The sequence below is a fragment of the Streptomyces sp. NPDC049627 genome, assembly GCF_044465645.1.
Lineage (GTDB): Bacteria > Actinomycetota > Actinomycetes > Streptomycetales > Streptomycetaceae > Streptomyces.
This window is the reverse complement of sequence record NZ_JBITLW010000021.1, coordinates 1-54,366: the sequence shown is the minus strand read 5'-3', so window position 1 is coordinate 54,366 and position 54,366 is coordinate 1. Positions and strand designations below refer to the sequence as shown.

55 protein-coding genes and 1 pseudogene (1 of these 56 only partly in view) are annotated in these 54,366 nt (G+C 71.9%); 29 read left to right on the top strand and 27 right to left on the bottom strand.

Features of this window, described 5'->3' with window-relative positions; genetic code table 11:
• The 3 genes from ACIBU0_RS41050 to ACIBU0_RS41040 all read right to left on the bottom strand — a co-directional run.
• Positions 1–257 carry the 5' end (the start) of an electron transfer flavoprotein subunit beta/FixA family protein gene (locus ACIBU0_RS41050; protein ID WP_398829115.1) on the bottom strand. Its footprint begins 532 nt before the window's first position, so the window shows 257 of its 789 coding nt (coding positions 1–257); it begins with the start codon at positions 255–257; its stop codon lies beyond the left edge, outside the window.
• Between the two features lie 242 nt (positions 258–499).
• Positions 500–1,009, bottom strand: coding sequence for a flavin reductase family protein (locus tag ACIBU0_RS41045; protein ID WP_398829113.1), 510 nt, complete (start codon positions 1,007–1,009; stop codon positions 500–502).
• 208 nt (positions 1,010–1,217) lie between these two features.
• On the bottom strand, positions 1,218–1,631 hold the full coding sequence (locus tag ACIBU0_RS41040) for a TlpA family protein disulfide reductase (protein WP_398829319.1): 414 nt from the start codon (positions 1,629–1,631) through the stop codon (positions 1,218–1,220).
• A gap of 76 nt (positions 1,632–1,707) precedes the next feature.
• Between ACIBU0_RS41040 and ACIBU0_RS41035 the strand changes: the two genes are divergently transcribed.
• On the top strand, positions 1,708–2,124 hold the full coding sequence (locus ACIBU0_RS41035; RefSeq protein ID WP_398829111.1) for a DUF4395 domain-containing protein: 417 nt from the start codon (positions 1,708–1,710) through the stop codon (positions 2,122–2,124).
• 187 nt (positions 2,125–2,311) lie between these two features.
• Entirely contained in the window at positions 2,312–3,040 is a 729-nt protein-coding gene (locus ACIBU0_RS41030) for a lysophospholipid acyltransferase family protein (protein WP_398829109.1), read from the top strand.
• A gap of 45 nt (positions 3,041–3,085) precedes the next feature.
• Here the strand turns inward: ACIBU0_RS41030 and ACIBU0_RS41025 are convergent, their stop codons facing one another.
• Complete coding sequence (locus ACIBU0_RS41025; protein WP_398829107.1) at positions 3,086–3,976, bottom strand: SDR family oxidoreductase; 891 nt, start codon at positions 3,974–3,976, stop codon at positions 3,086–3,088.
• 169 nt (positions 3,977–4,145) lie between these two features.
• Between ACIBU0_RS41025 and ACIBU0_RS41020 the strand changes: the two genes are divergently transcribed.
• Positions 4,146–5,081, top strand: coding sequence for a LysR family transcriptional regulator (locus ACIBU0_RS41020; RefSeq protein WP_398829104.1), 936 nt, complete (start codon positions 4,146–4,148; stop codon positions 5,079–5,081).
• Here the strand turns inward: ACIBU0_RS41020 and ACIBU0_RS41015 are convergent.
• Together ACIBU0_RS41015 and ACIBU0_RS41010 are read right to left on the bottom strand one after the other, a co-directional pair.
• Positions 5,056–5,499, bottom strand: a pseudogene (locus tag ACIBU0_RS41015) (cytoplasmic protein); the annotation flags it as partial. The gene ACIBU0_RS41020 and the pseudogene ACIBU0_RS41015 sit on opposite strands and share 26 nt — an antisense overlap.
• 15 nt (positions 5,500–5,514) lie before the next feature.
• Positions 5,515–6,087, bottom strand: a complete 573-nt coding sequence (locus ACIBU0_RS41010; RefSeq protein WP_398829103.1) for a transglutaminase domain-containing protein — start codon at positions 6,085–6,087, stop codon at positions 5,515–5,517.
• A gap of 200 nt (positions 6,088–6,287) precedes the next feature.
• Here ACIBU0_RS41010 and ACIBU0_RS41005 point away from each other — a divergent pair, with 200 nt between their 5' ends.
• Positions 6,288–7,655: a hypothetical protein gene (locus ACIBU0_RS41005; RefSeq protein ID WP_398829101.1), complete on the top strand. Its 1,368-nt coding sequence runs from the start codon at positions 6,288–6,290 to the stop codon at positions 7,653–7,655.
• Here the strand turns inward: ACIBU0_RS41005 and ACIBU0_RS41000 are convergent.
• Genes ACIBU0_RS41000 through ACIBU0_RS40990 form a run of 3 tightly spaced genes read right to left on the bottom strand, consistent with a single transcriptional unit; the run spans position 7,652 to position 10,916 of the window.
• Positions 7,652–8,722: a threonine aldolase family protein gene (locus ACIBU0_RS41000; RefSeq protein WP_398829099.1), complete on the bottom strand. Its 1,071-nt coding sequence runs from the start codon at positions 8,720–8,722 to the stop codon at positions 7,652–7,654. The genes ACIBU0_RS41005 and ACIBU0_RS41000 overlap by 4 nt on opposite strands.
• Positions 8,719–9,468, bottom strand: coding sequence for an SDR family NAD(P)-dependent oxidoreductase (locus ACIBU0_RS40995; RefSeq protein WP_398829097.1), 750 nt, complete (start codon positions 9,466–9,468; stop codon positions 8,719–8,721). Before ACIBU0_RS40995 ends, ACIBU0_RS41000 begins: the two co-directional genes overlap by 4 nt.
• 50 nt (positions 9,469–9,518) lie before the next feature.
• Positions 9,519–10,916, bottom strand: a complete 1,398-nt coding sequence (locus ACIBU0_RS40990; RefSeq protein ID WP_398829095.1) for a DUF6421 family protein — start codon at positions 10,914–10,916, stop codon at positions 9,519–9,521.
• A gap of 398 nt (positions 10,917–11,314) precedes the next feature.
• On the opposite strand from ACIBU0_RS40990, the gene ACIBU0_RS40985 reads away from it, so the two are divergent.
• The gene (locus ACIBU0_RS40985) at positions 11,315–11,998 is read left to right on the top strand and encodes a glycerophosphodiester phosphodiesterase (RefSeq protein ID WP_398829093.1); all 684 of its coding nucleotides are present in this window, start codon (positions 11,315–11,317) and stop codon (positions 11,996–11,998) included.
• Positions 11,999–12,119: 121 nt separating this feature from the next.
• Here ACIBU0_RS40985 and ACIBU0_RS40980 read toward each other — a convergent pair whose 3' ends face one another.
• Entirely contained in the window at positions 12,120–12,671 is a 552-nt protein-coding gene (locus tag ACIBU0_RS40980; protein WP_398829091.1) for a GNAT family N-acetyltransferase, read from the bottom strand.
• Between the two features lie 247 nt (positions 12,672–12,918).
• Here ACIBU0_RS40980 and ACIBU0_RS40975 point away from each other — a divergent pair, with 247 nt between their 5' ends.
• The gene (locus ACIBU0_RS40975; RefSeq protein WP_398829088.1) at positions 12,919–13,311 is read left to right on the top strand and encodes a VOC family protein; all 393 of its coding nucleotides are present in this window, start codon (positions 12,919–12,921) and stop codon (positions 13,309–13,311) included.
• A 1-nt stretch (position 13,312) separates the two neighbouring features.
• Here ACIBU0_RS40975 and ACIBU0_RS40970 read toward each other — a convergent pair whose 3' ends face one another.
• Positions 13,313–14,227, bottom strand: a complete 915-nt coding sequence (locus tag ACIBU0_RS40970) for an N-acetyltransferase (RefSeq protein ID WP_398829086.1) — start codon at positions 14,225–14,227, stop codon at positions 13,313–13,315.
• 167 nt (positions 14,228–14,394) lie between these two features.
• Between ACIBU0_RS40970 and ACIBU0_RS40965 the strand changes: the two genes are divergently transcribed.
• Positions 14,395–15,159, top strand: coding sequence for a VOC family protein (locus ACIBU0_RS40965; RefSeq protein ID WP_398829084.1), 765 nt, complete (start codon positions 14,395–14,397; stop codon positions 15,157–15,159).
• Positions 15,160–15,183: 24 nt separating this feature from the next.
• On the opposite strand, the gene ACIBU0_RS40960 is transcribed toward ACIBU0_RS40965, so the two are convergent.
• A complete protein-coding gene (locus ACIBU0_RS40960; protein WP_398829082.1) occupies positions 15,184–15,720 on the bottom strand; it encodes a MarR family winged helix-turn-helix transcriptional regulator in 537 nt (178 codons plus the stop codon).
• Between the two features lie 304 nt (positions 15,721–16,024).
• On the opposite strand from ACIBU0_RS40960, the gene ACIBU0_RS40955 reads away from it, so the two are divergent.
• The 5 genes from ACIBU0_RS40955 (at position 16,025) to ACIBU0_RS40935 (ending at position 19,413) form a co-directional block, all read left to right on the top strand.
• Positions 16,025–16,564, top strand: coding sequence for a DUF5134 domain-containing protein (locus ACIBU0_RS40955; protein WP_398829080.1), 540 nt, complete (start codon positions 16,025–16,027; stop codon positions 16,562–16,564).
• Positions 16,565–16,749: 185 nt separating this feature from the next.
• Entirely contained in the window at positions 16,750–17,421 is a 672-nt protein-coding gene (locus tag ACIBU0_RS40950) for a phosphatase PAP2 family protein (protein WP_398829077.1), read from the top strand.
• Positions 17,409–17,834 (top strand): hypothetical protein, encoded by a 426-nt coding sequence (locus ACIBU0_RS40945; RefSeq protein ID WP_398829075.1) that lies wholly within the window; start codon positions 17,409–17,411, stop codon positions 17,832–17,834. Before ACIBU0_RS40950 ends, ACIBU0_RS40945 begins: the two co-directional genes overlap by 13 nt.
• A gap of 10 nt (positions 17,835–17,844) precedes the next feature.
• Positions 17,845–18,576: an HAD family hydrolase gene (locus tag ACIBU0_RS40940; protein WP_398829073.1), complete on the top strand. Its 732-nt coding sequence runs from the start codon at positions 17,845–17,847 to the stop codon at positions 18,574–18,576.
• Positions 18,577–18,726: 150 nt separating this feature from the next.
• Entirely contained in the window at positions 18,727–19,413 is a 687-nt protein-coding gene (locus tag ACIBU0_RS40935; RefSeq protein WP_398829071.1) for a TetR/AcrR family transcriptional regulator, read from the top strand.
• Here ACIBU0_RS40935 and ACIBU0_RS40930 read toward each other — a convergent pair.
• Positions 19,401–20,903, bottom strand: a complete 1,503-nt coding sequence (locus ACIBU0_RS40930; RefSeq protein ID WP_398829069.1) for an LVIVD repeat-containing protein — start codon at positions 20,901–20,903, stop codon at positions 19,401–19,403. The two genes, ACIBU0_RS40935 and ACIBU0_RS40930, sit on opposite strands and share 13 nt — an antisense overlap.
• 95 nt (positions 20,904–20,998) lie before the next feature.
• Here ACIBU0_RS40930 and ACIBU0_RS40925 point away from each other — a divergent pair, with 95 nt between their 5' ends.
• The gene (locus ACIBU0_RS40925; protein WP_398829067.1) at positions 20,999–21,652 is read left to right on the top strand and encodes a DUF305 domain-containing protein; all 654 of its coding nucleotides are present in this window, start codon (positions 20,999–21,001) and stop codon (positions 21,650–21,652) included.
• Between the two features lie 66 nt (positions 21,653–21,718).
• On the opposite strand, the gene ACIBU0_RS40920 is transcribed toward ACIBU0_RS40925, so the two are convergent.
• Positions 21,719–22,261 (bottom strand): DUF6214 family protein, encoded by a 543-nt coding sequence (locus ACIBU0_RS40920; RefSeq protein WP_398829065.1) that lies wholly within the window; start codon positions 22,259–22,261, stop codon positions 21,719–21,721.
• A 156-nt stretch (positions 22,262–22,417) separates the two neighbouring features.
• Here ACIBU0_RS40920 and ACIBU0_RS40915 point away from each other — a divergent pair, with 156 nt between their 5' ends.
• The gene (locus tag ACIBU0_RS40915; RefSeq protein WP_398829063.1) at positions 22,418–23,761 is read left to right on the top strand and encodes an FAD-dependent oxidoreductase; all 1,344 of its coding nucleotides are present in this window, start codon (positions 22,418–22,420) and stop codon (positions 23,759–23,761) included.
• Positions 23,762–23,866: 105 nt separating this feature from the next.
• Entirely contained in the window at positions 23,867–25,255 is a 1,389-nt protein-coding gene (locus ACIBU0_RS40910) for a nucleobase:cation symporter-2 family protein (protein ID WP_398829061.1), read from the top strand.
• On the opposite strand, the gene ACIBU0_RS40905 is transcribed toward ACIBU0_RS40910, so the two are convergent.
• Positions 25,175–25,528: an ArsR/SmtB family transcription factor gene (locus ACIBU0_RS40905; protein WP_398829059.1), complete on the bottom strand. Its 354-nt coding sequence runs from the start codon at positions 25,526–25,528 to the stop codon at positions 25,175–25,177. The genes ACIBU0_RS40910 and ACIBU0_RS40905 overlap by 81 nt on opposite strands.
• Before the next feature lie 159 nt (positions 25,529–25,687).
• Between ACIBU0_RS40905 and ACIBU0_RS40900 the strand changes: the two genes are divergently transcribed.
• Complete coding sequence (locus tag ACIBU0_RS40900) at positions 25,688–26,767, top strand: NADH:flavin oxidoreductase/NADH oxidase (RefSeq protein ID WP_398829057.1); 1,080 nt, start codon at positions 25,688–25,690, stop codon at positions 26,765–26,767.
• A gap of 111 nt (positions 26,768–26,878) precedes the next feature.
• Here the strand turns inward: ACIBU0_RS40900 and ACIBU0_RS40895 are convergent, their stop codons facing one another.
• Complete coding sequence (locus tag ACIBU0_RS40895) at positions 26,879–31,177, bottom strand: HAD-IC family P-type ATPase (RefSeq protein WP_398829055.1); 4,299 nt, start codon at positions 31,175–31,177, stop codon at positions 26,879–26,881.
• 134 nt (positions 31,178–31,311) lie between these two features.
• Positions 31,312–32,658 carry a PHB depolymerase family esterase gene (locus tag ACIBU0_RS40890; protein ID WP_398829316.1) on the bottom strand — a complete coding sequence of 449 codons (1,347 nt, stop codon included), beginning with the start codon at positions 32,656–32,658 and terminating at the stop codon, positions 31,312–31,314.
• A 404-nt stretch (positions 32,659–33,062) separates the two neighbouring features.
• On the opposite strand from ACIBU0_RS40890, the gene ACIBU0_RS40885 reads away from it, so the two are divergent.
• Together ACIBU0_RS40885 and ACIBU0_RS40880 are read left to right on the top strand one after the other, a co-directional pair.
• Positions 33,063–34,043 (top strand): polysaccharide lyase family 1 protein, encoded by a 981-nt coding sequence (locus ACIBU0_RS40885; protein ID WP_398829053.1) that lies wholly within the window; start codon positions 33,063–33,065, stop codon positions 34,041–34,043.
• Positions 34,044–34,143: 100 nt separating this feature from the next.
• The gene (locus ACIBU0_RS40880; protein ID WP_398829051.1) at positions 34,144–34,926 is read left to right on the top strand and encodes a pectate lyase; all 783 of its coding nucleotides are present in this window, start codon (positions 34,144–34,146) and stop codon (positions 34,924–34,926) included.
• A gap of 95 nt (positions 34,927–35,021) precedes the next feature.
• Here the strand turns inward: ACIBU0_RS40880 and ACIBU0_RS40875 are convergent, their stop codons facing one another.
• Positions 35,022–35,789 carry a PaaX family transcriptional regulator C-terminal domain-containing protein gene (locus tag ACIBU0_RS40875; protein ID WP_398829049.1) on the bottom strand — a complete coding sequence of 256 codons (768 nt, stop codon included), beginning with the start codon at positions 35,787–35,789 and terminating at the stop codon, positions 35,022–35,024.
• A gap of 74 nt (positions 35,790–35,863) precedes the next feature.
• Between ACIBU0_RS40875 and ACIBU0_RS40870 the strand changes: the two genes are divergently transcribed.
• Entirely contained in the window at positions 35,864–37,609 is a 1,746-nt protein-coding gene (locus ACIBU0_RS40870; protein ID WP_398829047.1) for an acyl-CoA dehydrogenase family protein, read from the top strand.
• A gap of 95 nt (positions 37,610–37,704) precedes the next feature.
• Here the strand turns inward: ACIBU0_RS40870 and ACIBU0_RS40865 are convergent, their stop codons facing one another.
• Both ACIBU0_RS40865 and ACIBU0_RS40860 read right to left on the bottom strand, forming a co-directional pair.
• Positions 37,705–38,184 carry a diadenosine tetraphosphate hydrolase gene (locus tag ACIBU0_RS40865; protein WP_398829045.1) on the bottom strand — a complete coding sequence of 160 codons (480 nt, stop codon included), beginning with the start codon at positions 38,182–38,184 and terminating at the stop codon, positions 37,705–37,707.
• 19 nt (positions 38,185–38,203) lie between these two features.
• Positions 38,204–38,791, bottom strand: coding sequence for a hypothetical protein (locus ACIBU0_RS40860; protein ID WP_398829043.1), 588 nt, complete (start codon positions 38,789–38,791; stop codon positions 38,204–38,206).
• A gap of 276 nt (positions 38,792–39,067) precedes the next feature.
• Between ACIBU0_RS40860 and ACIBU0_RS40855 the strand changes: the two genes are divergently transcribed.
• The 4 genes from ACIBU0_RS40855 (at position 39,068) to ACIBU0_RS40840 (ending at position 42,918) form a co-directional block, all read left to right on the top strand.
• On the top strand, positions 39,068–40,153 hold the full coding sequence (locus tag ACIBU0_RS40855; protein WP_398829041.1) for a WD40/YVTN/BNR-like repeat-containing protein: 1,086 nt from the start codon (positions 39,068–39,070) through the stop codon (positions 40,151–40,153).
• A gap of 73 nt (positions 40,154–40,226) precedes the next feature.
• Positions 40,227–40,904, top strand: coding sequence for a uracil-DNA glycosylase (locus ACIBU0_RS40850; RefSeq protein WP_398829038.1), 678 nt, complete (start codon positions 40,227–40,229; stop codon positions 40,902–40,904).
• On the top strand, positions 40,901–41,878 hold the full coding sequence (locus ACIBU0_RS40845) for an N-acetylglucosamine kinase (RefSeq protein ID WP_398829036.1): 978 nt from the start codon (positions 40,901–40,903) through the stop codon (positions 41,876–41,878). Before ACIBU0_RS40850 ends, ACIBU0_RS40845 begins: the two co-directional genes overlap by 4 nt.
• A gap of 119 nt (positions 41,879–41,997) precedes the next feature.
• Complete coding sequence (locus tag ACIBU0_RS40840; RefSeq protein ID WP_398829034.1) at positions 41,998–42,918, top strand: sirohydrochlorin chelatase; 921 nt, start codon at positions 41,998–42,000, stop codon at positions 42,916–42,918.
• A 77-nt stretch (positions 42,919–42,995) separates the two neighbouring features.
• Here ACIBU0_RS40840 and ACIBU0_RS40835 read toward each other — a convergent pair whose 3' ends face one another.
• Together ACIBU0_RS40835 and ACIBU0_RS40830 are read right to left on the bottom strand one after the other, a co-directional pair.
• A complete protein-coding gene (locus ACIBU0_RS40835; protein ID WP_398829032.1) occupies positions 42,996–44,048 on the bottom strand; it encodes a lactonase family protein in 1,053 nt (350 codons plus the stop codon).
• Between the two features lie 269 nt (positions 44,049–44,317).
• Positions 44,318–45,814 carry an FUSC family protein gene (locus ACIBU0_RS40830; RefSeq protein ID WP_398829029.1) on the bottom strand — a complete coding sequence of 499 codons (1,497 nt, stop codon included), beginning with the start codon at positions 45,812–45,814 and terminating at the stop codon, positions 44,318–44,320.
• Positions 45,815–46,007: 193 nt separating this feature from the next.
• On the opposite strand from ACIBU0_RS40830, the gene ACIBU0_RS40825 reads away from it, so the two are divergent.
• The 4 genes from ACIBU0_RS40825 (at position 46,008) to ACIBU0_RS40810 (ending at position 48,058) form a co-directional block, all read left to right on the top strand.
• Positions 46,008–46,487, top strand: coding sequence for an Lrp/AsnC family transcriptional regulator (locus tag ACIBU0_RS40825; protein ID WP_398829028.1), 480 nt, complete (start codon positions 46,008–46,010; stop codon positions 46,485–46,487).
• A gap of 19 nt (positions 46,488–46,506) precedes the next feature.
• Positions 46,507–47,196 (top strand): HAD family hydrolase, encoded by a 690-nt coding sequence (locus ACIBU0_RS40820; protein ID WP_398829026.1) that lies wholly within the window; start codon positions 46,507–46,509, stop codon positions 47,194–47,196.
• 70 nt (positions 47,197–47,266) lie between these two features.
• Positions 47,267–47,719, top strand: coding sequence for an SRPBCC family protein (locus ACIBU0_RS40815; protein ID WP_398829024.1), 453 nt, complete (start codon positions 47,267–47,269; stop codon positions 47,717–47,719).
• 9 nt (positions 47,720–47,728) lie between these two features.
• Positions 47,729–48,058, top strand: coding sequence for a TfoX/Sxy family protein (locus ACIBU0_RS40810; RefSeq protein ID WP_398829022.1), 330 nt, complete (start codon positions 47,729–47,731; stop codon positions 48,056–48,058).
• Between the two features lie 37 nt (positions 48,059–48,095).
• Here ACIBU0_RS40810 and ACIBU0_RS40805 read toward each other — a convergent pair whose 3' ends face one another.
• Complete coding sequence (locus tag ACIBU0_RS40805) at positions 48,096–48,926, bottom strand: LysR family transcriptional regulator substrate-binding protein (RefSeq protein ID WP_398829020.1); 831 nt, start codon at positions 48,924–48,926, stop codon at positions 48,096–48,098.
• A gap of 58 nt (positions 48,927–48,984) precedes the next feature.
• On the opposite strand from ACIBU0_RS40805, the gene ACIBU0_RS40800 reads away from it, so the two are divergent.
• Positions 48,985–49,377: a DUF5997 family protein gene (locus ACIBU0_RS40800; protein WP_398829018.1), complete on the top strand. Its 393-nt coding sequence runs from the start codon at positions 48,985–48,987 to the stop codon at positions 49,375–49,377.
• 61 nt (positions 49,378–49,438) lie between these two features.
• On the top strand, positions 49,439–51,601 hold the full coding sequence (locus ACIBU0_RS40795) for a hypothetical protein (RefSeq protein WP_398829016.1): 2,163 nt from the start codon (positions 49,439–49,441) through the stop codon (positions 51,599–51,601).
• 101 nt (positions 51,602–51,702) lie between these two features.
• Here the strand turns inward: ACIBU0_RS40795 and paaE are convergent, their stop codons facing one another.
• The 4 genes from paaE to paaB form a co-directional block, all read right to left on the bottom strand.
• Positions 51,703–52,818: a 1,2-phenylacetyl-CoA epoxidase subunit PaaE gene (gene paaE / locus ACIBU0_RS40790; protein ID WP_398829014.1), complete on the bottom strand. Its 1,116-nt coding sequence runs from the start codon at positions 52,816–52,818 to the stop codon at positions 51,703–51,705.
• Positions 52,819–53,331 carry a 1,2-phenylacetyl-CoA epoxidase subunit PaaD gene (paaD, locus tag ACIBU0_RS40785; protein WP_398829012.1) on the bottom strand — a complete coding sequence of 171 codons (513 nt, stop codon included), beginning with the start codon at positions 53,329–53,331 and terminating at the stop codon, positions 52,819–52,821.
• 2 nt (positions 53,332–53,333) lie between these two features.
• Positions 53,334–54,161 (bottom strand): 1,2-phenylacetyl-CoA epoxidase subunit PaaC, encoded by an 828-nt coding sequence (paaC, locus tag ACIBU0_RS40780; RefSeq protein ID WP_398829010.1) that lies wholly within the window; start codon positions 54,159–54,161, stop codon positions 53,334–53,336.
• A 10-nt stretch (positions 54,162–54,171) separates the two neighbouring features.
• A partial coding sequence (paaB, locus tag ACIBU0_RS40775) for a 1,2-phenylacetyl-CoA epoxidase subunit PaaB (protein ID WP_398829007.1) occupies positions 54,172–54,366 on the bottom strand: 195 nt, incomplete at its 5' end.

The window sequence follows — 54,366 nt, the reverse complement described above, 5'->3', positions numbered from 1 at the left end:
ACGGCCTTGTCGGCACCCATGGACAGCGCCTTGCGCAGCGCGTCCTTGGCGTCCTCGGGGCCCACCGTCAGGACGGTGATCTCCACGTCGTCGTCGGAGTTCTCGGAGATCTGCAGCGCCTGCTCGACCGCGTACTCGTCGAGCTCGGAGAGCAGACCGTCCACGTCGTCCCGGTCGACGGTCAGGTCATCGGCGAAGTGCCGGTCGCCAGTGGCGTCGGGCACGTACTTCACGGTGACAACGATCCTCAAGCTCACGCCGGCTCTCCTACTGCGTCGACATTTCTCTGCTGCCTACTTGCAGGCAGCATAGGCGCCCCAAGTGGCCGTTCCCGCTCGGGGCGACCGGCGCTCCGAGCGAAATATTACTCGTCAGTACACCCAGTTCATGCCCGCTAAGCAAGCGCTTTGAACTGTGACCTTTGCAACGCAGCGTAATCGGAATTCGACGGCTTCGCAGAACGGCGGAGCGGCTGATCGGTCACATCGGTCCGGTGAGGTCAGTCACGCAGGCCGTTGAACCGGCCCTGGTGGTACAGAAGCGGACGTCCGGGGCCGGCGGGGTCACCGAGGAGGACCTCGGCCAGCACGATGCGGTGATCGCCCGCGGGCACGCGCGCCACGATCCGGCACACCGTCCAGGCCAGGACGTCGTCGAGGAGGGGGACGCCCTCGGGGCCCTCGCGCCAGGCGGTGGGCGGGCCGAAGCGGTCGGCCCCGCTGCGGGCGAAGGTGGCGGCCAGCTCCTGCTGGTGCTCGCCGAGTATGTGGACGCCGACATGGCCCGTCCCGGCCATCGCCGGCCAGCTGGAGGCCCCGGTGCCGATGCCGAAGGAGAGCATCGGCGGGTCGGCGGAGACGGAGGTGAGGGAGGTCGCGGTGAAGCCGACCGGGCCCGTCTCGCCGCGCGCGGTGATCACGGCCACTCCGGCGGCATGCCGCCGGAAGACGGAGCGGAGCAGGTCGGGAGAGGCGAGCTGGGCGGTGCCGAGGCCGGAGGTGGCCGTCATGGAGTTGTCCTTCTGCGAGGGGAGGCGTGCGGACCGTGAGCTGTTCAACAGCCCGGACAGCGCGCGCTCGCGGTGCGGACCAGGTCGACGTGGGCCCGTCCGAAGAGAAGGAGTTCCTCAGGCATACGGTCAGGCTGACGATAGGTGGTGCGCACAGTCAAGTAGGTCCCAGCATGTGGGAGGTGACTCACCCTCTGGTCACGGCCCTTCAGACGGCCTCCCCCAGTGCGGCGATCACGTCCGCCTTGCGGGGCTGCCCCGTGGCCCTCCGTACGACGTTGCCGTCGGCGTCGAGGACCAGCACGGTCGGCGTCTTGAGGATGTCCAGCCGGCGGACGAGGTCCAGATTGTCCTCGGCGTCGAGCTCGACGTGGGTCACACCCGGGACCATGCCGGCCACCTCTCCGAGCACGCGCCGGGTGGCCCGGCAGGGCGCGCAGAAGGCGCTGGAGAACTGCAGGAGCGTGGCACGCTCGCCCAACTCCCCGCCCAACTCGGCAGCCCCGAGCCGCTTTCCGTCGTCCCGCCCGCGCACCCGTACTCTCCCGCTCCGCCGCCGCTGCAGCACTCCGTAGGCGCTCGCCGCCGCCAGCACCACCACGCACACCACCAGTCCGGTCATCACCTGCTCAAGCATTCACGAGACTGCAAAGATTCCCGACTCCCCGGAAGCCTTTCCGTTGCGGAATGCTTGATTCATGGACATCGATGTGAGGGGGCCGCGCTTCGGAGCGGCCGTGACGACCGTGGTGCTCGCGGTCGTGCTGGTCACCGGCAGCGCCTGGCTGCTGGCCTGGCAGACGCTGGCGTTCGCGCTGGGCGCGGCGGGCGGGGTGGGCCGTTCGCCGTACGGCTGGCTGTTCCGCAGGGCGGTACGTCCGCGTCTGGGGCCGCCGACCGAGTTCGAGGCACCCGAGCCGCCGCGGTTCGCCCAGGCGGTGGGGCTGGTCTTCGCGGTCCTCGGGCTGGTCGGGTACACGCTCGGTCCGGCCTGGCTGGGCCTCGCCGCCACCGGGGCCGCACTCGCGGCCGCCTTCCTGAACGCCGTCTTCGGGTACTGCCTGGGGTGCGAGATGTATCTGCTCGTACGGCGGTTGGCGGTGCGCGCCGGGTAAAGGCGGCCTCAAACAGCGAGGTGGATCACGGGGTGACGTGACGAGGATCTCGCCGTTCCCCGGCACTTGGGCTTGGCCCTCGGGCGTTCTTGGGGCACGATCTGCGACATGCCGTAAACCTACGGCTGCGTAACTTTCCCACTGGGAGCCTCCTTCCCAGGCAGAGAAGGAAGGGTCCAACCCGTCCATGGCAGAGCTTGTCTACCGCCCCGTCGTCGGTTTCGCCCAGACCCTGTTCAAGGTGTGGGACCTCAAGATCGACTGCAAAGGGTCGGAGAACATTCCGCGCTCGGGCGGCGCCGTGCTGGTGAGCAACCACATCAGCTATCTGGACTTCGTCTTCAACGGGCTGGCGGCGCTCCCGCAGAAACGTCTCGTTCGCTTCATGGCGAAGGAATCCGTCTTCCGGCACAAGATCTCCGGTCCGCTGATGCGGGGCATGAAGCACATCCCCGTGGACCGCAACCAGGGCGAGGCGGCGTACACCCATGCGCTGGACTCGCTGAAGTCCGGCGAGGTCGTGGGGGTGTTCCCGGAGGCCACGATCTCGCAGTCGTTCACGCTGAAGAGCTTCAAGTCGGGGGCCGCGCGGCTGGCCCAGGAGGCCGGCGTGCCGCTGATCCCGATGGCCGTGTGGGGGACGCAGCGGCTGTGGACCAAGGGCCACCCGCGCAACTTCAAGCGGAGCCACATCCCGATCACGATCCGGGTCGGCGAGGCGATCGAGGCGTCGAAGGACAAGTACGCGGGCGCCATAACGCGTCAGTTGCGCGAGCGTGTCCAGGAGCTGCTGGAGGCCGCCCAGCGCGCCTACCCGGTGCGCCCGAAGGACGCCGACGACACCTGGTGGATGCCGGCCCACCTCGGCGGTACGGCACCGACGCCGGAGCAGGTCCGCGAGGCCGAGGCCCGCTGAGCCCGGGGATCCGCCGGCGTCGGTCGAACGCCGCCGGCGCCCGCGTCAGTTGAAGTAGTGGCCTGCTTCCAGGTCCGCCAGGAGCCCCGGCCGCGTGGGCTGCCAGCCCAGCAGCTCGCGGGTGAGCGCGCTGGAGGCAGGGCCGTCCGCCGCGAAGACGGTGCCGAGCCAGCCGAAGTGGCCCACCGCCTCCTCCCGTGGGACGGAGGTCACCGGTAGATCCAGGTGGCGGCCGATGGCCTCGGCGATGTCACGCACCGGGACGCCTTCCTCGTCGACGCCGTGCAGCCTGGCGCCCGCGGGCGCCGCCTCCAAGGCCAGCCGGTAGAGGCGGGCGGCGTCGACGCGGTGCACGGCGGGCCAGCGGTTGGCGCCGTCACCGGGGTAGGCGCAGACGCCCTTCTCGCGGGCGATCTCGATCAGGCGCGGGACGAAGCCAATGCGGTCGCCCTCGCCGTGCACCTGCGGCAGGCGCAGCACCGAGACACGGACGCCCCGCTCGACGAACGCCAATGCGGCCTGCTCCGACTTGCGGGGCAGGGCATGCGTTCCCGGGTCGGCCACGTCCTCCTCCGTGGCGGGGCGGCCCGACGCGAGGAACATGGCGCCGGCGGTGACGACGAGGGGGCGGTTGCTGCCCACAAGGGCCTCGCCCATCGCCTCGATGGCCCGCTGATCGGCCTGTGCGGCGGCCGGGTACCTCGAGAAGTCGTGGATGAACGCCAGGTGGGCGACGCCGTCCACCGCGGCCGCCGCCTCCCGGAGGCCGTCGGCGTCGTCGAGGTCGCCCCGGTGCACCTCGGCACCGGCCTCCTTCAAGGCTGTGGCGGAGCGGTCCGACCGAGCCAGACCCAGGACCTGATGTCCGGCCTCCAGCAGGTCGCGGACGACTGCGGACCCTATGAACCCGGTCGCGCCGGTGACGAAGACACGCACAGCAGAGCACTCCTTCAGCAAGGGAAGTCAGCAGGCCCGGACGATTCCGGGCCGGTGACTCCACCCTGCGAGCACGAGGCACCCCGGGTCCAAGTCCCATTTCGCAGCACGCCATACGTTTCGGGCATCACCGCAGCCCACGGGCCGCGATGAGGCGTACGTTGGAGAAATGCCCCAGTCGCCACAGCCCCCGCCGGACCTCGATCTGCGCCTCGTGCGCTACTTCACGGTCGTCGCCGCGCATGGCCACTTCGGGCGCGCCGCCGAGGAACTGCGCGTCGCCCAGCCGTCGCTGAGCCGGCAGATCCGCCGGCTGGAGCAGGAGCTGGGCGTCCGCCTGCTCGACCGCGCCCCACGAGGCACCCGGCTCACCGAGGCCGGCGAGGTCTTCCTGCCCCGCGCGCGGGCCCTGCTGCGGTCCGCCGCCGAGGCCGCGGCGCGCACCCGGGCCGCGGCCCGGCCCAGCAGGTTCACGGTCGGCTACACCACGACCCTCATCGTCACCCCGGCCGTCCGCGCCCTGCGCCGCCGCTGTCCCGACGCCGAGGTGCACGCCGTGCACCTCCCCTGGGACGACGCGCATGCTGCTCTGCTCGACCATCGGGTGGACGCGGTGGTGACGCGGCTGCCGCTGGCGACCGACGGGCTGGAGGTGACGGTTCTCCACGAGGAGCCGCGGGTACTGATGGTGCCGCTGGATCACCGGCTGGCCGGCAAGGAGTCGGTGACCCTGGACGACGTCGCCGACGAGCCCATGCCGCGGGTGCGGGACCAGCGGATCTGGAACGCCTACTGGCGCATCGATCCGCGGCCCGACGGCAGCCCGGCTCCGGACGGTCCGCTGGTGGAGGCCATGGAGGACAAGTACGAGCTGATCGCCGACGGTCAGGCGGTGGCGATCGTCCCGGCCACCCCGCGGGTGCACACCGTCCGCCCCGACCTGACGACGGTTCCCCTGGAAGGCGTCGAGCCGAGCCATGTGGTGCTGGCGACGCGTGCCGGGGACCGCAGCCGGCTGGTGGCGGACTTCCGCAGGTGCGCCCGGGACACGCTCGGCCGCCCGGACGGTACGACTGCCGTCACGACGCCGCAGAACGCACCGTGATCCGCACGGCGGGGCTGAACTTCCCGAGCAGCTCGGCGAGTTCGGCCAGTTCGGCCGCCGCGTCCTCGGTCTCGGCGACCGGCATCGGGGCCATGCCCTTCAGCAGGAAGATGCCGGAGGTGGTCTGCTCGGTGAGCCGGGTGCGCGGACCTCGGCGCGAGTTCCAGCGGGGGTGCTCCACGATCTCCTCGCCGCCCGCCCGCGGGATGAGGTGGGCGACGCTGATGGCGTCGTAGACGTCGACGAGGACGTTGATGCGAGGCAGCCCGGCCACCGCCCGGGCCCGCTTGGCCAGCGCCCCCGCCGAGTTGCGCGTGCGCGACGGCTTTGAGCCGAACGCCGTGTACACCTCCCGCCAGGCCGCCAGGTGCGGGTCCTCGTGCGGGGCGCGCCCGGCACGTGCGCCTCCGCGGCGCGCGAGTCATCGCCTGCCTCAGAGCGCGGTGGGGAGCGTCTTCCACAGGTACGGCCGGTCGGGGGCGGCCTTCAGGGCGCCGAGGACGGCCGGGTGCGGTTCCGCGTACAGGACCGGGTAGTCCAACTCGTTGGACTCAGGGTGGGGCGTGAAGGCGAGCTGCTCACCGTCGAGCGAAAACTGGGCGTCCACGCCCGGTTTGTTGCCCCGCGGATCCTGCCGGTGCCAGGCGCCGTTGAACCGCACGGCGACCAGGCCGTGCACCACCTCGAGCTTCTGGTAGCACAGCGCGGTCGGGATGTCCTCGGCGCGCAGCAGGGCGGCCAGGGCGTGGGCCTTGGCGTAGCAGATGCCGGTTCCCTGCGCCAGGACGTCGGAGGCGCGCCAGGTGACACGGGGGTCGCCGGAGTCCTGCGAGTGCGGAATGGTGTCCCGCACGAACTCGAACGCCACCCGCGCATAGTCATACGAGTCCACCACACCGTCGGCGAGCTTGGCGGCCGTCTCGCGGACGAGCGGATGATGATGGTCGATCACCTCGTCAGCGGCCAAGTAGGCGGACAGGTCTGCGGTTTCCTGGATCATCTGCATGCCCGCAGAGCCTAGGTTCCGACCCGGGATGCGTCAATGAATTTTCCGATCACTGCATATCTATGCATTCGTGGGTCGGGCCTGGTCCGCTGAGCGACGCGAGAACGGCCGAACATCGCCGCAACCGGACGCCCGGCCACAACCTCTGCCCCCCGCCGCGGGTCTCGGCCACGGACCGGTTCATCGAGAAGGGGGAACTCATGAAGCATCGCCTGCTCGCAGCCGCGCTCGTCGGCTGCACCCTGACCGCGGTCGGGATCGGGCCCGCGCATGCCGTGTCCGACCAGTTGTGGATCAGCGCTCCGTCCGACACGGTGCTACCGGGGGAGGACGCGGCCGGTAACGCGCCCGAGCGCACCCTCGCGGTGCGGGTCGGCCACGACAACACCGAGCACGGGGTCCCTGCCGGCCGACTGACCGTGGACGCGAGTGAGATCGCCTCCTTCGCGCACGTGTCGTGGCCCGCCAACTGCACGCCCGAATCGGCGCTCAAGGCCGTCTGCGACTTCCGGGACCTGCCGGCCGGGACGGACGGCGTGCCGGCGGCCCTGCTCGGACTGCGCGCGCTGCCGGACGCGGACATCGCCGCCTCCGGGCACATCCGCTACACAGCCACCGCCGGGGAACTGACCGCGTTCCCGGCCGAGACCCGGATCACCCTGGGCAACGGCCCCGACCTCGGGCTCAGTCAGGCCGACGACCAGCGAGACCTCAGGCCCGGCACGAACACCCAGGTACGGGCTACGGTCGCCAACAGCGGCAACCGCGCCGTGGACCGTACGCTGCTGTGGCTCAACGCGTCGTACGGGCTGCGGTTCAAGGAGCGGCACTCCAACTGCGAGTACCAGGAGCACGCCACCGGCACATCCGCGCTCTGCGTGCTGGACGAGGCGGTCGCTCCGGGCGAGCAGTACACGTTGGTGACCGCGCTCCGCGTGGGGCGCAACGCGCTGTACGAGCGGTTCGACCACTCCGTCCTGCCGTACTCGGACGAGGCCCTTGAGGAGGCCCGCGGCGACGGGACGTGGACGCCGGGAACGGGCGCCGAGCTGGACCTGCGCCCCGTGGCAGCGCAGCGGGCCGCCGCCGGGGAGGAGGACCTCGATCTGTCGGACAACTACCGGGCCGTCGTCCTGGACGCCAGGAACACCGCCGACCTGAAGCTCATCGGCAGCAAGGTGCGCGGGGCCGCCGGGGACACGGTGACCGCCCCGGTCACCGTGTACAACCGTGGCCCGGCCTGGGTGGCGTCACTCGGCGCAGGCGCGGCCGTGGCCACCGTCCGGTTCCAGGCACCGGAGGGCACCACGGTCGTCGGCCTGCCCGAGGAGTGCGGGCCCCTGTCGGAGCCCGAGGAAGGGGCGTCCGCGCCGGCCTACTTCTGCAGGACGCCGATCTACCTGCACGACAAGGCGTCGTACACGATGGACGTACAGCTGCGGATCGACAAGGTGGTGCGTGGAGCACGCGCCACCGTCGAGACCCTCAACGACGACCCCGAGCTGCCCATCAGGACGTTCGACCCGAACCTGCGCAACAACCGGACGGAGATCGTCGTGAACCGCTAGCGCGCCATCTCCTCCTTCAGCGCCGCCACGAACGCGTCCACGTCGTCCTCGGTCGTGTCGAAGGCGCACATCCAGCGGACGACACCGGCCGCCTCGTCCCAGAAGTAGAAGCGGAACCTCTTCTGGAGGCGTTCGCTCACGTCGTGCGGGAGCTTGGCGAAGACGCCGTTGGCCTGCACCGGGTAGAGGATCTCCACGCCGTGCACGGCGCGCACACCCTCGGCGAGCCGCTGGGCCATCTCGTTGGCATGGCGGGCGTTGCGCAGCCACAGGTCCTTGGCCAGCAGCGCCTCCAACTGCACCGACACGAAGCGCATCTTGGAGGCGAGCTGCATGGACAGCTTGCGCAGGTGCTTCATGTGGCGGACGGCGTCCTGGTTGAGGACGACGACCGCCTCGCCGAACAGGGCGCCGTTCTTCGTGCCGCCGAGGGAGAGGAGGTCGACGCCGGCCGCGTCGGTGAACGTCCGCATCGGCACGTCCAGGGATGCGGCGGCGTTGGCTATCCGGGAGCCGTCCAGGTGCACCTTCATGCCGTGCGCGTGGGCGTGCTCACAGATGGCGCGGATCTCGTCCGGCGTGTAGAGGGTGCCCAGTTCGGTGCTCTGGGTGATCGAGACGACCTGCGGCATCGCACGGTGCTCGTCGTCCCAGCCGTACGCCTGCCGGTCGATCAGCTCGGGGGTGAGCTTGCCGTCGGGTGTCGGCACGGTGAGCAGTTTCAGCCCGCCGACCCGCTCCGGCGCCCCGCACTCGTCGACGTGGATGTGGGCGCTCTCGGCGCAGATCACCGCGCCCCAGCGGTCGGTGACCGCCTGGAGCGCGACGACGTTGGCGCCGGTGCCGTTGAAGACCGGGAACGCCTCCGCGGTGGCGCCGAAGTGGCTGCGGATGATCCGCTGGAGGTTCTCGGTGTAGTCGTCCTCGCCGTAGGCGACCTGGTGCCCGCCGTTGGCCAGGGCCAGGGCGGCGAGCACCTCCGGGTGGGCGCCGGCGTAGTTGTCACTGGCGAAGCCGCGGACGTCCGGGTCGTGGTGGCGCCGGGCGTCGGTCTTCGGAGGGTTCACGGCTTCTCGGTCAGCCACAGACGGTTTCCGTTCACTTCGGCGGCGGGCTTGTCCCAGACGTCGACGATGGCCTCGGCCAGGTCCTTGACGTCCGTGAAGCCCGCGAACTTCGCGTTGGGCCGCTCGGCGCGCATCGCGTCGTGCACCAGCGCCTTCACCACCAGGATGGCAGCCGCGGACGTCGGGCCCTCGGGCCCCCCGGCCTTGCGGAAGGCGTCGGCCAGCGCGAGCGTCCATGCCTCGGCGGCGGCCTTGGCGGCGGCGTACGAGGCGTTGCCCGCGGTCGGCTTCGAGGCGCCGGCGGCGCTGATCAGCAGGTACCGGCCGCGCTCGCTGCGCTGCAGGGCCTCGTAGAAGGCCAGCGAGGTGTGCTGCACGGTGCGGATGAGCAGCAGCTCCAGGAAGTCCCAGTCGTCGAGGCTGGTCTTGATGAAGGTCTCGCTGCCGCGCCAGCCGCCTACGAGGTGGACCAGGCCGTCGATGCGGCCGAAGTCCTTCTCGATGTGCGTGGCCCAGTCGCGGGTGGACTGCAGGTCCAGCAGGTCGACCGGTTCGCCGGTGACCGTCGCGCCGCCCGACGCGTAGCGGGCCGCGTCCACGGCCTCCGCGAGCCGCTCGGGGTCATTGTCCGCGGCGGCGACCGTCGCGCCCGCCTCGGCCAGTCGCAGCAGCGCCGCCCGGCCGGCGGGTCCACCCGCACCGGCCACCGCGATCACCGCACCGCTGAGAGCTCCGTTCCCCGCCATCTTCTTCGCCTCCTGAGCAGACTGAGCAGTGTTCCGGGTGTCGCGGTCGCTCACGCGGCGACCCGCTCGGCGCTGTCCGCGGTGATGCCCTTGGCGGAGGCGATCACGTTCTTCAGCTTCTTGGACAGGGCCTCATAGAACATGCTCAGCGGAAACTCGTCCGGAAGCACGTCATCGACGAGCTTGCGCGGCGGCTGGGTCAGATCCAGGGCATCCGGGCCCTTGGCCCAGCGGGAACCCGGGTGCGGGGCGAGGTAGGTGGAGACGAGCTCGTAGCCCGCGAACCAGTGGACGAGCTTGGGGCGGTCGATGCCGTCGCGGTACAGCTGCTCGATCTCGGCGCACAGCTGGTTGGTGACCTGCGGGGCGCGCTGCCAGTCGATGAACAGCTTGTTGTCGGTCCAGCGGATGACGTCGTGCTTGTGCAGGTAGGCGAAGAGCAGCTGGCCACCGAGGCCGTCGTAGTTGCGGTTGCGGTCGCCGGTGACCGGGAAGCGGAACATGCGGTCGAAGAGCACCGCGTACTGCACGTCACGGGCCTGCTGGACGCCCTCCGCCTCCAGCTTCACGGCCTCCTTGAAGGCGGTGAGGTCGCAGCGCAGCTCCTCCAGGCCGTACATCCAGAACGGCTGGCGCTGCTTGATCATGAACGGGTCGAACGGCAGGTCGCCGTGGCTGTGGGTGCGGTCGTGGACCATGTCCCACAGCACGAACGCCTCTTCGCAGCGCTTCTGGTCGTGGACCATCGCGGCGATGTCCTCGGGCAGGTCGAGGCCCAGGATGTCGACCGCGGCGTCCGTGACGCGGCGGAAGCGGGCCGCCTCGCGGTCACAGAAGATACCGCCCCAGGAGAAACGTTCCGGCGCCTCGCGCACGGCGATGGTCTCCGGGAAGAGCACGGCGGAGTTGGTGTCGTAGCCGGCCGTGAAGTCCTCGAACTTGATGCCGCAGAACAGCGGGTTGTCGTAGCGGGTGCGCTCCAGCTCGGCCAGCCAGTCGGGCCAGACCATGCGCAGCACGACCGCCTCAAGGTTGCGGTCGGGGTTGCCGTTCTGCGTGTACATCGGGAAGACGACCAGGTGCTGGAGGCCGTCAGCGCGGTTCGCGGCGGGCTGGAAGGCCAGCAGCGAGTCCAGGAAGTCCGGCACCTCGAAGCCGCCCTCGGCCCAGCGGATCAGGTCCTTCGCCAGGGCCGCGTGGTAGTCGGCGTCGTGCGGGAGCAGCGGGGAGAGCTCCTCGACGGCCTCCACGACACGCCGTACGACCGCCTCGGCGTCGGCGCGCTCGGGCGCACCCTCGGCCTCGAAGTCGATCGACCCGTCCTTGGACTGCCATGGCCGGATCCGCTCCACCGCATCCTTGAGCACCGGCCACGCCGGGTGCTCGACCACCCTGGTCGCGGGAGGAATCCGCTCCTCCGAAGCCGCCTGCACAAGAATTTCCGTCATGTCCCATCCTCCACGGGAGAACCTCGCGTCAGCAGACCGTATACATACGAGGTTTCTCCCAGCAAGTAGAGCCTCGGGAAATTATCCTGCCCATCACCTTGGTCACCGAACTTTTTCCTGCCGGATGCCGCGACGACGCATACTCCGGCGTCGTGTGGGCATACGCGAAATCCGGACAGAGGCGGGCCGCGGCGGCCGGTCAATCCCCGCAGGACTCGCCCACGCGAGGGTGACCGCCCCGGGGCGCGGGAACCAGACACGGCATGTCCGCCGCCGCAAACGCGGTGCACACGTGGGGTTCATCACGCCCCCGGGCCACTAGGCTGCGGCTGCCGCGCGAACAGTCCGCTCCGGTTTGCGCGTGAGCCGAGCCGCCGTCGACGGAAGCGAGTTGAATCTTGAACTTCCTTACCATCGGTCACCGCGGAGTCATGGGTGTCGAACCCGAGAACACCCTCCGTTCCTTCGTCGCGGCCCAGCAGGCCGGCCTCGACGTCATCGAACTCGATCTCCACCTGAGCAAGGACGGCGCCCTCGTCGTCATGCACGACACCGACGTGGACCGCACCACCGACGGCACCGGCCCGATCGCCGACAAGACGCTCGCGGAGCTGCGCGCCCTGGACGCGGGCCGCGGCGAGCGCGTCCCGGTCTTCGAGGAGGTCCTGGACGCCGTGCGGTCGCCGCTCCAGGCCGAGATCAAGGATGTCGCGGCGGCACGGGCGCTCGCCGAGGTGATGAACGACCGGGATCTGGTCTCCCGGGTCGAGGTGTCCTCGTTCCACGACGACGCGGTCGCCGAGATCGCCCGCCTGGTGCCCGGCGTCCGGACCGCCCTGATCGCCAGCCGCTACGGCACCGACATCGTGGACCGCGCCGTCGAGGCCGGTGCGGCGACCGTCTGCCTGAACATCCGCCGGCTCACCCTGGAGGTCGTGGAGCACGCCCGCAAGGCGGACCTGAGGATCATCGGCTGGGTGGTCAACACGCAGGACCACCTGCGTCTCGTCCGGGCCCTGGGGCTGGACGGCGCCACCACCGACTACCCGGAGATCAAGCGCACCGGCCGCTTCACGGCGTGAGCGCTCCGCTGGGTGGTGCCATGGGCAGTGCCACCTTGTGCCGTCGATCGTCTGCGGCGCCGTTGCGGCTGGTCGCGCAGTTCCCCGCGCCCCTTTAGGGGCGCTGTCCAACCGCACATGGCTATGCGAGCTGCTTGACCAGCAGTTCGAACTGCAGGTCGTCGCGCTGCGGGATGCCGAAGCGCTCGTCGCCGTACGGGAACGGCGTCATCTGTCCCGTACGGCGGTAGCCGCGCCGCTCGTACCAGGCGATGAGGTCGTTCCGTACGGAGATCACGGTCATGTGCATCTCGGTGGCACCCCACGTCTCGCGGGCCTGCCGTTCCGCCTCCGCGATGATCACCTTGCCGAGACCGGCGCCCTGGAGTGCGGGGCTGACCGCGAACATCCCGAAGTAGGCGTGGTCGCCGCGGTGTTCGAGCTGGCAGCAGGCGACGATCCGGCCGTCCCGCTCGACCGTCAGCAACCGGCTGTCGGGCGACCCTATGACCGCCAGCACGCCCTCGGGGTCGGTCCGCTGCCCTTCGAGGATGTCCGCCTCCGTCGTCCACCCGGCCCGGCTGGAGTCCCCGCGGTAGGCGGACTCGATCAGCGCGACCAGCGTGTCCACGTCCGCGTCGGTGGCGTCGCGGAAGGTGAGTGCGGGGGCGTCGGTGGTCGCGGCGGTGTCCATGGGGCGGTTCTCCACTTCTCGGGCAGGTTCTCGGGCGCGGCTCGGGCACCGCTGAGCGTAACCCGCCACCAGCGCCTGTCCGGCGGATCAGGCCGGCTCCAAGGAACGGTGGCTCATGACGCGCAGGTGAGCGGGGTCCGGCGCGTCCGACTGCAACGCGGAGGAGACCGACGACACCGCCGCAGATGGGCGTGCCGACCCCCGCGACGCCTGCATGATCCGCCGGACAGGCCTAAGCTCCGGCCGCATGGTGCACGTACTGAGCGGACGGACCCTCCTCCACCCCACCGACCCCGAGCGCTCCCGCGTCTTCTACGGCGAGCAACTGGGCCTGGCCGTCTACCGCGAGTTCGGCACGGGCCCGGAGCGCGGCACCGTGTACTTCCTCGGCGGCGGGTTCCTGGAGGTCTCCGGCCGTTCCGAGACCCCGCCCTCCCCGGCGATCCAGCTGTGGCTGCAGGTCGAGGACGTGGCGGCGGCACACGACGAGCTGCGGGACAAGGGCGTCGAGATCGTGCGGCCGCCGGTGAAGGAGCCGTGGGGTCTGATCGAGATGTGGATCGCGGATCCGGACGGGACGCGGATCGCGCTGGTGGAGGTCCCGGCGGAGCACCCGCTGCGGTACCGGCCGGGGATCTGAGTCACCCCGGTCGGTGCTCCCAGCCGCGGTCGGTGCGGGTCAGTTCCCGGAAGCCGGCCGAGGTGAGGTGGTCGATCATCGTGCGGTCGGTGGCCGCTTCGTAGGCCAGGAGGCGGTCGACACCGCACAGGCGCAGCCAGTGGGCGGCCTGACCCAGCAGCCAGTGCTCCAGGCCCGTGCCGTACGCCGACGGGTCGATGTGCAGGTTGCCGATGTCGGCGAGGCCGCTGCCCCGGGCGTGGCGTTCGGGGCGGGACAGGACCGTGTCGACCTCGATGAAGCCGACGGCGCGACCGTCGGCGTGCGCCGTGAGGCGGGTGCCGCACTCCCCCAGCGTGCGGTCGACGGCGACGCCGGGCCGGGGCGCGTGGGGCGGCAGCTCTGCCACGTGCGCGATGAGGATCACCTCGGTGTCGCCGACATGCCGGAAGCCGGAGCGTTCGTAGAGGGCGCGGATGTGCGGCCAGGTGCGGGGCAGGCCGTGGACGGCCGGGGCGGGGATCTCGCCGCTCGCGTACCGGGCGCGGACGTTCCAGCGGGCCAGCTGGGCCAGGCAGGCGCTCATCAACAGGTCCGCGGCCTCGTCGGAGTCCGGCCAGAAGGAGGCCGGCGGACGGCAGACGAACCAGTCGATCTCACCGATGTCCCGGTACCGCGGGCCGACCTCGTCGTCCGCCCGGTAGCGCAGCAGGTGGGCGGCGGCCACGACGTAGCCGCGCTGTTCGGCGACGAGGGTCACGCGCTCGCTCACCCAGGGGTCGGTGATGAACTCGTCGGGCTGCCGTTCCAGATCGCTGAGCACCGTGTTGACGGAGACGGAGGCACCGGGGACGACGGCGGCGACGTGCTGGTTGATCAGCTCGGTGAGCTGGTCGCGGTCGGCGCGGCGGAAGGGGCGCACCTCGAGTGCGGGCATGCGGGACCTCCGGTCGGAGAACGGTGCCGGGAGGCCGCCATACGGTGCGGTACGGGGTCGAGCGTACGGCGGTGACGGCGCCGGGCTCCAGTGGGTTTCGCCGGATGGCCGGGGCCCGGGGCGGGGCTTAGCGTGCTGGAGGGGGCTTTCCGTGCGGAAGGAGCGCCATGAGGCTCGACAAGCCGGTGACCGGTGGGCCCTGCTGGACCGAGCTCGGAACCAGCGACCTGACCGCGGCAAAACGGTTCTACGAGGGGTTGTTCGGCTGGCGCGCCGAGACCGATCCGCGTCAGGAGGCCGGCGGCTACACGATCGCGCACCTGAGGGACGCGCCGGTGGCCGCGCTGACGCCGCTGTACCAGGAGGGGCAGCCGGTGGCCTGGAACGTCGCGTTCGCGGTGCCGGACGCGGACGCCGCCGCGGCGCAGGTGACCGAGGCCGGCGGCACGGTGCTGGTCGGTCCGATGGACGTGTTCGACGTGGGCCGCTTCGCGGTGGCCGTGGACCCCACGGGCGCGGCCTTCCAGCTCTGGCAGGCGCGGGCGTTCCCGGGCGCCGGGTTGCTCAACGCACCCGGCTCGCTGGGCTGGGTGGAGCTCATGACCCGGGCGCCCGAGCGGGCCGTGGAGTTCTACACGACGGTGTTCGGCTGGAGCGTGAACGCCTCGGAGCACTACACGCAGTGGGGCATCGACGGCGCCGACTTCGGCGGCATGGTGACGATGGACGACAAGTTCCCGCACGAGGTGCCCGCGCACTGGCTGCCGTACTTCGCCGTGGTGGACGTCGACATGACGGCGGCGGACGCGACGGAGGCGGGCGGCACCGTCCTCATGGAACCCACCTCCGTCCCCGACGGTCCGCGCATCGCCGTCCTGCGGGACCCGCAAGGGGCGGTGTTCGGCGTCTACCGTGCGGCCGACGAGGACTGAGGTGTTCCGGCACTCCCGTCGGGCTCAGGCGCGCAGCGCGCCCAGCCGTCCCTCCAGCTGGCTCAGCAACTCGCCGAGCAGGGACGCCAGTTCGTGCTGCCCATGCGGGTCGAGGCCGGACAGTACGGTCGTCTCGTAGGCGAGTTGTTCGGGCAGGGTGCCGTCGACGAGGTCCCGGCCGGCGTCCGTGAGGCGGACGTGGGCGACTCGGCGGTCCCGGCTGTCGCCGCGGCGCTCCACCAGTCCGCGTTCGGTCAGCTGCTTGAGGCGTTTGGTGACGGCGGCGCCCGAGGAGAAGGTCTCGCGGGCGAGTTCACTGGGGGTCAGCTCGTGGCCGGTGCGGCGCAGCGCGCCGAGCAGGTCGAACTCGGGGCGGCTGAGGCCCGCGCGGCGCAGGGGTGCGTCCTCGGCCTGCTGGAGGAGGGCGGCGCAGCGGTTGATGCGGCCGATGATCTCCATCGGGCCGGTGTTGATGTCCGGGTGGACGGCCTGCCACTGCCGGACCACGCCGGCAACCGTGTCCTGTCTCGTCCCGGTCGGCCCGCCGTTCGTCGCCGTCATGGCCGTATGCCCTCCGTTGCGTCGCTGCCGGTGCGCTGGTCCGGGTGCGGCGCTCGGCTCCGCCCCGTCGCCGCGAGCGTACGGGGTGTGGTCCGCTCGGTGCGCACGACCCGCTGCCAACGCCGCTCGGGTACGGCCACCGCGGCGAGCAGGCCGACCGGTGTGCGAGCAGAGTGTCCCTCAACACCGCGGTGACCTGTCGTGCTCCGCCGAATGCTCCCCGTGTACATCCTTGCGCTCGCGTGCGCGCCGCACGGTCAGGGCATCGACGCACTGTCCGGACCGTCGAGCGGGGAGGGTGCGTGTGCACGGACCGGCTTCGCACGGCTGGCTGTTGGTCGCGCTGTGTGCGGCGACCGGGGCCTACTGTCTGCTGCGGATGCGCAGCCGCGTCGAGGAGCAGCGCCGGGCGGCGGGCAGCGAGGCGCTGATGGGCTTCGGCATGGCGGCGATGGCGGTGCCCGCCGCCGTGTTCACGCCGCCCTCGTGGGCCTGGCCCGTCTACGCGGCCGTGTTCGGCGCGGCCGCCCTGCACGCGCTCTGGTCGGCGCGGGCAGGCACCCATCATCTGCACCACCTGGTGGGAGCGTCGGCCATGGTCTACATGGCGGTCGCGATGGCCGCCGCGCCCGGACACGAGGGCGGGCACGGCGGTTCCGGCGTCCCGGGGGTGACGGGCGCTCTGCTCCTGTACTTCACGGGCTACGTGCTGCTGTCCGGTGCCCGGCTGGTGCCCGTCGCCGCCGCCGGCGCGGAAGTCGCGTGGGGCGACCGGCCCGAGCTGGCGCGGGCCTGCCGGCTGTCGATGGGGATCGCCATGGTGGCGATGCTGCTGACCCTCTGAAACGGCAGTTGCCGGTGGCGCGCAGGCCGGGCCCAACGGCGAGGGGGTAGCCGGGGCTCCCGCTGGGCACCCGGTTCCCGTCGGTGGGCCCGTTCCCTCGCTCCGCCGGGTCGTTCTGCAGCGGGGTGTCGCAAACCGGGACCCGGCATTGGCCTCTCGCCCCACCAGTCGGCGAGGATCGCAGTATGCACACCCAGTCCGTCGAGTCCCCGCCCCGCCCGCCGGCCGAGCGCGGCAACGCCCGCTGGGCCGCTGCTCTGGCGCTCTGCTCCGCGCTGCTGCTCGCCCTGGTCGCGGTCCGGTGGTATCCGCTGATGACCTTCGACAGCGACATCGCCGAGACCACGCACCGCTGGGCGGTCGACGAGACCGGCGTCACGCACACGTTCCGCATCCTGACGGACTGGGTCTGGGATCCGTGGACGATGCGCATCCTGGCAGCGGCGGTCGCGCTCTGGCTGGTGTGGCGCAGAGCCGCACGCTGGACGGCCGTATGGCTGGTGGCCACATGTGCGCTCGCCACACTGATCCAGCAGACCCTCAAGGCTCTGGTCGACCGCTCGCGCCCCGTCTGGCCGGACCCCGTCGACTCCGCCCACTACGCCGCCTTCCCCTCCGGCCACGCCATGACGGCCACGGTGGTGTGCGGCCTCCTGCTGTGGCTCCTGCACCGTCACGGCGCCGCACGCGCCCTGTGGCGTACGGCCGTCGCCGTGGCCGTGGTCTCCGTGGCGGGCGTCGGTCTGACCCGGGTGTGGCTGGGCGTCCACTGGGCCACCGACGTCGTCGGCGGCTGGCTGCTGGGCGCGCTGGTCGTGGTCCTGGCGGTGGCGGCGCACATCCGGTGGCGGACCTGACCGCGCCCGAGCGCCGCTACGGCTATGCGGGGCCGGACGAGCTGAGCACCGTGGTCCGCCCGGAGGCCGAGGGCCGGGTCGTACGGTCGTCGGCCGACCTGGGCGCCTGGCCGGCGGAGTGCGCGGCGGCCGAGCGGGACGAGCCGTTCACGTATGTCGTCGGCACGGAGGGATGGCTGCGGCTCGCCGCTCGCCGGAGCGAGCACGTGGCGTGTGCCGCGGGCGGTGACGTCCTGGGCGCCGGTAAGATGGCCTTCGAGTGCGGCCCGGGGGGCTGGTCAGCCGTGGAGATTCCGGCACTGTGCGCTGCGCGCCGTGCGCAGTGGGCCGACTGCGCCATCGTGCGCGACGGCGACTTCGGCTGCGCGTTCCGTGGCAGCGATCTTCCCGCGCACTGGAACCTCGCCCCGTAGGATCCGCACCATGACCGCAGTCCTGTTCGATTTCTCCGGAACCCTCTTCCGTGTCGAGTCCACCGAGTCCTGGCTGCGCGGGGCGCTCGCCGAGGCGCAGATGGAGCTGGACGAGGCCGAGTTGACCGAGGCGGCGCAGGCGCTGGAGGCGATGGGGGCGCTGCCGGGCGGGGCGGACCCCTCCTGGCTGCCCGAGGACGTGGCGAGCGTCTGGGGAGTGCGGGACAAGAGCGCGGAGCTGCACCGGGCCGCCTACACCGGCCTCTCCCGGCAGGTGCAGCTCCCCGACGACCGCTTGCACGACCTGCTCTACGACCGCCACATGGCACCGGCAGCCTGGCTGCCGTACCCGGATGCCGCCGACGTACTGCGGACTCTGCGCGAGCGGGGCATCGGCGTCGGGGTGGTCAGCAACATCGGCTGGGATCTGCGGCCGGTGTTCCGCGAGCACGGGCTCGACCCGTACGTGGACACCTATGTGCTGTCGTACGAGCACGGCGTCCAAAAGCCCGACCCCCGGCTCTTCACGGTCGCCTGCGCGGCGCTCGGCGCCGATCCCCGGGACGTCGTCATGGTCGGCGACAACCGCCGGGCGGACGGCGGTGCGGCGGCCCTGGGGTGTGCGGTGCACTTCGTGGACCATCTGCCGGCGGCTCAGCGACCGGACGCGCTGCGGCCGGTGCTGGATCTCGTGGGCGCGGCCCCGCAGACCGACGGCACCGGCCCTCGGACGGAAAAGTAGCCTCCGGCCACCATCTCGACACGCTCGCCGGCCTCGGACGATCCCCCGCGTCGCCCGAGGCAGGCGGCTGCCCCGACCAGGCCGTATCGAGGCCGGGCCGGAAGCACTGAGTATAGTTGGCTGGCAGCCAGTCAACGCAGGAGTTACAGGATGTCCCCGCGAAGCGCCTCGGTCAATGAAGAGTTGCGGCGGCGTTCGCGGGAGCGGCTTCTGCAGGCGGCCGTGGAACTGGTCGGCGAGCACGGCTACGAGGCCACGACGCTGGGCGACATCGCGGACCGGGCGGGCTCGGCGCGCGGTCTGGTGTCGTACTACTTCCCCGGCAAACGCCAGCTGGTGCAGTCCGCCGTGCACCGGCTGATGCACCGCACGCTGGAGGAGGCGCTGGAGCGCGAGCCGCACCGCGAGGACGGCCGGGAACGGATGGCCCGGGCCATCGACGCGATCCTGGGCCTGGCCCGGGACCGGCCCGTGCTGATGCGCCAGCACATGGCGGGGATCCTTCAGGGCGAGGGCTTCGTGCAGTGCCCGGAGCAGCGGCGCCTGGCCGAGCTCCTGCGGGACACCTGCGTACGGTACGGCTCGCCGGACGTCGACGCCGACTACCCGATGCTGCGCGCCCTGCTCATGGGCGCGGTCTACGCGGCGCTGGTGCCCGGGGTGCCGATGTCCGTGCCGGTGCTGAGGGCCGAGCTCTTCAAGCGCTACCGGCTGGAGTGGGAGATGGGCGTCCCGCCGGACTCGGGGGCCGAGCCCGGCGGGACGTGCGACACGGATCTGTCACGGTTCTTCGCGACCGGGTCCGCACCCGGCTGCCCGGACGGTCAGTCGAAGTAGTCCGGCTGCGTCTGGACGTTGAGTTCGCGCAGCTTGACCCAGCGGGCCGGGTCGGTGCGCCGGTCGTTGATCTTCAGGACGTCGAAGCCCCGGGCGATCTCGTTGGAGTAGATGTAGCCGTTGTAGTAGTACGCCGACCACGATCCGCCCGTCTTGATGGTGTCGGTGGTGAGCGGGCCCCGGTCGAAGTAGGCGATCTCCTTCGGGTGGGCCGAGTCGGTGAAGTCCCAGACGGAGATGCCGCCCTGGTACCAGGCCTGGACCATGAGGTCGCGGCCCTTGACCGGGATCAGCGAGCCGTTGTGGGCGACGCAGTTCTCGGTGTCCGCCTGGTGGCGGGGGATCTTGAAGTAGCTGCGGAAGACGAGCTTGCTCTTGTCGCCCTTGCCGACGATGTCGTAGATACCGTCGGCGCCGCGGTCCGGGCCGATGGCCGCGTTGCAGGTGGCCGCGCTGCCGCCGCCCAACTCGTCGGTGAAGACGACCTTGTTGGCCTTCTGGTTGAAGGTCGCCGAGTGCCAGAAGGCGAAGTTCACGTTGTCCTGGACCTGGTCGATGACCTTCGGGTGCTCCGGGTCGGCGATGGAGAAGAGGATGCCGTCGCCCATGCAGGCGCCCGCCGCGAGGTCCTTCTCGGGCAGCACCGTGATGTCGTGGCAGCCGGTGGTCTTGGAGACACCCGGGTTGGTGGGCGCGCCCGGGTTGCCGCCGCCGTCCGGGCCCTCACCGGGGAACAGCACCGGGAAGCCCACGACCGCCGCCTTCTCCGGGGCGTTGCGCGGCACCTTGATGACGGAGATGCCGTCGTGCGGCGGCTGGCAGTCGGGGTAGGTGGCGTTCGGCGAGTACGAGGAGACGTAGATGTAGACGTTCCGGCGCTCGGGCACCAGCGTGTGGGTGTGCGAGCCGCAGGCGGTCTCCACGGCGGCGACGTACTTCGGGTTGGTCTTGTCGCTGATGTCGAAGACCTTCATGCCCTCCCACGACGACTTCTCGGTCGCGGGCTGCGTGGTGCTGTTGCAACTGCTGTCGCTGCGCGAGGAGTCGGTGGACAGGAACAGCAGGTTGCCGGAGACCGAGACGTCGTTCTGCGAGCCGGGGCACAGGACCTGGGCGACCGTCTTCGGTGACCTCGGGTTGCTGATGTCGAAGATGCGGAAGCCGTCGTAGTTGCCCGCGAAGGCGTACCTGCCCTGGAAGGCGAGGTCCGAATTGGTGCCCGGCAGCACGTCCTTGGGGATGTTGGCCAGATGCTCGATGTTGTCGGAGTGGACGATCTCGTCCTGGCCCGGTATCTCGCCGTCCGCGAGAGCCTCCCGCACTTCGGCCCGGGTGCTCTCGGAGACCTTCTGCTCCTTGGCGGGGCCGTCCCCCGGGTCGGGGGTCGCGGCCGCCGGCTGCGCGGTGAGCAGCGCGCCGAGGAGTCCGGCAGCGGCAGCGGCAACTCCCAGGCGTCTGCGACGCGTTCGGGGATTGCTTAACAGGATCACTGTTTCCTCCCTTGTCCGTTCGCACTGGAACGGTTCATGCAAGCCCGAGTATCGTCTGCGGCATGCACATATCAACAGGGGGCAATGAACATGTAATGAGGACGGCCTTACTCCGGGCACCCGTCTTCACTGCCGCGCTGACCGCCCTGACCGTGCTCGCGCTCGGCGGCTGCGACTCCGGGACCAAGCCGGCGCGGGAGAGCGGGCCTTCGGTGATCGTGCCCGGAAAGCCCGGCGAGGCGAACCGGAAACTGTCCGCCGAGGAGGCCGCGCGGCAGCGCGCCGAGGACGACTCCCCCAACTCGGCGGACGTCACCTACGCACGGATGATGATCATGCACCACCAGCAGGCCCTGGAGATGACCGAACTCGTCCCGGACCACGCCGAGTCGGCGAAGGTCAAGGCCCTCGCCGAGCGGATCGCCGCCGCACAGGGCCCGGAGATCACCGCCATGAAGGGCTGGCTGAAGAACCACGGCAAGACCGAGAAGGCCGACAGGAGCGACGGCCACGAGCACGCCTCGATGCCCGGCATGGCGACCGAGGCGCAGCTTCGCAAACTGCGCGCCGCACAGGGCAAGGCGTTCGACCAGTTGTTCCTCACGCTGATGATCACTCATCACGAGGGGGCGATCACCATGGCCACGGACGTGAAGGGCCAGGGCAACAACATCCAGGTCGAGGAGATGGCCGACGAGGTGGTCGCCCAGCAGACGAGCGAGATCACCCGCATGCGGGACATGCTCTGACCGACCCGCACGGGACGGCCTCCGCCTCCTGCCCGCCGCGTGCGACCCCCGCCTCCGAGGTCGCGTTCAGCGGCGGGCCCGGCGCCGCGTCAGGAAGCCGGCGTCGCGCGCCTGCCCGATCAGCCTGAGCGACTTCCGGCGACCGTGGCCCGTCGCGCTCATCACCGCGAGGACGGGGTCGATGCCCTGCTCCTGGGCCGCCCGGTACTGCTGCGCGACCAGGCGGCACCCCTCGACACCCCCGGGCCAGTCCGACCCGGCCCCGCTCGGCGCGGCGTCCGCGTCGCCCGGTTCACCGGTGTCCGGTTCGGTGCCGTCCGGTACCGAACCGATCCCGCACGCGTCGAAGAGCGGGCCCTCGATCCAGTCGGCGAGCGCGGCGAGGTCGTCGAGGGACAGCGCCGGCTCGGCCCGTACGTCCTCGATGGAGACGCACCCCCCGGTCACCACGGCATGCGCGTCGACCCGGGCGCCGTCGCCGAACTCCAGCCGGACACCGAACCACGTCGTGGCACCGGCACCGTCCCGCACTTCCCACGCGGGCCACACGGAGACGGTGCCCTCCGCCGGACGACGATCGGAAAGATTAAGAAAGGATGCTTCCAGCACACACGCAACGTAACCGCATGATCACATTCCATACTGAACGAACACGCGTCCCGGACGGCGGACAGCACCCTGTCAGCGGAGCGGCAGCGGTGCGATGCTGGACTCGAGAGCGACTCCTGAAGATCCCCGATGAGCCCTCGGACAAGGAGTTCCGCCGTGCTTCATGTCGCCGTCGTCGGCTCCGGGCCGAGCGGGTGCTACACCGCCCAGAGCCTGGTACAGCAGGACCCCGACGTGGTCGTCGACGTCCTGGACCGGCTGCCGTGCCCGTACGGACTGGTGCGGTACGGGGTGGCGCCGGACCACGAGAAGATCAAATCTCTCCAGAACAACCTGCGGACGGTCCTGGAGCACGACCGGGTGCGGTTCCTCGGCGGCGTCCAGGTCGGCCCGGGCGGGGTGCCGGCCGCCCGGCTGCGGGAGCTGTACCACGCGGTCGTGTACTGCGTGGGCGCCGCCACCGACCGGCACCTCGGTATCCCCGGCGAGAACCTGCCGGGCAGCTGGTCGGCGACCGAGTTCGTGTCCTGGTACAGCGCCCACCCGGACGCCGTCGACGACGGTTTCGTGCGCGGCGCGCACTCCGCGGTGGTCATCGGTGTCGGGAACGTCGCGGTGGACGTCACGCGGATGCTCGCGCGGGGCACGGCGGAGCTGACTCCCACCGACATGCCGCAGGCAGCGCTCACCGCCCTCGCCGGGAGCCGGGTCACCGACATCAGCATGGTGGGGCGCCGCGGCCCCTCGCAGGCCCGCTTCACCACGAAGGAGCTGCGTGAGCTGGGCACGCTGCCGGACACCGAGGTGACCGTGGACCCCGCCGAGCTGGGGCGGGACCCGGCGTACGTCGACACTTCCGGACTGCCCGCACCGCAGCGCCGCAACGTCGAGGTGCTGCACGGCTGGGCCGAGTCCCCGCCGCAGGATTCCCGCCATCACATCCGGCTTCGCTTCTTCCTGCGGCCCGTCGAACTCCTCGCCGCCGCAGGGCGCGTGGGCGCGGTGCGCTTCGAACGGACAGAGCCCGACGGGCAGGGCGGGGTGAAGGGCACGGGCCACTACGAGGACGTCGAGGCCCAGCTGGTGCTGCGTTCGGTGGGTTACCGCGGGGTGCCCCTGGAGGGACTGCCCTTCGACCCGGCGACCGGCACGGTGCCGAATCTCGCCGGGCGCGTCGTGCGCGAGGGCCTGGTCGCGCCGGGCGAGTACGTGGCGGGCTGGATCAAGCGGGGACCGACCGGCGTCATCGGCACCAACCGCCCGTGCGCGAAAGAGACGGTGACGTCGCTGCTGGAGGACGCCTCGGTGCTCGTACAACGAGAACTGCGTGCGGATCCGTTTACGGCACTGCGCGCGGAAGGCATCGAGCCCGTGGAGTGGACGGGCTGGCAGGCCATCGAACGGGCCGAGGCGGAACTCGGTGCGTCTCTGGGCAGGGGCGTGGTGAAGCTCCCCGACTGGCAGTCACTGATGACCGCAGCGCACGGCACCACCGTTTAGGGACGCGGGGAACTGCGCGACCAGCCACAGACGGCCCGCACGGAGCAACGAATCAGCAACACCCCCGAAATCAACAATCTGTTCAAGGAGCCTACGGTCTCGCCCATGGCTGAAACCGCACCCCTGCACCCCGTCGACGAGATCCCGCCCAAACGTCAGTTGGCCGCCTTCGGCCTCCAACACGTCCTCGCCATGTACGCCGGCGCCGTCGCCGTCCCGCTGATCGTCGGGGGCGCGATGAAACTTCCGCCCGCGGACCTGGCCTACCTGATCACCGCCGACCTCCTGGTATGCGGCATCGCCACCCTCGTCCAGTGCATCGGCTTCTGGCGCTTCGGCGTACGGCTGCCGATCATGCAGGGCTGCACCTTCGCCGCGGTCTCCCCGATGGTGCTCATCGGCACCACGGGCGGCGGACTGCCCGCGATCTACGGCTCGGTGATCGTCGCGGGGCTCGCCATCATGCTGCTGGCACCGGTCTTCGGAAAGCTGCTCCGCTTCTTCCCGCCCCTGGTGACCGGCACCGTGATCCTGATCATCGGCCTCTCGCTGCTGCCGGTCGCGGGCAACTGGGCAGCGGGCGGCGTCGGTTCGGCGGACTTCGGGGAGCCGAAGAACCTCGCGCTGGCCGCGTTCGTGCTCGCGGTGGTGCTCGGTGTGCAGCGGTTCGCGCCGGCGTTCCTCAGCCGGATCGCCGTACTGATCGGCATCGCGGTCGGGCTCGCGGTGGCGGTGCCGTTCGGCTTCACCGACTTCAGTGGGGTCGGGCAGGCCGACTGGGTCGGGATCAGCACGCCGTTCCACTTCGGGGCGCCCGCCTTCGAGTTCTCGGCGATCGTGTCGATGCTGGTGGTGGCGCTGGTGACGATGACCGAGACGACCGGTGACCTGATCGCGGTCGGCGAGATGACGGACCGCAGCATCGAGCCGCGCTCCCTCGCGGACGGGCTGCGCGCCGACGGCCTGTCGACGGTGCTGGGCGGCGTCTTCAACACCTTCCCGTACACGGCGTACGCCCAGAACGTGGGCCTGGTCGGCATGACCCGGGTGCGCAGCCGCTGGGTGGTGGCCACCGCGGGCGGGATCCTCGTCCTGCTCGGCCTGCTGCCCAAGCTGGGCGCGGTGGTGGCGGCGATCCCGGCGCCGGTGCTGGGGGGTGCGGGGCTGGTGATGTTCGGGACGGTCGCCGCGAGCGGGCTGCGAACCCTCACCCAGGTGGCCTTCCAGGGCAACAACAACCTGACGGTGGTGGCCGTCTCCGTGGCCGTGGGCATCTTGCCGGTCGGCGTGCCGACGGTCTACGAGAAGTTCCCCGACTGGTTCCAGACGGTGATGAACAGCGGCATCAGCGCGGGCTGCCTGACGGCGATCGTGCTGAACCTGCTCTTCAACCACCTGCCCGCACAAGCGGGTTCAGGCGTCGGCGAGGCGGTCGGCCTGGCGGGTGGCGGCTCCGAGGAGGGCGTCGAGAAGTCCCGGGAAGAGGCTGTCTAGGTCGTCCTTGCGCAGCCCGTTCATCTTGGCCGTGCCGCGGTAGATCTGCTGGATCACGCCGCTCTCACGCAGCACCCGGAAGTGGTGCGTGGTGGTGGACTTGGTGACGGGCAGGGCGAACTGCGAACAGGTGAGCTCGTCGCCGACGGCGGCGAGCTCCCGCACGATCTGCAGCCGCATCGGATCGGACAGCGCGTGCAGCACGCCCTCCAGACGGATCTCCTCGCGCGTCGGGTGCGGGAGGTCTCGGCTGCTGACAGCGGGGCTGGTCACGGCGGCTCCACTTCACTCGGGTTCCCTCGGGTCCCCTCGCTCGGGTTCCCTCTCTCGGGCTTCCCCATTGTACGAGACTTCTCGTAGTTTGACAGTTGCCGTACTACGATGCCTATCGTACGAGTCGACCACCGGTCCCCGTGACGAATGGAGTCCGCCGTGAGTGCGCTCTTCCAGCCCTATGCCCTGCGCGATGTGACGATCCCGAACCGGGTGTGGATGCCGCCGATGTGCCAGTACTCGGCCGCCCCGGAGGGACCCGACACGGGCGCCCCCAACGACTGGCACTTCGCGCACTACGCGGCCCGCGCGGCCGGCGGCACGGGGCTGATCATCGTCGAGGCCACGGCGGTCGGCGCCGAGGGCCGGATCTCCCCCTACGACCTCGGCATCTGGAACGACACCCAGGTCGAGGCGTTCCGCCGGATCACTCGGTTCCTGGTGTCGCAGGGCACGGTTCCGGGCATCCAGCTGGCCCACGCCGGCCGCAAGGCATCGACCGACCGGCCCTGGAAGGGCGGCGCGCCGGTGGGGCCGGACGCCTACGGGTGGCAGCCGGTGGCGCCGAGCGCGATCGCGTTCGCCGACGGGCATCCGGTGCCGCGGGAGCTCACGGTCGCCGGGATCCGGGACATCGTGGGGCAGTTCGCGGACGCCGCGCGCCGGGCCCTCGCCGCCGGCTTCGAGGTGGCCGAGATCCATGGCGCCCACGGCTATCTGATCAACGAGTTCCTCTCGCCGTACTCCAACCACCGCACCGACGCGTACGGCGGCTCGTACGAGAACCGCACGCGTTTCGCCCTCGAAGTCGTGGACGCCGTACGGGCGGTGTGGCCGGAGGACAAGCCGCTGTTCTTCCGTATCTCGGCGACGGACTGGCTGGAGGACGACGGCTGGACCGCCGACGACACGGTCCGCTTCGCCGCCGACCTCCAGGACCACGGCATCGACCTGCTCGACGTGTCCACCGGGGGTAACGCGGCCGGCGTGCGGATCCCCGTCGGGCCGGGTTACCAGGTGCCGTTCGCGGCGCGGGTGAAGGCCGGGACGACCATGCCGGTTGCCGCGGTGGGGTTGATCACCGACGCCGAGCAGGCCGAGAAGATCGTCGCGAACGGCGAGGCGGACGCGGTGCTGCTCGGGCGGGAGTTGCTGCGTAGTCCGTCCTGGGCGCGGCAGGCCGCTCGGGAGCTCGGGGGTGATGTGCACGTGCCCGAGCAGTACCACCGGTCTGTTTGATCGCCTACTCGTCGGGGTGGCTTGTCTCGTTGGGCGGCTGTGGGTCCGTGGTGGTTGCTCGCGCAGTTCCCCGCGTCCCTGGAAAGGTCGGCACACTCGGGTCGGTCGAGATCATCCCGTCGGCAGACGTCGCATCACCAGCCGCTCCAGGTGCGGCATCGCCCGCTGTCCGGTCACCGCGAGCGCGATCGATGCGGCGACGCCCGCCCAGGCGAAGGGGCCGAGCGGTGTGCAGCCGAAGACGTGGCTGAGGCCGGGGGTCTCGACCAGGACGAAGAGGGCGGCTGCCGAGCCGAGGGCGGTGGCGCGGACCAGCGGGCTGCCCCGGCGGTCGGCCAGGGTCTGGGCGAGCTGTGTGCCGACCACCGCGCACAGGGCCATCGTGGTGGAGCGGCGGGCGGTGCCCGGGGTGAAGCGGCCGATCAGCCAGGCGGACGTGGCGCCCAGTGTGGTGGTCAGGGCGCGGTGCCGGATCTTGCGGATCAGGGGTGCGCCGAGGAGCGAGGTGCCCAACGGTTCCGTCCCTTTGCGATCCGCCGTCGGCTCCGCCTCCTCCGGCTCCTTCGGTGTCACCGCCACCGCCATGGCGGGGAACAGGTCCGTGAAGAGGTTCACCAGCAGCATCTGGCGGGTCGACAGGGGTGCCGCGCCCGACAGGAGCGTGCCGAGCAGGCCGAAGCCCACCTCGCCCGCGTTGCCGCCGATCAGGATGGCGATGGCGTCGGCGACGCTGTGCCACAGGGCCCGGCCCTCGGCGACCGCCTCGATCAGGACCGTCAGGTCGGCATCGGTCAGCACCAGGTCGGCCGCGTTGCGGGCGGCCGCCGAGCCGCGGGCGCTGATGCCGACGCCGATGTCGGCGGCGCGGATGGCCGCGGCGTCGTTGGCTCCGTCGCCGACCATGCCGACGACTCGGCCGGCGTCCCGCAGCGCCTCGACGACCTGGAGTTTCTGTTCGGGCGCGACCCGGGCCACCACGCCCATGTCGGCCAGCATCCGGGCGCGTTCCTCCCGGTCCGCGGACGCCAGCTCGTCGCCGGTGACCACGCCGGTGTCCTCGGGCCAGCCCAGTTCCGCGGCGATCGCCCGCGCGGTCTGCGGGTGGTCGCCGGTCAGCATGACGGGCCGTACGCCCGCTTCCCGCAGCCCCTCGACGAGGGCCGTGGAGGTGTCGCGCGGTATGTCGGCGAGAGCGAGCAGTCCGGTGAACTCCAGCTCCTGCAGGGGCTGTTCGAGAATGCCGGCAGCGTTGTCCGACGCTTGCAGCGGGCGCCGGGCCACCGCGAGGACGCGCAGTCCGTCACCGGCGAGCGCCTGGGCCGCCTCCGTCGCCGACGAGGGCAGGCCGGCGCAGGCGGGCAGCACCGTCTCGGGGGCGCCCTTGACCACGAGCACCGGGGTGCCGTCCCCGGCCCGGCCGACGGCGGCGGCGTAACCGCGTCCGGCCTCGAAGGGCAGTCCCTCGGTCTGGGACCACTCGGGGTCGGGAGCGGCCGCGTCCAGGACGGCCTCGTCGGTGGCGTGGACGGGCTTGTCCGAACCGCCGTTGAACTGCGGGCAGGCGCGGGCCGCGATCCGCAGCGTGGCGTCGGCCGCCCTCTCGTCCGGAGTGCGGACCGTGCCGTCCGCGTCGGTCACGCGCACCAGGCGCAGCCGGTTCTCGGTGAGGGTGCCGGTCTTGTCGAAGCAGATGGTGTCCATCCGGCCGAGGGCTTCCAGGGTGCGCGGGGCCCGGACGAGGACTCCCCTGCTGCTCAGTCGGCGGGCGGCCGCCAGCTGTGCCACGGTCGCCACCAGCGGCAGCCCCTCGGGCACCGCGGCCACGGCCACCGCGACCCCGCCGCTCACGGCGCGGCGGATCGGCGTGCCGCGCAGCAGCGACAGGGCGGTCACCCCGGCGCCGCCCGCCAGGGTCAACGGGAGCGCCTTGTCGGTGAGTTCGCGCAGCCTGGCCTGTACGCCGGCGGACGGCGGCTTGCGGGCGGCGAGGGAGACGGCTCGCGCGGCTTCCGTTCGCGCCCCGGTGTCCACGACGACGGCCCGGGCCTCGCCGGCCACCACGGTCGTGCCCTCGAACACCATGCAACGGCGGTCGGGCACGGCGGCGTCCGGCGTCGGGTCGGTCGCCTTGGCCGCGGGGAGCGACTCGCCGGTGAGCGCGGACTCGTCCACTTCGAGGCCGTCCTCCCACAGCAGACGGGCGTCCGCGGGCACCACGTCGTCCGCCCGGAGCTCGATCACGTCACCGGGACGGAGTTTGGCGGCGTCCACGAGGTGCGGCCGGGACGGCGGCTCGTCGGTCGTGACGCGCGCCTTCTGCTTCTGCTTGGCCAGCAGCCCGGACAGCGCGCGCTCGGCCCGCATCCGCTGGATGCCGCCGACCAGGGCGTTCAGGTCGAGTGCGCCGACGACCAGCAGCGCATCGACGACAGAGCCGAGGATGGCTTCGGCGGCCGAGCCGACGGCCAGTACCGGAGTGAGGGGGTCGTCGAGTTCGCCGCGTACGGCCCGGGCGAGCTGCAGCGGCCCGCTCAAGGGTGCGAACAGGCGCTTTCGGCCCAGCGTGCGGACCGCGTCGCGCGTGCGGTCGGTGACCTGCTCGGACAGGGTCGGCTCCGGTCCCTCCTCGTGCTCCAGCCGGTCGCGGACTTCGGTGGGCTCCAGCTCGTGCCAGGCCACGCGCGGGCGGGGGTGCGGGGCGCGGGCCACCGCCACGCCGAGCGCCGCACGCGTCCCGGACAGCAGCGCCCAGGCCGCGCTCACGTCGACCGGCGTGTGGCGCAGCCCGGGCCACGGTGTGGGACGGCCGCGCCGGGACTTGCCGATGGCCACGAGGATCCCGGACAGGGCGGCCCCGGACCGGGCCAGGGTCTGCGACCTGCGCCCGACCGCGCGCGCGACCGGGACCGCCCGCAGCAGCCGCCACAGGTCGGCCGGACCGTGCGGGGCGAGCACGTCCGCGCCCCAGACCACGGCCGCGTCCCGGTCGGTGAGGGCGACGGCCACGTCACCGGCGAGCAGTCCGGCGAGGACGTCCTCGTCGTCCGGTCCCGGCCGGGCGACCGTGACGACGACGCCTTCCTCCCCCCGCAGCGCGTCCACCACGTCGCTGAGCGGCCGCTCGTCGCGCACCACTTGGTCGGCGAGGCTCGTGAAGTCGGCCAGGGCCGGGTCGTCCACCATCACGACGCGCAGCCCCGCGCGCCGGGCGGCGTCCAGTACGGCCTCCGCCCACGGGTCGGCGCCCTCGCCGGGGCTCCGCAGTGCGCTCGGATGCAGGACGACCGTGTCGGCCATCTCCAGCTGCCGCAGCCGTTCCGTGTCGCGCACGAGGACGCCCGTGCGCGACAGGGCGGTGCCGAGTAGGGCGTGGAAGGCGGCGGGCCCGTAGCGCGCCGCCTTCGGAGAGCCCGCGAGCACGGCCTCGGCCGCCTCGGTGCCGTCGTGCTTGACCAGCAGCGTGGCCAGGGCGCCGACCAGACTGCCGGTTTCGGCGTGCGCGGCGTACTCCTGGGCCGGAGAGGTGCGCAGCGGCGGGCGCGGGCGGTGGTCCCCGGCCACACTGCAGCGCTCCGGCGTGCAGACCTCGTCGTGGACCATGTCGAACGCCGCCGTGCGCGCCACCGTCTCGGCCAGCTGGAGCGAGCGCAGCGCACCGTCGAGGACCAGCGCGGTCGGGGTCCGGCCGGCACCATGGGCGGCCGCGTTCGCGAAGGCCAGCGCCATGTCCATGCGGGAGCGGCCCAGGCGGGCCCGCAGCAGGCCGCGGAAGCGCGGGTTCTCCCGCAGCAGCGTCACCAGCGCGGTCACCGCCCGGGGCGAGGCCGGCAGACGCAGGCCGTAGCCGGCGAACGCGGCCGCGATGCCGAGCCCGTCCGCGGCCAGCGTCGCGGCGGCGGCCCGCACTCCGGCGGGGTCGGCCGGGTGGACGATCTCCTCCACCGTCTCGTCCGGCTGGGCCAGTCCGTGCCGGGCCGCGATCTCGGTCGCCTTCTCCACCACCTGGTCGCTGAACGACTCCTCGACGGCGGTCACCACCAGCCGGCTCAGCCCGCCGTCCCAGTAGGCGAGGGCCACGTCGGGCCGCTCCGCCAGCACCTCGGCCACCCGGCGTGCCGCGTGCTCCAGCCCGCCCGCCCGCCGGACCCGGTCCGGTGCGGCGGGCCGCAGTGCCAGGTGGGTCCGCGTGCCCGACCGCCAGGGGTGCGGGCCGAGGGGCAGGGTATTGCGGGCGACCCGCAGCACGCGCCCCGCGGTGTCCATCGTGCGTACACCCGCCCGGGCCGTCCCGGCCACGGCACCCGCCGCGACCCCCACCGCGGGGGCCGCGCCCCTGGCGAACAGCTGCGGCCCGGCCGAGATCAGCCCGGCCGCGGCGACCGTCGGACGTGTGAGCAGTCCCAGTACCATCGCTCGCCCTCGCTCCACCTCGCTCGACAGCGCCTTCCGTGCGGGCCGGGTTCCCGCAAAACGGCATGTCATCCGCGTACGGAAGATCGTCGTGGCCGGAAACCCACGCTCCGGCCACGTCGAGGACCGGCGGGTCAAGCGGCCGTACAGGCCGTGCCATTGAGCGTGAAGGCGCTCGGCGCCGCACTGTTTCCGCCATGGTTCGCCTGGTAGCCGATGCTGACGCTCGCTCCCGGCGCGAGCGTCGCGTTGTACGAGGCGTTGGTGGCCGTCACAGCGCCGGACGCCGGGGTGTACGTGGCTCCCCAGCCGTTCGTGATCGTCTGACCGGCGGGCAGCGTGAGGCCGAGCCGCCAGCCGTCGATCGGGGTCGTGCTCGTGTTGGTGATCGTCAGTGAGGCGGTCAGGCCCGTGGTCCAGGCGTTGGTGGTGGCGGTCACCTTGCAGGCGCCGGGCTGGGGCTGAGGGGTGGGGCCGCCGCTGTCGAGGCCGAAGAAGGCGAGGACGCGGGCCGCCATGCCGTAGCTGTACACGTTGTGGCCGACGCCCTGGAGGCTGATCGCCTCGACGGGAGCCCGGTCACCGGTGCCGCCGTAGCGCGTACGGGTCCAGCCCGGCTGGGGCGTGTCGGTGGCGGCCGGGGTCTGGCTGATGCCCTGGACGTTCGTCCACTGCTTGATCATCTCCCCGAAGTTGGGGTAGCGCAGGACGTCGTCCGCGGTGCCGTGCCACAGCTGCATGCGAGGCCGGGGCCCGGTGTATCCGGGGTAGGCGCCGCGCACCAGGTCGCCCCACTGCTGCGCGGTGCGGGTCACCGTGCCGTTCGCACAGGCGCTGTTCCACTCGGATCCGTCGGTGGTGGCGAAGCAGCCGAAGGGGACTCCCGCGAAGGCGGCTCCGGCGGCGAACACGTCGGGGTAGTCGCCGAGCAGGACGTTCGTCATCATCGCGCCGGAGGAGATGCCGGTGGCGAAGACCCGGCTGGTGTCGGCGGCGTAGGCACGCACGGTCCAGTCGATCATCGACTTGATGCCGACCGGGTCGCTGCCGCCGCCCCGCTTCAGCGCCTGCGGCGAGGACACGTCGAAGCACTTGCTGCTGCGGGTGACGGACGGGTAGATCACCACGAACCCGTGCTGGTCGGCGAGCGTGTCGTACTCGGTGCCGTTGTACATGTCCGGGCCGGAGCCGGTGCACCAGTGCACGGCCACGAGGACCGCCGGGTTGGGCCTGACACTGGCCGGCACGTACAGGTACATGCGCAGGTTGCTGGGGTTGGTGCCGAAGTCGGTGACCTCGGTGAGCGTCGCGGTGGGGACGGCATCGGCCTCGGTACGGGCGGAGGCGGCGGGGGCGGAGGCGGCGGAGGCGGCGGGGGCGGCGACGAGCAGTGCCGCGAGCAACGGCAGGAGCGCTGCGAGGGGGGCGACGAGTTTCGCGAGCAGCGGTCTTGTCGGAGTGGTGCGGGTGGGGGTGGGCACGTCCTTGTCCCTTCTGGTCACGGCTCGTGGACCGGGTACGTCCACGGCGCCGAAGGCCGGCGGAGTGAGCGGCAGCGCGCTGATCGACGTACGCATACGGGGAGTCGGCATGGACTCGCCCTCTCACAGGGAAGCGTCGGCAGCATCGTGGCATGGACACGCTCATCATGGAAGCGCTCCCACGCCAGGCCGGAAGGAAGCGCCCGGCACCCACCAGGACTGACCGAATTCTTCTGCGCAAAGCGTTGACTAGAAAGCGCTTGCACCCTACGTTCCGTTCAGCAGTGTGACCGAGCCGCCCACGCAAAACCCCAAAGGGTCACCCTGCCCGCGCGCGGCGTTCCATATGAAGCACATCGTTCACATACATGATCGAGTCGCTCCTTCTGAAAGGACGCACCCGCATGCGTACTCTCCCCCCACATGCACGCCCGCAAAGAGCCGTACTGGCCACGGCCGCCGCACTCGCCCTCGCCACGGCGGCCGCCCTCGCACTGCCCCAGCCCGCCGGGGCGGCCGAAACCTCGCCCGTCGGCTTCGGCGCCGGGACAACCGGCGGCGGCAGCGCCTCGGCGGTCACCGTCTCGACACTGACCGCCTTCAAGTCGGCGGTGACCGGCAACTCCGCCAAGGTCGTCCGGGTCAACGGCCTGATCTCGCTGAGCGGCCAGGTCGACGTCGGCTCCAACACCACCGTGCTGGGCGTGGGTTCGTCGTCCGGTCTCACCGGAGGCGGACTGCGGCTGAAGAACGTCACCAACGTCGTCGTCCGCAACCTGAACATCAGCAAGCCGGTGGCGCCGTCCGACGGCATCACGGTCCAGGCGTCGACAAAGGTGTGGATCGACCACAACTCCTTCTCCGCCGACCGCGATCACGACAAGGACCACTACGACGGCCTGCTGGACATCAATCACGGCTCGGACAACGTCACGGTGTCCTGGAACACCTTCAAGGACCACTTCAAGGGCTCACTGGTCGGCCACAGCGACAACAACGCGAGCGAGGACACCGGCCACCTGAAGGTGACGTACCACCACAACTGGTTCAGCAACGTCTACTCGCGCATCCCCAGCCTGCGCTTCGGCACCGGGCACTTCTACAACAACTACGTGGCCGGCGCGGACACCGCCTGCCACTCGCGCATGGGCGCCCAGATGCTCGTGGAGAACAACGTCTTCCGCGACACCAAGGTCGCCGTCACCACGAACCGCAGCAGCGACGTCGACGGCTACGCCAATCTGCGCGGCAACGATCTCGGCGGGGCCGCGACCGAGATCTCCCGGGTCGGCACCTTCACCACGCCGCCCTACAGCTACACCGCCGAGTCCGCGTCCACGGTCGTCGCCTCGGTGACGTCCGGCGCGGGTGCCGGAAGGATCTGACACCCCCCACCGATCACCCCCCACCGATCACCCCCCACCGATCCGCCCAACTGTCCACCCCCTCAACTGTCCACCCCCAACTGGAAGAAGGCATCGGGACATGACTTCACCAGGAAAGCCCCGCGCCCGCCGGCGTGCACTGACCGGCGGACTGGCCGCACTCGGCCTGTCGACTGTCATGATCACGACACTCGGAGCGCCACCGGCGAGCGCCGCCACCTGGCCGACACCCAACGGCAGCCAGGGGACCTCCTCGACCATCTCCGTGTCCGGCACCAAGGACTACGGGATGAAGAAGTTCTACGGCACCGGGGACCTGGCCGGTGACGGCCAGGAGGAGGGCCAGGACCCGATCTTCGAGCTCGCGCCCGGCGCGACGCTGAAGAACGTCATCATCGGCGCGCCCGGCGCCGACGGCATCCACTGCGAGGGCAACTGCACCCTGCAGAACGTATGGTGGGAGGACGTCGGCGAGGACGCGGCCACCTTCCGCGGCGGCTCCACGTACAACGTGATCGGCGGCGGTGCGAAGAAGGCCGCCGACAAGGTCTTCCAGCACAACGGGCCGGGCACGGTGAACATCTCCAACTTCGCCGTCAGCGAGTTCAAGACGCTGTACCGCTCGTGCGGCGACTGCTCCACGCAGTACACGCGCAAGGTCAACCTCAGCAACATCGAGGTGACCGGCACGGGCTCGACCGCGCGCCTCGTCGGCATCAACGTCAACCGCAACGACGTGGCGACGCTGCGGGGCATCACGATCTACAACGACGCCAGCCGCAAGGTCGTGCCCTGCCAGAAGTACAACAACAACACCGCCGTGGGTACGGGCCCCGACAGCACCAACTGCCTGTACTCCGGCTCGGACATCACCTACAGGTGATCCCCCGCGCCCGCCGGTAGTCCCCCACGGTGAAGGCGGCCGTACGAAGCGTCCCGCACGGCGCTTCGTACGGCCGCCGTGTCGTTCTCGGTCCCTCACGCCGTCTGCTCCTCCTGGGCACGCGCGCGTACGGCGTCGGCCACCTCCTGGCGGTAGTCCGCGTACACGGCACGCAGCCGGCTGCCCGGCCAGTCGGGCGGGAGGAGTTCGGCCGGCAGCACCGGATCGGCCAGCAGGTGGCGTACGACGGCCGCGAAGGCGGTGAAACGATCGGACGGTTGCCGCACCCGCGCGGCATGGGCGAGCAGGGCATGTCCCGTGCCGCTCCAGCCGTCCAACGGCCACAGGCTCGCGGCCAGCTCGCGCGCGGGGCGATCGGGGCGGGCCGTGCAGCGCTCGGCGACCTGGCCCAGGCCGTCCGGCAGGGGGCGGCGCAGATTGGCGGGCCGCAGCCAGACGCCCTCGCGCAGCTCGGCGAGCCGGAGCCGGGTCAACTCGGTGCGCAGTTCGGCCCGTTCCGCGGGGCCGCGGCCCGTGGCCGTGACCACGACCATCTCCCAGTCGCCGGCCCAGGGCAGGGTCTCGGGGTGGACCGCCTCGTCCTGCCGGCGCTGACGTTCCAGCAGCCGGTCGCTGAGCCGGTAGACCGTGTCCGCGCGCCGCAGGTCCCCGGCCGCCACCATCCGGCTGAGCGCGGCCCGCAGGGTGGATCCCGAGATCCCGAACGGTTCCACGCTGCGCACCAGGTCCTTCACCGGCAGCTCGGGCGGATGCAGACCCAGCAGCAGGCTCAGGACGACCGACCGGGCGGACAGCGGACGCAGTTCCACCTCGCCGGCCTGCGGTGACGGGTTGTTCGGCATGGCCACGACTGTACGGGGGCGGGTGACGTATTACAGGATTGCTGCAACCGTAGCTGCGGTGCAACACTGACCGCATGGTCTCGATACTCGCGCAGGAGCAGTCCGGTGCCGCGCAGGATACGTCCGGTGCCGCGCAGGATGCGGACGGTGCCGCGCTGGAGCAGTCCGGGCAGTACGCCACCCACGACGTCACCAACCAGCCCCCTCCCCTGCCTCCGTACGACGCCTCCGACGACGCGGCCCTGTTCGAAGGGCTGCGTCGCGAGGGCGCCGCGTGGGCCGAGGAGGACATCCGGCGGCTCGGGCTGCGGGCCGGGAGCGCCGAGGCGCAGGAGTGGGCCGAGCAGGCCAACCGGTACGAGCCGGAGCTGCGGACGCACGACCGGTACGGCCATCGCGTCGACGAGGTCGAGTTCCACCCGAGCTGGCACCACCTGATGCGGGTCGCGGTCGCCGAGGGCCTCGCGGCGGCGCCCTGGGCGGACGAACGGCCCGGCGCCCATGTCGCCCGTACCGCGGGCGGGCTGGTCTGGGGGCACACCGAGGCGGGCCACGGCTGTCCGACGTCGATGACGTACGCCGCCGTCCCGGTGCTGCGCCGGCAGCCCGAGCTCGCGCGGGTCTACGAGCCCCTGCTGAGCAGCCGGGAGTACGACCCGGGTCTGCGCGTGCCGACCGGGAAGAGGGGCCTGCTCGCGGGCATGGGGATGACCGAGAAGCAGGGCGGCTCCGACGTCCGTACCAACACCACGACGGCCGCACCGACCGCCGAGCCCGGCGTGTACACGCTGCGTGGGCACAAGTGGTTCACCTCGGCGCCCATGTGCGACGTCTTCCTGGTGCTGGCCCAGGCGCCGGGCGGCCTGTCCTGCTTCTTCGTGCCGCGGGTCCTGCCCGACGGCAGCCGCAACACCTTCCGCATCCAGCGCCTGAAGGAGAAGCTGGGCAACCGCTCCAACGCCTCCTCCGAGCCCGAGTTCGACGGAACCGTCGCCTGGCTGGTCGGGCCCGAGGGACGGGGCGTCAAGACGATCATCGAGATGGTCAACTGCACGCGCCTGGACTGCGTGATGATGTCGGCGGCGCTGATGCGCAAGACGCTCGTCGAGGCGGGGCACCATGTGCGGCACCGCAGTGCGTTCGGGGCGAGGCTGGTCGACCAGCCGCTGATGCGCAACGTCCTGGCCGACCTCGCGCTGGAGTCGGAGGCCGCCACGACGCTCACGCTACGGCTGGCCGGTGCGGCCGACCGGGCGGTGCGCGGGGGCGGCGCCGACGGTGAGGACGGCGCGGAGGCGGCGTTCCGCCGTATCGCCACCGCCGTCGGCAAGTACTGGGTCACCAAGCGGGGCCCGGCCTTCACCGCGGAGGCCCTGGAGTGCCTGGGCGGCAACGGCTACGTCGAGGAGTCGGGCATGCCCCGCCACTACCGCGAGGCTCCGCTGCTGTCGATCTGGGAGGGCTCGGGGAACGTCAACGCCCTCGATGTGCTGCGGGCGTTGAGCCGGGAGCCCGGCACGGCGGAGGCGCTCTTCGCGGAGCTGGCCCTGGCACAGGGTGCGGACGCCCGGCTGGACGCGTCCGTCACCCGGCTGAAAGCCCTGCTGGCCGGCGGCTCCGAGGCCGGCGCCCGGCGCCTGGTCGAGCTGATGGCCCTGACCCTCCAGGCCTCCCTACTCGTCCGCCACGCCCCTCCGGCCGTGGCCGACGCCTTCTGCGCCACGCGACTCGGGGGCGACTGGGGGCATGCGTTCGGAACGCTGCCGGATGCCGCCGATGTGGGCGCGATTCTGGGGCGGGCGTTGCCGGGGGTGGGGTGAGGCTCGGCGAGATGATCGGGCGGGGCACGCCGCGCCGACAGGCCGGGCGGTGGGCGCCGCCCGAGGATGTGGCGGGGCCGGTGATCTCCCTGCCGTCAGTTCGCCGCGTGGAGGCGGTCCAACTCGTCCCCGATCGCCTTGCGCAGGGGATCGTGCTGCGGACCGAGTGCGAACTGTTCGTCCGCCCACCTGTCGCGGGGGTAGAGCCACACCGGCATGCGCACCAAGTCGGCCGGCTCCCACTCGAACCGGGGCCATACGTGCGCATGCAGGAATCCGTCGGTGTTGCCGAGGATCTCGAGATTGACCCGCCGGAAGGCCGTATTCATGCGACGGGATGCACGCTCGACCGCTTCCCCGAGGTGGTCCATGTCTGAAAGGAACGCCACGCGCTTGTCCCTCGGCAGGTCTGACAGCCTCTCGACCTCGGGATCATCCACCAGGAGCACCGAGTAGCCCGGCAGGAACTGGACATCGCCGATCACTGCGAACCCCGCCGGCAGCCGCCGCAGCACGGTGGGGTTCTCACCTCGCAGCGCACTCTCGATCCGATTCGCCCGCCAGTCGCCAACCATGGTTTGAACCTACCCGGCGTCACCCGGTCGTCCGCCCACCCCACAACGGCCCGAAGCGTGCCCACTCATAGCCCCACTGATCGATGCGCCGGCTCTCCAGGCGACCGCGCAGAGCCCGGCCGGCGACGAAGGGTAGGGATGCGGCGCACAGGCCCGCGAGGCCGCCGACCAGGGCGGCTCGTGAGCGGGCCTCGGAGGGAGAGGCGGGCTTGGTCACCAGGCGGCCCTGAGGGTCCGTCCAGACGGTGACCGGCGTGCCGACGCCGCTGCCGGGCCGGACGCGGGCCTGCCCGGTGTGCGCCGAGCCGTCCTGCGCGCTCCAGCGGACCTTCGCCCACACGCTCGCGCCGCTCGTCGTGCCCGTGCGGGAGTCCGCGGTGCCCGGTGCGTGCTCGGCGAGGAGGGCGACGACGGGCCGCCACTCGACGCGCTCCCGGGCCATTCCCTGCTCCACCGTGCGGGCCGTCGCCAGACCGGCCAGCACCCCGGCGAGGACGGTGAGCGCCCAGGCGGCGAGCAGGACCCAGGCTTCCACCGCATCGGCCCGGCGCTTGAGCGGATTGCGCCGCCAACGCCACAGCCACACCTTCGGACCACGGAACGCCATCGACGGCTTCCTCCTCATGAGCGCACGAACATGCCGGACCGACCGCCCTCCCATACGGCGGACGGCCGCTGGATGCTCACGGCACGCACCCGGAGTCGACCGTCGCACGGAGTCCCGGACCGGTGCGGGCGTCTTCGCGAAAGCGCCCCGCGACTCCCGGCAGCGGGCTATCATCGCCGCCCTGACCTGCGACGTCAGCGTTTCCTGAGGTGACTGTCAGTGCCGGGGTGCAGACTGGCCGGTACCTGAGACAAAGACGTCCCGGAGGTGATCGGCATGACCGAGGTACTGCTCGCCGTGGGCACCCGCAAGGGCCTGTTTATCGGGCGGAGGCGAGGTGGCACCTGGGAGTTCGACGAGAGTCCCTACTTCAACGCCCAGGCCGTGTACTCGGTCGCCATCGACACCCGCGGCGAGCGCCCGCGGCTGCTGGCGGGCGGCGACAGCGCGCACTGGGGCCCGTCCGTGTTCCACTCCGACGACCTGGGCCGCACCTGGACCGAGCCGGCGCAGCCGGCCGTCAAGTTCCCGAAGGACACGGGGGCTTCGCTGGAGCGGGTCTGGCAGCTGCACCCGGCGGCCGCCGAGCCGGACGTGGTGTACGCGGGCACGGAACCGGCCGCGCTGTACCGCTCGGCGGACCGCGGCGAGACCTTCGAGCTGGTGCGACCGCTGTGGGAGCACCCCACGCGCTCGAAGTGGGTGCCGGGCGGCGGCGGTGAGGGCCTGCACACCGTGCTCACCGACAAGCGCGACCCGAAGGCCGTGACGGTGGCCGTCTCGACCGCCGGTGTGTTCAGGACCACCGATGGCGGCGCGAGCTGGGCGCCCTCCAACTCCGGTGTCTCCGCGGTGTTCCTGCCGGACCCGAACCCGGAGTTCGGCCAGTGCGTGCACAAGGTCGCGCGCGACGCGGCGAATCCGGACCGCCTCTATCTGCAGAACCACTGGGGTGTCTACCGCAGCGACGACGCGGGCGCGCACTGGACGGACATCGGCGAGGGCCTGCCGTCGACGTTCGGCTTCGCGGCCGCCGCCCACCCCCGCCGCGGCGACACGGCCTACGTCTTCCCGATCAACGCCGACTCCGACCGCGTACCGGCCGACCGCCGGTGCCGGGTCTTCCGCACGGCCGACGCGGGCAAGACCTGGGAGCCGTTGTCGGCAGGCCTGCCGCAGGAGGACCACTACGGCACGGTGCTGCGCGACGCGATGTGCACGGACGACGCGGACCCGGCGGGCGTGTACTTCGGCAACCGCAACGGCGAGGTGTTCGCGTCGGCCGACGACGGCGACAGCTGGCAGCAGCTGGCGTCGCATCTGCCGGACGTGCTGTGTGTGCGGGCCGCGGTGATCGGATGAGCCGTCAGAGCTTACGGGCCGGTCTTGGCCACTGGTTGATCGCCGCTGCCGCCACGGCAGTAGGGTGACGCCCGTGGCACCACGACCCTTGCATGAAATCGTCGAACCGGGCTGGGCGAAGGCCCTGGAACCCGTTGCCGAACGGATCGCCTCGATGGGCGACTTCCTGCGCGCGGAGATCGCCGCGGGACGCACCTATCTGCCGGCCGGAGCGAATGTCCTGAGGGCCTTCCAGCAGCCCTTCGACGAGGTGCGGGTCCTGATCGTCGGACAGGACCCGTATCCCACGCCGGGCCATGCCGTGGGGCTGTCGTTCTCGGTCGCGCCCGAGGTGCGTCCGCTGCCCGGCAGTCTCATCAACATCTTCCGGGAGCTGAACACCGACCTGGGGTTGCCGCAGCCCTCCAACGGCGATCTGACGCCCTGGACCCAGCAGGGCGTGCTGCTGCTCAACAGGGCGCTCACCACGGCTCCGCGCAAACCGGGCGCGCATCGCGGCAAGGGCTGGGAGGAGGTCACCGAGCAGGCCATCCGCGCGCTGGCCGGGCGCGGCAAGCCGCTGGTCTCCATCCTGTGGGGCCGTGACGCCCGCAACCTCCGCCCGCTGCTCGGCAACCTCCCGTCGGTGGAGTCGGCCCACCCCTCCCCCATGTCCGCCGACCGCGGCTTCTTCGGCTCCCGCCCGTTCAGCCGGGCCAACGACCTGCTGATCCGTCAGGGGGGACAGCCGGTGGACTGGCGCCTGCCGTGACCGAGCCCGCTGGGTTCCTCGCCGTCGACTCCGGAGGCTCGGGCCTGCGGGTCGTCGTCGGCACCGTCGAGGAGGGGGTGTCGGCCCGGCGGGAGTCCCGCGAGCCGGTCCGCATCGGTGACCGGGGCCTCGACCCCGGGCATCTGATGGAACAACTGGTGCCCATGGTCCGGGCGCTGGTCGCCGAGAGCGGGGTCGAGCGACTGGGTACGGCCGTGATCGGGGCCGCCGGGCTCGCCACCTTGGGCGATGCCCTGCGCGCCGAGTTGCCGGCCGCGCTGGAGCGGGAGTTCGGCATCGGGCGCCTCGCTCTCGCCGCCGACGCCGTCACCGCCTATGCGGGCGCTCTGGGGTCGCGGCCCGGTGCCGTGGTCGCCGCCGGTACGGGGCTGATCGCGATGGGCACGGATCTGACACGGTGGCGCCGTGCGGACGGCTGGGGGCATCTGCTCGGCGACTGCGGCAGTGGTGCCTGGATCGGAAGGGCGGGGCTGGAGGCGGCGCTGCGGGCGTACGACGGCCGGCCCGGCGGGTCGGCCGCGTTGCTGGCCCGCGTCAATGACATGTTCGGCCCCGTGCCAGGGCTGCCCGGCAGGCTGTACCCGCGTCCGGACCGCCCCGCCGTCCTAGCCTCGTTCGCTCCCCAGGTGGCCGCCTGCGCCGGCGGGGACCCGGTGGCGGCGGACATCCTGCGGTCCGCCGCACGGCACATGGCCGAGTCGGCGGCCGCCGTCTGCCCGGCGGCCGGCGAGCCACAAGTCGCGCTCACCGGCGGCCTGTTCAAGATGGGCGACCCTCTTGTCGTACCGCTGGAAGAGGAGTTGTCGAAGCGGCTGCCGCACGCGCGCCGGGTGCCGGCCGACGGGGATCCGTTGCTGGGGTCGGTACGCATCGCGGCCGAGCTGGCAACGGGTGCGCTCACCCTGCCGGGTGACGAGGCGCTGCTCTGCGTGATGACAGGAAAGAGGGACTGATCCCCCGCGCCGTTCGGTTCCGGACTGCAGGTAACTCAATCAGACAAAAGCGGACGGATACCGCTCACCTGCACCCTCCCCGAACAGGGGAGCCCAGGAAACCAGTAACATGCGGCGCCATGAGCTCCCCCACTGGGCCCGCGTCCGGCCTGCCAGTACGAATGCCGCGCCCCCGCCAGCCCGGGCGGCACCGTCGACCCGAACCCCTGGCGGCTCCCGAGGGCGCGCCCGCGCTCGTTCTCGCGGTGCCGGGCACGCCGAGCGCCGCCACCCGCGGCCTCGCCGACGAGGTCGTGAGCATCGCCCGCTCCGAGCTCCCCGGCCTCGACGCCCGGATCGGGTACGTCGACGGCGACGATGCGGAGTTCCCCACGCTCCAGTCGGTGCTCGTGCACACCGCTCAGGAGCGCAGCGCCCGCTATGAGCAGGCGATCGCCGCGGGTGTGGACGTCAAGGAGCCGGAGGGCCCCGTCGCCGTCGTCGTGCCGCTGCTCGCCGGCCCGGACAACGCGCTGCTGCGCGTCATCCGCCAGGCCGTGATGGACAGCCGGGTCGCGGCCGACCTCACCGACGTGCTGGGCCCGCACCCGCTGCTCGCCGAGGCGCTGCACGTGCGCCTGTCGGAGGCCGGTCTGGCCCGCGCCGACCGTGCCCGCCTGTTCACCGTGGCGACCGCCGCGGACGGCATCATCCTGGCCTCCGTCGGGGGCGAGGAGGCCGTGCAGGCGGCCGGGATCACCGGCATGCTGCTCGCCGCGCGCCTGGCCGTGCCGGTGATGGCGGCGGCCCTGGACCAGGAGGGCTCGATCGCGTCCGTCGCGGAGCAGCTGCGGTCCTCGGGCTCGCAGCAGCTGGCGCTGGCGCCGTACCTGATAGGGCCGGAGATCGACCCGAGCCTGATCGCGGAGGCCGCGCAGGAGGCGGGCTGCTCCGCCGCCGAGGCCCTCGGCCCCTACCCGGCGATCGGCAAGCTCGCCCTGTCGAAGTACACGACGGCGCTGGGCATCGCCCCGCAGCCGCAGGGCACGCCGGTCCGCTGACGCCCGAGACACGGTCGGACACGGTCGTAACGCCGAAGGGCCCGCTCCACACCGGGAGCGGGCCCTTCGGCATCCGGTCACACCCGGCCCGGATCCGGTCCGACGACCACGCAGGACGCCGCGGGCACCTCGATCGAGCCCTCGTAGCGCGGGAGCCCCAGGTCCGGGTCCACGGCGAACCAGGACACGTCTCCGGAGCGCTCGTTCGCGACGTACAGGACGCCTCCCGCCTCGGTGATCGCGCGCGGCCAGTGCCCGGCGCAGGTCACGGTCCCGATCAGGCGCAGCTCCTCGCCCTCGACGGCGAACGTGGACAGCACGTCCTCGCCGCGGGTGGCGGTCCACACGAAGCGGCCGTCCGGCGAGGCGACGATGCCCGAGGGGTAGGCGTCCCCGGCCGGGGCGCCCGGCAGCACCGGTGTCTCCGCCAGCGGCTTCAGCGTGCCGTCGTCGGCGTCCCAGTGGCAGACGGTGACGGTGGGGGTGAGTTCGTTCAGGACGTACACGTAGCTGCGGTCCGGGTGGAAGGCCAGGTGGCGGGGGCCCGAACCGGGCCGCAGGGCGATCTCCCGGTGGATGTCGGGCGTGCCGTCGGCCAGGGCGCACACCCGCACCGAGTCGGTGCCCAGGTCGACGCTGACGGCCCAGCGGCCGCTGGGGTCGGGCTGCACCTGGTGGGCGTGCGGGCCCTGCTGGCGGGGCGTGTGCGGGCCGGAGCCGGTGTGGTGGAGGACGCCGGACGGGGCGTCCGCGAGGGTGCCGTCGGCGCGGACGGGGACGGCGGTGACGCTGCCGGTGCCGTAGTTGGCGGTCAGGACGTGACCGGCGAACAGGCTGAGGTGCACGGGCCCGCTGCCGCCCACCGGCACCGGCGGTCCGAGCGGCTCTGGAGCATCTCCGGTCACGCGGTACGCGGCCACCGCGCCCTCGGCCGTCTCACTCACCGCGTAGAGCGTGTCGCCTGCGGGCGACAGGGCCAGGTACGCGGGATCGGGCAGGTCGTCCACGCGGCTCAGGACGGTCAGCGCGCCGCTGCCCGCAGCCACGGCGGCCACGGTGATGCCTTGGCCACCGGCCGCCGTGAACGACCCGATGTAGGCCCGTCCTCCCCGTCTGCCGACATCTGCCACCGTTGTCCCCTTCCGGTCGGGTGCCGTCCAGGGCGACGGTAGCAGCGGATGACTATCGGTCTAGACCAAAACTCCGTGCCCGCCGGGAGGTTGCGCACCGCATACCCCAGGTGGTTCACCCGCGGGCCGCTCCCGCACGGCTCGCGGGCTCCGTGCGTCCGACGGTCCGGAGTTACCCGACGAAAGCGCTGATCCACCCTCTGCGGGTCGACAAAGCGACTTGACCATGTCGGCGCGCTGGAACGCGCCCGGTCCCGGTCCGGGCGGAGCTACGACTGCTGTGCCACGAGCCGCGCGTCGGACGGCGCGCGCAAGGGCTGGGCCAACTCGGCCAGGGCCCGCTCCAGGCCGTGCAGATGCGCCAGCGCGGGGTGTGAAGCCGCCGGCTGCGCGGTGGGGGCGGTGACGTCCGTGCCGCCGGTGAGCGCCTCCACCGCGGCTTCGACGCGCCAGCACGCGGCGGCCAGGCGGGCGTCGTGCGAGGCCTCCGGATCGGCTGCGACGGCGACCAGGCCGCGGATCTCGCGGGCGCAGTCGTCGAGCAGGGCCAGCACCCGGCGGGCGCGCCGCTTGCGGGCCGGCACCGGGTTGAGCGGGTGCACGAGCGGGGCGACCGAGAGCCGTACCCGGGCGAGCAGCTGCTCCAGTTCGGCCACCCGCGAGGCCGGGTCGGCGCTCTCGTCACCGGCGAGGCGTGCGGCGGCCTCGGCGGTGGCCGCGTGGACGCAGCGCAGGGCCCGCTGGATCCAGGCGTCGGTGATGGTGTGGGTGGTGACGGGCAGGACGAGGAGCACGGCCAGCACCGCGCCGAGCGCCCCCACGCCGGTCTCGGCCAGCCGCAGCGCCAGCAGGGCGGGGTCGAGGACGCCCAGGAGGCCGTAGAGGAGCTCGGCGAGCACCGTGACGCAGAGCATCATCCACGTGTAGGAGACGGCGGCCGTGTAGAAGATGCCGAAGACACACACGGCGAGGAGCACGGCCGTCGGAATCGCCGCGCCCTGCAGCGGGACCGCGACGAGCAGGCCGAGACCGATGCCGATCACCGTGCCGAGGACCCGGCGGAAGCCGCGGACCAGGGTCTCGCCGCGCGAGGCGGTGTTGACGAAGATCCACCAGGTCGCTCCGACGGCCCAGTACCAGCGCTGTCCGGACACCAGCTGGCCCACGACGAGGGCGAAGCCCGCGCCGGCGGTGGCCTGGATCGCCTGGCGCGTGGTCACGCGCGCCAGGCCGCTGCCGCCCGGCGGTGCGGGGACGGGCGCGGGGGGCGTTCGGCGTTCGTAGCACCACAGCCCGAAGCGCACCACGGCCGCGGTGAGCAGCGACAGCAGGACGGCGGCGTAGAGCTCGGGCAGCTGTCGCGGGGTCGCCCGCAGGAACTGCGCCACGAAGAAGGTCATGAACGCGAACACGCCGAGGCTGTGCCCGCGCGGTCCCCAGCGGCGGGCGTAGACGCCGGCACCGACGACGGCGAGGAAGGTGAGGTCGCGGGCGACCGGGTGGTCGTGCAGCTCGGCCGCCGCCGCGAGGACGGGCAGGCCGACGACCGGCAGCAGCGCGGTGGTGACCGCCTGGCCGCGGACGCTGGCGTCGGTGACGGTGAACAGGGCGAGCAGTGCGGCGAGCCCGCCGGTGACGGCACCGACGAGGGAGTGTCCGGCCAGTGCGCAGACCACGACCGCGAGCCCGACGCCGAGGACGGCCCGCACGGCGGAGCGCAGCCGCGCCAGCCCCGGGTCCGGAGCCACGAACACCCTCTTCAGCACTACTACCGCCCCTCTCGACCGGCATGCAAAAGGCGCCGCGGGATCCGCAGCGCCATCGACCGCTCCATTGCAGCATCACCGAGGCGACTGGCTCAAGTGGCCTCCAATACGCTGGACCATTGGCACAGACATATCGGTCTCCGCTCGTCCATCAGCGAGCCAACGGACCACATACGGAGAGAGGCTGGGACCCATGGCCGTGGACGAGCTCGACACCCGCATCCTGCGCCTGCTGCTGGAGCAGCCCCGCACGAGCGTGCGCGAGTACGCCCGCATCCTCGGTGTCGCGCGCGGCACCTTGCAGGCGCGGCTCGACCGGCTGGAGCGGGACGGCGTGGTCACCGGCACCGGGCCGACCCTCTCCCCGGCCGCCCTCGGCCATCCGGTGCTGGCGTTCGTGCACATCGAGGTCACCCAGGGCCACCTGGACGACGTGGGCGACGCCCTCGCCGCCGTACCGGAGATCGTCGAGGCCTTCTCGATCACGGGCGGCGGAGATCTGCTGACCCGGGTGGTGGCCCGCGACAACGCCCATCTGGAGGACGTGATCCAGAAACTGATCAGCCTGCCCGGCGTCGTGCGCACCCGCACCGAGGTGGCCCTGCGCGAGCGCGTCCCGCACCGGCTGCTGCCGCTGGTGGAGTCGATCGGGCGGGCGGCGGCCCGGAAATGACCTTTGACATCCTGGGGCCATGAGCGGTCTCAGCGGCGTCTCGGTCATCTTCGATCTCGACGGCACACTCGTGGACAGCGAGCCCAACTACTACGAGGCATCGCGCGAGTTGCTCGCCGGTCACGGGGCGCCCGGATTCACCTGGCACGACAACGAGCAGTACGTGGGCATCGGCACGTGGGAGACGCTCGGGATGTGGCAGGAGCGGTACGGCATCACGACACCCCGCACCGAGCTGCTCGACGAGCTGAACCGCCGCTACCTGGAGCTGGCAGGCATCGCCACCCCGGTGTACCCCGAGATGCGCAAGTTCGTGGAACTGCTGGCCACCGACGGCGTCCCGATGGCCGTGGCGTCGGGCTCCTCCCCCGAGGCCATCACGACGATCCTGGCCGGCACGGGCCTGGACGCCCACCTGCGCACCGTCGTCTCGGCCGACGAGGTCGAGCACGGCAAGCCCGCCCCCGACGTCTTCCTGGAGGCGGCCCGCCGACTGGGCGCCGCTCCGGCCGACTGTGTGGTCGTGGAGGACGCCGCCCCGGGCGCCGCCGCCGCACACGCGGCCGGTATGCGGTGCATCGCGATCCCGTACGTGGCCGCCCACGCGGACGCCCCGGAGTTCGCGACGGCCGGGCTGCTCGTGCGAGGCGGGCAGCGGGAGTTCACGGCACGGTCGGCTTACGACTGGCTGTGCCGGGCGAGGCAGTGACGAGCCGGCGTCCCGCTCGAGTCAGGGATCCTGGAGTCGGCAGCGGATGCCTTCCCGAGGAGGTGCGGCCATGACGATCGACGTGGCGGCGGAGCGGGTGATCCCGCTCCCTCCCGAGCAGGTCGCGGAGTACGCCATGGACTGGCGCCACGACGCCGACTGGACCCAGGGGATCCGCACCGCGGAGCTGACCCGCGAGGGTGACGCGGGCGGCTTCGGGGTCGGCGCCGAGGTCACGCGGACCGCCCACTTCCTCGGCCGGCGCATCGACTACGTGCTGCGCGTGGCGTCGTACGACTTCCCCCGGCTGCTCGACATGGTGTCCGTGGCCGGACCGATGCCGATGCACGTCACCTACGCCTTCGACCCGCACCCGGACGGTACCCTCGCCCGTATCCGAGTCCGCGGCGGCAGCGGCGGCCTCTTCCGGCCGGCGGCACCCCTCATGGCCCGCCAGGTCCGCTCGAACATCGGCAAGGACCTGCGCGACCTGGAACGCAGGCTCACGGGACACGCTGAGTGAGGGGTGGTCATGGCGTACGACGAGGGGCTCGCCCAGCGGGTCAGGGAGTGGCTCGGCGATGCGGCGGGCGTCGCCGAGAAGCGTATGTTCGGCGGCATCGGCTTCCTGGTGCACGGGAACATGGCCGTCGGCGTGAGCGGCGACGACCTCATGGTCCGCGTCGGCCCGGACGGCACCGACGCGGCCCTGGCCAGGCCGGGCACCCGGATCTTCGACATGACCGGGCGGCCGATGCGGGGCTGGATCGTGGTCGCCGGGGACGCGCTCGTGGACGACGAGGTGCTCGGGGCGTGGATCGACGAGGGGTGCGCCTTCGCGGCGAGCCTGCCGCCCAAGTGAGCCCGGGTCCGCTACGACCGGCGAGTGCGTCCGGCCGCTACGACCGGCGGCGGGGCTTGCCGCGCCGGGGGCTCTTCGCGCCCTTCGTGCCCTTGGCGCCGCCGGAGCCGCCGCGCTGGCCGCGGCCGCCGGCTGCGGGCTGCCGCCGTGTGCCGCCCCCGGACTCGGCCCGCTTGCGCTTCGGCTGTTCCGAGGCGGCCGGGGCCTGGGACGTCGTACGGCCCCGGGTGCTGTTGACCGTGCGGCCCCGGACGACGCCGATGAAGTCCTCGACCTGGTCCGTGGTCGCGTCCTCGGGCCAGGACAGGGCGACGCTCGACTGGGGGGCGTCCACGAGAGGGCGGTAGGTGAGGTCCTTGCGGTGGTGCAGGCGCGCCAGCGACTGGGGTACGACGAGCAGGCCGACGCCGGCCGCGACGAGCTCGACGGCGTCCGCGGTGGTCGCGGGGCGCTCGAAGGCGGGCTGCCCGGGGGGACGCTCCCAGTCCAGGACGTCGTCGAGGGGGTGGAAGACGACCTCGTCGGCCAGGTCCTCGGCGGTCACCTCGTCGACGGCCGCGACGAGGTGGTCCTTGGGGACCACGACGACCGTCGTCTCGGTGTAGAGGGGGATGGCGCTGAAGACCGTACGGTCGACCGGCAGCCGTACGAAACCTGCGTCGGCGTCGCCCGCGCGGAGCACGTCCTGCGCCTCGGCGGCGGTCACCGCGTGCAGGGTGAGGGGGATGCCGGGGAAGCGCTCCTCCCAGATCCGCACCCACTTCGCGGGGGTCACCCCCGGGACGTACGCGAGCCGGAAGGACGGCGCTGCTGCCGGGGTGGAAGGGGCTGCTTCCGGGGACGACGAGGGTGCTTCCGAGCCTGTCACCTGGCCAGGTTACCGGCCGTGGTCGGCGCCGGTTCACCCAGTCGATACCCTGGAAGGCATGACGTCGCACCAGAACACCCAGACGATGAAGCCCGCCACCGCGGCGAAGAAGCTGGGTGTGTACCTCGAGGCCACCCCCGCCGAATTCCGTGAGGGTGTCGTCTCGCGCGCCGAGCTGAACGCGCTCCAGGCGGACCCGCCGCAGTGGCTGCGGGAGCTGCGGCACAACGGCCCGCACCCCCGCCAGGTCGTCGCCCAGAAGCTGGGCGTCTCCATCGCGGGCCTGGCCCGGGGCGGCGTCACGGAACCCCTCACCACGGAGCAGATCGAGGCGCTGAAGCAGGAGCAGCCGGAGTGGCTGCAGAAGGAGCGCGCCACCCAGGCCGAGGTCCGCAAGGAGACGGCCCGGATCAAGAAGCGGGACGCGGAGCGGGCGGCTCAGCAGTCCTGACCTCGGGTCCGACGCGGAAACCCGCATGCGAACACGCGTGTGGGTCTGGGACCATCCCGGAATGGTCCACCCTCTCGAACCCCTGGTCATCCGGCACGCCCATCGCCTCCCCTCCCCCACGGGACCCGCGGGGGAAGGCGCCGTCGCGGCGCGGCAGTTCGACGCCGCGTTGATGTCCGTGGGCTTCAAGCTCTCGGCGGAGCTGCTGACGCGTCTGTCGGGGCTGTCCGGGAGCACGGTCGTGGACACCGCGGTGCGCACGCTGCGCACCGTCCGCGAGATGGTCGGCGACCATGTGCAGCACAACGTGTACTTCATCGACTTCCCGGCCAACGTACCCGACACGTACGACTTCTGGATGCGCTGCATCGCCGAGGCACTCGCCGACGACGCGACGCGCGGGAGCACGCTCGAGCAGCTGAGCACGGGGGTGGTGAACCTGCTCACCCTCCCGACGTACGGCACCTACCAGCACACGTACGCCGAGATGCTCACCCACCACGACGAGCTGATCACCGCGGCGGGCGACCGGATGACGGTCCTGCACCTGGGCGGCACCCTGGACGACGAAGTCACCGCCCTGTACCTGGCGTTGGCGGGCAGCAGCACGCCGCTGGACGAGGAAGGTGTGCGCGATCTCCAGCGGCTGGCCGGTCACTGCGTGGACGGGCCGCAGCCCGAGACCATTCCCGTGCGGGAGAACCGGGCCGTGGTCAACCACGCACGGCTGATGGCGGGCGCGGGCGTGCTGCTGGACACGGTCACGGACGCGCTGCGGCTGGCCTGTGCGCTGTCCGGCGGTGACGTGAGCCTCCAGGAGCCGACACGATTCCGAACCCTCCCGCGTTCCGTGCGCCGGGCGCTGCTCGCGGGCCTCGACACGGTCGTCGCCGCGGCGCCGGTCAAGCTCGCCGACGTACACGCGCACCGCGAGATGTGGAAGCGGCTGGGCGAGCGGCTGCACCCGCACGAGTATCCGCAGTGGCCGCACGCGGCCGACGTGTTCGCCGTCGCCCGCGGTGAGAAGACCGCGCGCTCCGTCGACAGCCGGGTCGAGGAGCTGCTCGACGAGAACGACATCACCGGCGCGGTGGAGCTGCTGAAGTCAGCGCCGGGCAAGCTGTTCCGCGCCTTGGACCGGCTGCTGCGCGCCGCCCTCACCCAGGACGATCGCGATGCCGTCGTGGCCGCCGCCGAGCAGGTCGCGCCGGACGTGTCGGGCCGGGTCGTGCTGTCGATGCGTGAGCATCTGCACAACCGGGCGCAGCAGACGGGCGAGCGGCGGGTCTTCGTCAACCGCCACGGCCGTGGCTGGGTCACCGAAGACACCCGCCCGCCCGTGCTGCCGCCTGAGCGCAAGCGGCTGATCGCCGCGCTCGACACGGAGCTGCGCCGCCGTCTGCCCGCCCCGGGACGGCTGCTGATCGACCCGGAGGTCCTGGACGTGGCGCTGCCGCTCAGCGGCAAGGCGACCGCGGCCGGGCTCGGCGTGCTGCCGCGCGGCTCGGTGTCCCCGGTCGACGGGGAGCTGCTGCGTTTCTTCGTGTACTGGAAGGAGACCGGGCGAACCACCGACTACGACCTGTCGGCGCTGCTGCTGAAGGGCGACTACTCGACCGCCTCCTGGCTGTCGTACACCAATCTGCGCGGTGTCGAGGGCGAGCACTCCGGTGACGTCACCGAGGCGCCCGACGGGGCCTCGGAGTTCATCGACCTGCGCCTCGGCGCCGTGCGGAGCACCTACATCGTCCCGCAGGTCAACATCTTCGAGGGGGAGGGCTTCGAGGAGGTCGAGGAGTCGTTCTTCGGGTTCATGCTGCGCGAGGGCGAGCAGCGGGGCCGGCCGTTCGAGCCTCGCACGGTGCGCATGAAGTCGGAGCTGCGCGGTCCGGGCCGGGTGGCGCTGCCGCTGGCGTTCCTGCGCGGACCCGACGGCCGGTGGCGTGCCAAGTGGCTGCACCTGTACCTGAAGGGGACGCCGACGTCCAACCGGGTCGAGGGCAACCGGGTGTCGGTGGCGACGCTGCTGCGCGGCATCGTGGAGCGCGAGCAGCTGACGGTGCGCTACCTCACCGGCCTGATGGACGCCACGACGACCCTGTGGGACGGCGAGTCGGTTCCCGAGGGTCCCGTGACCTACATCGGAATGCGGCGTCCCGACGGACTGCACCCGGACTCACGGATCGTGACGCCCGAAAATCTGCGCGACCTGATCCCGGCGTGACTGATAGCGTCTGACGTGGCGAGGCCATGAAGGGGCTTCCTTCTCAAACCTCATTGAATTAGCCCTTTCGCTTTCCTCGCCACTCAACACTTCCCGGCGGCTCAGCTGTCGTAGTCCACCGTCAGCGTCTCGGAGACCGGGTACGACTGGCAGGTCAGCACATAGCCCGCATCCACCTCAGCCGCTTCCAGCGCGAAGTTGCGCCGCATGTCGGCCTTGCCGTCGGTGACCAGGGCCCGGCAGGTCCCGCAGACACCGCCCTTGCAGGCGAACGGCAGGTCGGGGCGGGTGCGTTGGGCGCCGTCGAGGATGGTCCGCTCGCGCGGCAGGGCGGCGGTGGTGGACCGGCCGTCGAGGGTGATGGTGACCTGGCTGACGGGCCCCTGCGGGCCGCCCTCTTCGTGGTGCACCTCCCGCACCGGCTCGTCGTCGGCGTAGAACAGCTCCTGATGGACACGTTCCGCCGGGACACCGAGGCCCTCCAGCACCCGCTGCGCGTCCCGGACCATCCCGTGCGGGCCGCACAGCCACCAGTGGTCGGCGGTCGGGACGTCGACCAGCGCGTCGATCAGCGTGGCCAGCCGGTCCGCGTCGATCCGGCCGGAGAGCACCTCCGCCTCACGGGGCTCACGGGACAGGACATGGGCGAGCTGGAACCGGGTCGGGTACAGGTCCTTCAGGTCCGCGAGCTCGTCGGCGAACATCACGGTGCCGGTGCGGCGGTTGCCGTAGAAGAGGGTGACCGTCGAGCGCGAGTCGGCGGCCAGGACGGACTCGGCGATGGACATCATGGGGGTGATGCCGGAGCCCGCCGCGATCAGCACATGATGGCCGGGCGTGGCAAGGTCGGGCGTGAAGGCGCCGGTGGGGGCCATGACCTCGACGGTGTCGCCGGGGCGTACGCCGTCGACGAGCCAGGACGAGAAGAGCCCGCCCGGCACCACCCGTACGCCGATACGGGGACTCGATCCGACCGGGGAGCAGATCGAGTACGACCGCCGCTCGTCCCGCCCGTCGATCTCGCGCCGCAGCGTCAGCGACTGACCGGGCGCGAAGGCGAACTCCTCGGCCAGCTCCTCCGGGATGTCGAAGCCGACGGCGACCGCGTCCGCGCACAGGGGCTGTACGGCGGCGACGCGCAGGGCGTGGAAGGCCGGACGGCGGCGGGTGCGCGGGCTTACCGTCGCAGCCGTCTGTGCTTCCTTCAGGCCTTCCATTCAGATCTCCTTGACGTACTCGAACGGCTCACGGCAGGCGCGGCAGCGCCACAGCGCCTTGCAGGACGTGGCGGCGAAGCGGGACGTCTCCTCGGTGTCCGCCGAGCCGCAGCGCGGGCAGGTCACCGCGTGCCGGGTGGGGGACAGCACGAGCGGGACAGGGCCGCCGCCGCGCGGGGCGGGGCCGGGCGGGGCGATGCCGTGCTCGGCGAGTCTGCGGCGGCCGGCCGGGGTGATCCAGTCGCTCGTCCACGGCGGGTCGAGCACCGTACGGATCTCCACGCGCGCGTACCCCGCCTCCCGCAGCCGCGCGGCCACGTCGGCGCGCATCTCGGCCATGGCCGGGCAGCCCGAGTAGGTCGGTGTCAGGCTCGCGACGACGGTGCCGTCCTCGGTCACCTCGACGCCCCGCAGGACACCCAGGTCGGCCAGCGTGAGCATGGGCAGCTCGGGGTCCGGCACCTGTTCGGCGAGGTGCCGGGCGCGTCGTGCGTCGAGCAGGGTGTCCGGCATGATCACCACGCGGCTTCCGGGTGGGCGCGCGCGACGCTCTGCAACTCGGCCAGCAGGGGCGCGAGATGCTCGGTGTGCTCGCCCGCACGGCCGGTGCCGGGCAGCGGCCGGTAGACGGGCATCGGCAGGCCGGCCGCCTCGGTGACCTGCTTCAGCACCGCGACGACCTCGTCCCGTACGTCGTACGCCGTGAACAACTCGCCCAGGTAGGGGGCGACTTGTTCCAGGGCCTTGCGCATCCGGCGGTGCGACTCGTCCGTGCCGTCGCCCAGGCGCACCGCCCACTCCGCCGCGTACTGCCGGTGGTAGGCCAGCTCCTTGACGCCCTTCGCGGCGATCGCCGCCAGGACGGGGTCGGGGTACGAGGTCAGCTGCTCGAAGTGCGCCAGGCGCCAGCTGGACAGCACCAGCAGCCGCACGATGGAGAACGCGAAGTCGCCGTTCGGCAGTTCGGCGAGGCGTACGTTGCGGAAGTCGCCGGCGTCGCGGAAGTAGGCGTAGGCGTCCTCGTCGCGTCCGGTGCCGTCGACCTGGCCGGCGCGGGAGTACAGCAGGCGGGCCTGGCCGAGGAGGTCGAGGCCGATGTTGGCCAGGGCCACCTCCTCCTCCAGTTCGGGGGCGCGGGTGATCCACTCGGCCAGGCGCTGCGCCGAGATCAGGGCGTCGTCGGCCAACGCCAGGCAGAGGGAGCCCAGTTCGCCGGTGTCGACGCCCTCGGGCACGGTGGTGTCGACACCGTGCAGGGGGTCCTCGAAGCCGGTGCCGTACGCCCAGCGGGTGTCGTCCTCGTGTCCCTCGGCGAGGGTCAGGTAGACGTGGTCGTCACTCATGCCCTCTCCTTCAGATGTGCGGGACGTCGTCGGGGATGTCGTAGAAGGTCGGGTGGCGGTAGACCTTGTCGGCGCTGGGCTCGAAGAACGGATCCTTCTCGTCGCGGGTTGAGGCGGCGATGTGCGCCGAGCGCACCACCCAGATCGACACGCCCTCGTTGCGCCGCGTGTACAGATCGCGGGCGTGGGTGAGCGCCATCCGGTC

What these genes read in the sequence shown, in the direction of transcription:
- ACIBU0_RS41045 (WP_398829113.1), bottom strand. Translation starts at nt 1,009, where the DNA reads ATGACGGCCACCTCCGGCCTCGGCACCGCCCAGCTCGCCTCTCCCGAC.
- ACIBU0_RS41040 (WP_398829319.1), bottom strand. Translation starts at nt 1,631, where the DNA reads ATGACCGGACTGGTGGTGTGCGTGGTGGTGCTGGCGGCGGCGAGCGCC.
- ACIBU0_RS41035 (WP_398829111.1), top strand. Translation starts at nt 1,708, where the DNA reads ATGGACATCGATGTGAGGGGGCCGCGCTTCGGAGCGGCCGTGACGACC.
- ACIBU0_RS41030 (WP_398829109.1), top strand. Translation starts at nt 2,312, where the DNA reads ATGGCAGAGCTTGTCTACCGCCCCGTCGTCGGTTTCGCCCAGACCCTG.
- ACIBU0_RS41020 (WP_398829104.1), top strand. Translation starts at nt 4,146, where the DNA reads ATGCCCCAGTCGCCACAGCCCCCGCCGGACCTCGATCTGCGCCTCGTG.
- ACIBU0_RS41010 (WP_398829103.1), bottom strand. Translation starts at nt 6,087, where the DNA reads ATGCAGATGATCCAGGAAACCGCAGACCTGTCCGCCTACTTGGCCGCT.
- ACIBU0_RS41005 (WP_398829101.1), top strand. Translation starts at nt 6,288, where the DNA reads ATGAAGCATCGCCTGCTCGCAGCCGCGCTCGTCGGCTGCACCCTGACC.
- ACIBU0_RS40995 (WP_398829097.1), bottom strand. Translation starts at nt 9,468, where the DNA reads ATGGCGGGGAACGGAGCTCTCAGCGGTGCGGTGATCGCGGTGGCCGGT.
- ACIBU0_RS40990 (WP_398829095.1), bottom strand. Translation starts at nt 10,916, where the DNA reads ATGACGGAAATTCTTGTGCAGGCGGCTTCGGAGGAGCGGATTCCTCCC.
- ACIBU0_RS40980 (WP_398829091.1), bottom strand. Translation starts at nt 12,671, where the DNA reads ATGGACACCGCCGCGACCACCGACGCCCCCGCACTCACCTTCCGCGAC.
- ACIBU0_RS40975 (WP_398829088.1), top strand. Translation starts at nt 12,919, where the DNA reads ATGGTGCACGTACTGAGCGGACGGACCCTCCTCCACCCCACCGACCCC.
- ACIBU0_RS40970 (WP_398829086.1), bottom strand. Translation starts at nt 14,227, where the DNA reads ATGCCCGCACTCGAGGTGCGCCCCTTCCGCCGCGCCGACCGCGACCAG.
- ACIBU0_RS40965 (WP_398829084.1), top strand. Translation starts at nt 14,395, where the DNA reads ATGAGGCTCGACAAGCCGGTGACCGGTGGGCCCTGCTGGACCGAGCTC.
- ACIBU0_RS40960 (WP_398829082.1), bottom strand. Translation starts at nt 15,720, where the DNA reads ATGACGGCGACGAACGGCGGGCCGACCGGGACGAGACAGGACACGGTT.
- ACIBU0_RS40950 (WP_398829077.1), top strand. Translation starts at nt 16,750, where the DNA reads ATGCACACCCAGTCCGTCGAGTCCCCGCCCCGCCCGCCGGCCGAGCGC.
- ACIBU0_RS40940 (WP_398829073.1), top strand. Translation starts at nt 17,845, where the DNA reads ATGACCGCAGTCCTGTTCGATTTCTCCGGAACCCTCTTCCGTGTCGAG.
- ACIBU0_RS40935 (WP_398829071.1), top strand. Translation starts at nt 18,727, where the DNA reads ATGTCCCCGCGAAGCGCCTCGGTCAATGAAGAGTTGCGGCGGCGTTCG.
- ACIBU0_RS40925 (WP_398829067.1), top strand. Translation starts at nt 20,999, where the DNA reads ATGAGGACGGCCTTACTCCGGGCACCCGTCTTCACTGCCGCGCTGACC.
- ACIBU0_RS40910 (WP_398829061.1), top strand. Translation starts at nt 23,867, where the DNA reads ATGGCTGAAACCGCACCCCTGCACCCCGTCGACGAGATCCCGCCCAAA.
- ACIBU0_RS40895 (WP_398829055.1), bottom strand. Translation starts at nt 31,177, where the DNA reads ATGGTACTGGGACTGCTCACACGTCCGACGGTCGCCGCGGCCGGGCTG.
- ACIBU0_RS40885 (WP_398829053.1), top strand. Translation starts at nt 33,063, where the DNA reads ATGCGTACTCTCCCCCCACATGCACGCCCGCAAAGAGCCGTACTGGCC.
- ACIBU0_RS40880 (WP_398829051.1), top strand. Translation starts at nt 34,144, where the DNA reads ATGACTTCACCAGGAAAGCCCCGCGCCCGCCGGCGTGCACTGACCGGC.
- ACIBU0_RS40875 (WP_398829049.1), bottom strand. Translation starts at nt 35,789, where the DNA reads ATGCCGAACAACCCGTCACCGCAGGCCGGCGAGGTGGAACTGCGTCCG.
- ACIBU0_RS40870 (WP_398829047.1), top strand. Translation starts at nt 35,864, where the DNA reads ATGGTCTCGATACTCGCGCAGGAGCAGTCCGGTGCCGCGCAGGATACG.
- ACIBU0_RS40865 (WP_398829045.1), bottom strand. Translation starts at nt 38,184, where the DNA reads ATGGTTGGCGACTGGCGGGCGAATCGGATCGAGAGTGCGCTGCGAGGT.
- ACIBU0_RS40860 (WP_398829043.1), bottom strand. Translation starts at nt 38,791, where the DNA reads ATGGCGTTCCGTGGTCCGAAGGTGTGGCTGTGGCGTTGGCGGCGCAAT.
- ACIBU0_RS40855 (WP_398829041.1), top strand. Translation starts at nt 39,068, where the DNA reads ATGACCGAGGTACTGCTCGCCGTGGGCACCCGCAAGGGCCTGTTTATC.
- ACIBU0_RS40840 (WP_398829034.1), top strand. Translation starts at nt 41,998, where the DNA reads ATGAGCTCCCCCACTGGGCCCGCGTCCGGCCTGCCAGTACGAATGCCG.
- ACIBU0_RS40825 (WP_398829028.1), top strand. Translation starts at nt 46,008, where the DNA reads ATGGCCGTGGACGAGCTCGACACCCGCATCCTGCGCCTGCTGCTGGAG.
- ACIBU0_RS40820 (WP_398829026.1), top strand. Translation starts at nt 46,507, where the DNA reads ATGAGCGGTCTCAGCGGCGTCTCGGTCATCTTCGATCTCGACGGCACA.
- ACIBU0_RS40815 (WP_398829024.1), top strand. Translation starts at nt 47,267, where the DNA reads ATGACGATCGACGTGGCGGCGGAGCGGGTGATCCCGCTCCCTCCCGAG.
- ACIBU0_RS40810 (WP_398829022.1), top strand. Translation starts at nt 47,729, where the DNA reads ATGGCGTACGACGAGGGGCTCGCCCAGCGGGTCAGGGAGTGGCTCGGC.
- ACIBU0_RS40800 (WP_398829018.1), top strand. Translation starts at nt 48,985, where the DNA reads ATGACGTCGCACCAGAACACCCAGACGATGAAGCCCGCCACCGCGGCG.
- ACIBU0_RS40795 (WP_398829016.1), top strand. Translation starts at nt 49,439, where the DNA reads ATGGTCCACCCTCTCGAACCCCTGGTCATCCGGCACGCCCATCGCCTC.
- paaE (WP_398829014.1), bottom strand. Translation starts at nt 52,818, where the DNA reads ATGGAAGGCCTGAAGGAAGCACAGACGGCTGCGACGGTAAGCCCGCGC.
- paaD (WP_398829012.1), bottom strand. Translation starts at nt 53,331, where the DNA reads ATGCCGGACACCCTGCTCGACGCACGACGCGCCCGGCACCTCGCCGAA.
- paaC (WP_398829010.1), bottom strand. Translation starts at nt 54,161, where the DNA reads ATGAGTGACGACCACGTCTACCTGACCCTCGCCGAGGGACACGAGGAC.